This is a genomic window from Photobacterium indicum, from assembly GCF_003026215.1.
GTDB lineage: Bacteria > Pseudomonadota > Gammaproteobacteria > Enterobacterales > Vibrionaceae > Photobacterium > Photobacterium indicum.
The window spans coordinates 1-57,671 of record NZ_PYOC01000005.1 but is presented as its reverse complement, the minus strand read 5'-3'; the positions used below and the strand labels follow the sequence as shown (position 1 = coordinate 57,671).

42 protein-coding genes, 3 tRNA genes and 2 pseudogenes (1 of these 47 running past the window's edge) are annotated in these 57,671 nt (G+C 44.1%); 14 read left to right on the top strand and 33 right to left on the bottom strand.

Annotation, left to right across the window (positions count from 1 at the left end; all coding sequences use genetic code 11):
* Positions 1-819: the 3' portion of a LysR family transcriptional regulator gene (locus C9J47_RS14825; RefSeq protein WP_107254212.1), read on the top strand. It extends 78 nt beyond the left edge of the window; 819 of the gene's 897 nt are visible here — the last part of the coding sequence; its start codon lies off the left edge, out of view; its stop codon occupies positions 817-819.
* 100 nt (positions 820-919) lie between these two features.
* Here C9J47_RS14825 and C9J47_RS14820 read toward each other — a convergent pair whose 3' ends face one another.
* The 3 genes from C9J47_RS14820 to C9J47_RS14810 are packed head-to-tail and all read right to left on the bottom strand — an operon-like array spanning position 920 to position 4,151.
* Positions 920-2,200 (bottom strand): quaternary amine ABC transporter ATP-binding protein, encoded by a 1,281-nt coding sequence (locus tag C9J47_RS14820; RefSeq protein WP_107254211.1) that lies wholly within the window; start codon positions 2,198-2,200, stop codon positions 920-922.
* A gap of 1 nt (position 2,201) precedes the next feature.
* Complete coding sequence (locus tag C9J47_RS14815; RefSeq protein WP_006228970.1) at positions 2,202-3,092, bottom strand: ABC transporter permease; 891 nt, start codon at positions 3,090-3,092, stop codon at positions 2,202-2,204.
* Positions 3,093-3,152: 60 nt separating this feature from the next.
* Complete coding sequence (locus C9J47_RS14810) at positions 3,153-4,151, bottom strand: ABC transporter substrate-binding protein (protein ID WP_107254210.1); 999 nt, start codon at positions 4,149-4,151, stop codon at positions 3,153-3,155.
* 394 nt (positions 4,152-4,545) lie between these two features.
* Between C9J47_RS14810 and yidA the strand changes: the two genes are divergently transcribed.
* The 3 genes from yidA (at position 4,546) to C9J47_RS14795 (ending at position 7,808) form a co-directional block, all read left to right on the top strand.
* On the top strand, positions 4,546-5,355 hold the full coding sequence (gene yidA / locus C9J47_RS14805; protein ID WP_107254209.1) for a sugar-phosphatase: 810 nt from the start codon (positions 4,546-4,548) through the stop codon (positions 5,353-5,355).
* 223 nt (positions 5,356-5,578) lie between these two features.
* Positions 5,579-6,751 carry an HlyD family secretion protein gene (locus tag C9J47_RS14800; protein ID WP_107254208.1) on the top strand — a complete coding sequence of 391 codons (1,173 nt, stop codon included), beginning with the start codon at positions 5,579-5,581 and terminating at the stop codon, positions 6,749-6,751.
* Entirely contained in the window at positions 6,741-7,808 is a 1,068-nt protein-coding gene (locus tag C9J47_RS14795) for a DUF2955 domain-containing protein (RefSeq protein ID WP_107254207.1), read from the top strand. The genes C9J47_RS14800 and C9J47_RS14795 overlap by 11 nt, the downstream gene beginning before the upstream one ends.
* Positions 7,809-7,973: 165 nt before the next feature.
* Here the strand turns inward: C9J47_RS14795 and C9J47_RS14790 are convergent, their stop codons facing one another.
* The 7 genes from C9J47_RS14790 to C9J47_RS14760 all read right to left on the bottom strand — a co-directional run bounded on the left by C9J47_RS14790 (position 7,974) and on the right by C9J47_RS14760 (position 14,115).
* Positions 7,974-8,858: an AraC family transcriptional regulator gene (locus C9J47_RS14790; RefSeq protein ID WP_245903480.1), complete on the bottom strand. Its 885-nt coding sequence runs from the start codon at positions 8,856-8,858 to the stop codon at positions 7,974-7,976.
* Positions 8,859-8,921: 63 nt separating this feature from the next.
* Positions 8,922-9,131, bottom strand: a complete 210-nt coding sequence (locus C9J47_RS14785) for a hypothetical protein (protein ID WP_107254205.1) — start codon at positions 9,129-9,131, stop codon at positions 8,922-8,924.
* The gene (locus C9J47_RS14780) at positions 9,131-10,369 is read right to left on the bottom strand and encodes an FMN-binding protein (protein WP_107254204.1); all 1,239 of its coding nucleotides are present in this window, start codon (positions 10,367-10,369) and stop codon (positions 9,131-9,133) included. The genes C9J47_RS14785 and C9J47_RS14780 overlap by 1 nt, the downstream gene beginning before the upstream one ends.
* 40 nt (positions 10,370-10,409) lie before the next feature.
* A complete protein-coding gene (locus C9J47_RS14775; protein WP_107254203.1) occupies positions 10,410-10,736 on the bottom strand; it encodes a hypothetical protein in 327 nt (108 codons plus the stop codon).
* Positions 10,736-12,256, bottom strand: a complete 1,521-nt coding sequence (locus C9J47_RS14770; protein ID WP_107254202.1) for a 4Fe-4S dicluster domain-containing protein — start codon at positions 12,254-12,256, stop codon at positions 10,736-10,738. Before C9J47_RS14770 ends, C9J47_RS14775 begins: the two co-directional genes overlap by 1 nt.
* 15 nt (positions 12,257-12,271) lie before the next feature.
* Positions 12,272-13,381 (bottom strand): tetratricopeptide repeat protein, encoded by a 1,110-nt coding sequence (locus tag C9J47_RS14765; RefSeq protein WP_170107517.1) that lies wholly within the window; start codon positions 13,379-13,381, stop codon positions 12,272-12,274.
* Between the two features lie 643 nt (positions 13,382-14,024).
* A tRNA-Ser gene (locus C9J47_RS14760) sits at positions 14,025-14,115 on the bottom strand.
* A 482-nt stretch (positions 14,116-14,597) separates the two neighbouring features.
* Between C9J47_RS14760 and C9J47_RS14755 the strand changes: the two genes are divergently transcribed.
* Positions 14,598-15,791, top strand: a complete 1,194-nt coding sequence (locus tag C9J47_RS14755; protein WP_107254200.1) for a NupC/NupG family nucleoside CNT transporter — start codon at positions 14,598-14,600, stop codon at positions 15,789-15,791.
* Positions 15,792-16,161: 370 nt separating this feature from the next.
* On the opposite strand, the gene dcuC is transcribed toward C9J47_RS14755, so the two are convergent.
* Both dcuC and iadA read right to left on the bottom strand, forming a co-directional pair.
* The gene (gene dcuC, locus C9J47_RS14750) at positions 16,162-17,625 is read right to left on the bottom strand and encodes a C4-dicarboxylate transporter DcuC (RefSeq protein ID WP_107254199.1); all 1,464 of its coding nucleotides are present in this window, start codon (positions 17,623-17,625) and stop codon (positions 16,162-16,164) included.
* A gap of 10 nt (positions 17,626-17,635) precedes the next feature.
* Positions 17,636-18,772, bottom strand: coding sequence for a beta-aspartyl-peptidase (gene iadA, locus C9J47_RS14745; protein WP_107254198.1), 1,137 nt, complete (start codon positions 18,770-18,772; stop codon positions 17,636-17,638).
* Between the two features lie 199 nt (positions 18,773-18,971).
* Here iadA and C9J47_RS14740 point away from each other — a divergent pair, with 199 nt between their 5' ends.
* Positions 18,972-19,877 carry a LysR family transcriptional regulator gene (locus C9J47_RS14740; RefSeq protein ID WP_107254197.1) on the top strand — a complete coding sequence of 302 codons (906 nt, stop codon included), beginning with the start codon at positions 18,972-18,974 and terminating at the stop codon, positions 19,875-19,877.
* 236 nt (positions 19,878-20,113) lie between these two features.
* Here C9J47_RS14740 and C9J47_RS14735 read toward each other — a convergent pair.
* Positions 20,114-20,204 (bottom strand) — tRNA-Ser (locus C9J47_RS14735).
* 325 nt (positions 20,205-20,529) lie between these two features.
* Positions 20,530-21,423 carry a LysR family transcriptional regulator gene (locus C9J47_RS14730; RefSeq protein ID WP_107254196.1) on the bottom strand — a complete coding sequence of 298 codons (894 nt, stop codon included), beginning with the start codon at positions 21,421-21,423 and terminating at the stop codon, positions 20,530-20,532.
* Positions 21,424-21,597: 174 nt separating this feature from the next.
* Here C9J47_RS14730 and C9J47_RS14725 point away from each other — a divergent pair, with 174 nt between their 5' ends.
* The 3 genes from C9J47_RS14725 (at position 21,598) to C9J47_RS27130 (ending at position 23,342) form a co-directional block, all read left to right on the top strand.
* Entirely contained in the window at positions 21,598-22,470 is an 873-nt protein-coding gene (locus C9J47_RS14725) for a DMT family transporter (protein ID WP_107254195.1), read from the top strand.
* A gap of 15 nt (positions 22,471-22,485) precedes the next feature.
* Complete coding sequence (locus tag C9J47_RS14720) at positions 22,486-22,998, top strand: YgjV family protein (RefSeq protein WP_107254194.1); 513 nt, start codon at positions 22,486-22,488, stop codon at positions 22,996-22,998.
* 173 nt (positions 22,999-23,171) lie between these two features.
* Positions 23,172-23,342, top strand: coding sequence for a hypothetical protein (locus C9J47_RS27130; RefSeq protein ID WP_170107516.1), 171 nt, complete (start codon positions 23,172-23,174; stop codon positions 23,340-23,342).
* Positions 23,343-23,486: 144 nt separating this feature from the next.
* Here C9J47_RS27130 and C9J47_RS27615 read toward each other — a convergent pair.
* Positions 23,487-23,849 (bottom strand): annotated as a pseudogene (locus C9J47_RS27615) (fasciclin domain-containing protein); the annotation flags it as partial.
* A 93-nt stretch (positions 23,850-23,942) separates the two neighbouring features.
* Positions 23,943-24,443: pseudogene (locus C9J47_RS27610) on the bottom strand (fasciclin domain-containing protein); the annotation flags it as partial.
* 868 nt (positions 24,444-25,311) lie between these two features.
* Here C9J47_RS27610 and C9J47_RS27125 point away from each other — a divergent pair.
* Entirely contained in the window at positions 25,312-25,449 is a 138-nt protein-coding gene (locus tag C9J47_RS27125; protein WP_170107515.1) for a hypothetical protein, read from the top strand.
* Between the two features lie 411 nt (positions 25,450-25,860).
* Positions 25,861-26,877, top strand: coding sequence for a lipoate--protein ligase (gene lplA / locus C9J47_RS14705; protein WP_107254192.1), 1,017 nt, complete (start codon positions 25,861-25,863; stop codon positions 26,875-26,877).
* Between the two features lie 46 nt (positions 26,878-26,923).
* On the opposite strand, the gene C9J47_RS14700 is transcribed toward lplA, so the two are convergent.
* The 3 genes from C9J47_RS14700 to C9J47_RS14690 form a co-directional block, all read right to left on the bottom strand.
* The gene (locus tag C9J47_RS14700; RefSeq protein WP_107254411.1) at positions 26,924-27,310 is read right to left on the bottom strand and encodes a tautomerase family protein; all 387 of its coding nucleotides are present in this window, start codon (positions 27,308-27,310) and stop codon (positions 26,924-26,926) included.
* A gap of 218 nt (positions 27,311-27,528) precedes the next feature.
* Entirely contained in the window at positions 27,529-28,470 is a 942-nt protein-coding gene (locus C9J47_RS14695; RefSeq protein ID WP_107254191.1) for a cation diffusion facilitator family transporter, read from the bottom strand.
* Positions 28,471-28,567: 97 nt separating this feature from the next.
* The gene (locus C9J47_RS14690) at positions 28,568-29,188 is read right to left on the bottom strand and encodes a DNA-3-methyladenine glycosylase I (RefSeq protein WP_107254190.1); all 621 of its coding nucleotides are present in this window, start codon (positions 29,186-29,188) and stop codon (positions 28,568-28,570) included.
* A 481-nt stretch (positions 29,189-29,669) separates the two neighbouring features.
* Here C9J47_RS14690 and C9J47_RS14685 point away from each other — a divergent pair, with 481 nt between their 5' ends.
* Both C9J47_RS14685 and C9J47_RS14680 read left to right on the top strand, forming a co-directional pair.
* Positions 29,670-30,491, top strand: coding sequence for a siderophore-interacting protein (locus C9J47_RS14685; RefSeq protein WP_107254189.1), 822 nt, complete (start codon positions 29,670-29,672; stop codon positions 30,489-30,491).
* Between the two features lie 170 nt (positions 30,492-30,661).
* Positions 30,662-31,744 carry a 3-deoxy-7-phosphoheptulonate synthase gene (locus C9J47_RS14680; RefSeq protein ID WP_107254188.1) on the top strand — a complete coding sequence of 361 codons (1,083 nt, stop codon included), beginning with the start codon at positions 30,662-30,664 and terminating at the stop codon, positions 31,742-31,744.
* Between the two features lie 157 nt (positions 31,745-31,901).
* Here the strand turns inward: C9J47_RS14680 and C9J47_RS14675 are convergent, their stop codons facing one another.
* From C9J47_RS14675 to C9J47_RS14665, 3 genes are read right to left on the bottom strand one after another with little or no spacing between them, the layout of a single operon-like run.
* On the bottom strand, positions 31,902-32,693 hold the full coding sequence (locus C9J47_RS14675; RefSeq protein WP_107254187.1) for an ABC transporter ATP-binding protein: 792 nt from the start codon (positions 32,691-32,693) through the stop codon (positions 31,902-31,904).
* A complete protein-coding gene (locus C9J47_RS14670) occupies positions 32,693-33,808 on the bottom strand; it encodes a FecCD family ABC transporter permease (RefSeq protein WP_107254186.1) in 1,116 nt (371 codons plus the stop codon). The genes C9J47_RS14675 and C9J47_RS14670 overlap by 1 nt, the downstream gene beginning before the upstream one ends.
* Before the next feature lie 10 nt (positions 33,809-33,818).
* Positions 33,819-34,835 carry a FecCD family ABC transporter permease gene (locus C9J47_RS14665; protein WP_281258961.1) on the bottom strand — a complete coding sequence of 339 codons (1,017 nt, stop codon included), beginning with the start codon at positions 34,833-34,835 and terminating at the stop codon, positions 33,819-33,821.
* Between the two features lie 168 nt (positions 34,836-35,003).
* Between C9J47_RS14665 and C9J47_RS14660 the strand changes: the two genes are divergently transcribed.
* Positions 35,004-35,954: an ABC transporter substrate-binding protein gene (locus C9J47_RS14660; RefSeq protein ID WP_107254184.1), complete on the top strand. Its 951-nt coding sequence runs from the start codon at positions 35,004-35,006 to the stop codon at positions 35,952-35,954.
* Positions 35,955-36,101: 147 nt separating this feature from the next.
* Here C9J47_RS14660 and C9J47_RS14655 read toward each other — a convergent pair whose 3' ends face one another.
* The 11 genes from C9J47_RS14655 to C9J47_RS14605 form a co-directional block, all read right to left on the bottom strand.
* Positions 36,102-38,438, bottom strand: a complete 2,337-nt coding sequence (locus C9J47_RS14655; RefSeq protein ID WP_211321757.1) for an amino acid adenylation domain-containing protein — start codon at positions 38,436-38,438, stop codon at positions 36,102-36,104.
* Positions 38,428-44,991: a non-ribosomal peptide synthetase gene (locus C9J47_RS14650; RefSeq protein ID WP_107254183.1), complete on the bottom strand. Its 6,564-nt coding sequence runs from the start codon at positions 44,989-44,991 to the stop codon at positions 38,428-38,430. The genes C9J47_RS14655 and C9J47_RS14650 overlap by 11 nt, the downstream gene beginning before the upstream one ends.
* Positions 44,992-45,003: 12 nt before the next feature.
* The gene (gene dhbA, locus C9J47_RS14645; protein WP_281258960.1) at positions 45,004-45,780 is read right to left on the bottom strand and encodes a 2,3-dihydro-2,3-dihydroxybenzoate dehydrogenase; all 777 of its coding nucleotides are present in this window, start codon (positions 45,778-45,780) and stop codon (positions 45,004-45,006) included.
* Positions 45,780-49,037, bottom strand: a complete 3,258-nt coding sequence (locus C9J47_RS14640) for an amino acid adenylation domain-containing protein (RefSeq protein ID WP_245903478.1) — start codon at positions 49,035-49,037, stop codon at positions 45,780-45,782. Before C9J47_RS14640 ends, dhbA begins: the two co-directional genes overlap by 1 nt.
* Positions 49,038-49,039: 2 nt before the next feature.
* Positions 49,040-49,912 carry an isochorismatase gene (locus tag C9J47_RS14635; protein ID WP_107254182.1) on the bottom strand — a complete coding sequence of 291 codons (873 nt, stop codon included), beginning with the start codon at positions 49,910-49,912 and terminating at the stop codon, positions 49,040-49,042.
* A gap of 2 nt (positions 49,913-49,914) precedes the next feature.
* Complete coding sequence (locus C9J47_RS14630) at positions 49,915-51,570, bottom strand: (2,3-dihydroxybenzoyl)adenylate synthase (RefSeq protein ID WP_107254181.1); 1,656 nt, start codon at positions 51,568-51,570, stop codon at positions 49,915-49,917.
* The gene (locus tag C9J47_RS14625; protein ID WP_107254180.1) at positions 51,567-52,766 is read right to left on the bottom strand and encodes an isochorismate synthase; all 1,200 of its coding nucleotides are present in this window, start codon (positions 52,764-52,766) and stop codon (positions 51,567-51,569) included. The genes C9J47_RS14630 and C9J47_RS14625 overlap by 4 nt, the downstream gene beginning before the upstream one ends.
* 208 nt (positions 52,767-52,974) lie before the next feature.
* Positions 52,975-54,918 (bottom strand): TonB-dependent receptor domain-containing protein, encoded by a 1,944-nt coding sequence (locus C9J47_RS14620; protein WP_107254179.1) that lies wholly within the window; start codon positions 54,916-54,918, stop codon positions 52,975-52,977.
* Positions 54,919-55,118: 200 nt separating this feature from the next.
* The gene (locus tag C9J47_RS14615; RefSeq protein ID WP_170107514.1) at positions 55,119-56,357 is read right to left on the bottom strand and encodes an MFS transporter; all 1,239 of its coding nucleotides are present in this window, start codon (positions 56,355-56,357) and stop codon (positions 55,119-55,121) included.
* An 84-nt stretch (positions 56,358-56,441) separates the two neighbouring features.
* The gene (locus C9J47_RS14610) at positions 56,442-57,134 is read right to left on the bottom strand and encodes a 4'-phosphopantetheinyl transferase family protein (RefSeq protein WP_107254178.1); all 693 of its coding nucleotides are present in this window, start codon (positions 57,132-57,134) and stop codon (positions 56,442-56,444) included.
* Between the two features lie 410 nt (positions 57,135-57,544).
* Positions 57,545-57,621, bottom strand: a tRNA-Trp gene (locus C9J47_RS14605).
* Positions 57,622-57,671: the final 50 nt, after the last annotated feature.

Below are 57,671 nucleotides of genomic sequence, written 5' to 3'. Positions count from 1 at the left end.
CATATGACTCAGCCTAATGTTAGCCTTCATATCAAACAGTTAGAGAAGAGTACGCATGTAAAACTGATTGAACGAAATCCATTTAGATTGACCCAAGCGGGCGAACGTTTACTGCAAAGTGCACAAAATACCTTAATGGAATTGCAGACTTGTCAGGCTGATTTGAATGCCATCAATGATTTAAGCCAAGGCACATTGACCTTAGCCGCTAGTGACATCATTTCCCGTTTATTATTGATCTCGCCTTTTCAATCATTCAAAAAAGAATACCCAGGCATTGACCTATCGTTACTCAACACGACCTCAGCCCAAGCAGCCGACTTAGTGAAAAGTGCAAAAGCAGATCTTGGTTTTGTTATCGCACAAAAAGAAAGCCAGCCACTCCACTTCACTGAATTACATCAGGTGAAATGGTGTGCATTAGGTAATGGGTTAAAACAATGGCAACAAGGCAGTGTACAACAAACAGGGCAACAGCAAGAAGAGCCCACCCTAATTCTATTAGGGCACGATACCAGAACGCGTGACTTGATTGATTTGGCACTGCCAAGCCTGCAATTACCCAGCTATCGCGTCATGGAAGTTGGCAGTGTTGATGCACAAATCGACTGGGCAGAGGCTGGTTTTGGTGTTGCGATCGTTCCTGCTTTTTCTCTGCACCCGAAGCTAAACCTTCAAACAACCATAACCCCGCTACCCGACTTCCCAACCACCAGCCTAGGATACATTGTTCGTCAAAACCAAGTGCTTTCACGTGCTATCAAACAACTGTTGCATTGGGTCGATGAAGAAATACAGCGCTCGCAACATAGCGCGTAAATTTAATGGATTTGGTATCATACACAAAGAAAAACGCCTCTGTCCGAGTAACGAACAGAGGCGTTTTAGTATGTTTATTGAGAAATATATCTAAGTAACTTTATGCTGCTTTAATATCCGATGTTCCGTCTTTATCATTAAAGGGCTTTTTTGTATCACTATCAGTCTCTTCGTCAGATGCTGTGCTTTGTTCACTCAGAACTTCAGCTAAAGTTGAACGCGACAATCGCCCTTCCACTTCACCCTCTGCATTCAATACTGGTAACGGGTGATCGCTCTCTAGTGTTTCAGGAATCACCGCTTCCAACAATGCATCTGTTTGTACTGAAGGTACGTCTTCTAACATAGATTCATCAATCGCATTGCCATAATCTGCTTTCTCAACATTTTCGAGCGTTTCTTGCGTGATAACCCCTTGGTAGCCCTCATCGTTAATGAAGTAACCGTAATCATCTTTAGCTTTACGCATTTCCGCGACGGCTTCACCAATTGTTTCAGCCGAAATTCTCACGACTTGTGGTTTCATCACTGTTTCTACCGTCAAGGCACGTGCACGGTTAACGTCCTTAACAAATGCTTCTACGTAATCATCAGCTGGGTTCAACAATATATCGACTGGCTCACCTTGCTGAACCAATACACCATCACGTAAAATGGCAATTTTATCGCCCAAGCGCAGTGCTTCATCTAAATCATGAGTAATAAATACGATCGTTTTATGCAGCTTTTCTTGTAGCTCAATAAGCTGATCTTGCATCTCACTACGAATCAGTGGGTCGAGCGCTGAAAAAGCTTCATCCATTAACAAAATGTCTGCATCAGTACATAAAGCACGGGCTAACCCCACACGCTGTTGCTGTCCACCCGATAACTGTGATGGATACTGCTTTGCATACCCAGCCAAGCCGACGGTTTCAAGCCATTCATGAGCGCGAGATTCCCAGTCATTTTTACTCAAGCCTTGAATTTGCAAACCATAACCGATGTTTTGCAGTACAGTACGATGCGGCATCAATCCAAAACGCTGGAATACCATCGACATTTTATGACGGCGGAAATCTTGTAGCCCTTTTTCATTTAGGCTCATCACATCAGTACCCGCAATTTCAATCACACCTTCAGTAGGATCAATCAAACGGTTAAAGTGACGAATAAGCGTCGATTTACCCGACCCCGACAAGCCCATGACAACGAAGATCTCACCAGGATTTATATCCAAATTGATATCACACAACCCAACGGTGTGACCCGTTTCAGCCAAAATATTATCTTTCGATTTCCCTGCTTTCACTTGTTTCAACACGGCTTTCGCATTGGGTCCAAATACTTTATACAGATTTTTAACCCGAATAAGCGGTGTTGTTTGTGATTTATCCGTCATGTTAGCGACCTCCTAAATGCTGTTGGGTACGCTTTGCATAGCTCTGAGAAATACGGTCAAAAATGATGGCTAATGCCACAATCGCTAAACCGTTAAGTAAGCCTAAAGTAAAGTATTGGTTAGTAATTGATTTAAGTACAGGTTGCCCTAATCCTTTAACACCTATCATTGAAGCGATAACAACCATGGCGAGTGCCATCATGATAGTTTGGTTGATACCCGCCATGATATTCGGCATAGCCAACGGGATCTGCACGCCAAATAAGCGCTGCATAGGGCTTGCTCCGTAAGCTGTGGCCGCCTCAAGCACTTCTTCATCCACTAAACGAATACCAAGGTTAGTCAGACGAATAACAGGCGGCACTGCATAGATCACCACGGCAATCACACCTGGTATTTTACCAATACCCAACAACATAACGACTGGGATCAAATACACAAATGCGGGCATAGTTTGCATAATATCGAGCATCGGCGTAACAACTGATTGCACCCTATTGGATCGCGCCATTGCAATACCAATGGGGATTCCCACCCCAATGGCGACCATAGTTGAGACTAAAATAATACTCATAGTACGCATGGTGTTATCCCACATCCCAAACACACCAATGAGTGAAAAGGCGACAACAACACCAACGGTTAATTTCCAAGAACGGCTCGCCATAAACGCAAAGCCAGCCAACACGCCAATAACAATCCACCATGGCGTGCCTAATAAGAGTTTTTCAAACCAGATAAGGAACGATAACAGAGGGTCGAAGAAGGCTTCGATATTGTCACCGTATTCACGAGAAAAGGAGCGGTAAGCCCCATCGAGAGTTTTACGAATTTCGAGCAGTTGATAACGATCAAGCTGCGGAATTTCCGTTAACCATGATTTATCTGACATAACAATTTCTTCCCTAGAAATGCAAAAGCCCGACAGTCAATTGTCGGGCTCTATAAAGGTTTACAGATCAGCTAATGCTTTCTTCACTTTGTCCGCTGTTTCAGGACTTACCCATTTCATCCAAATATCTGAGTTTTCATTCAAAAATTGTTCTGCGGCAAGCTCACCATCAGCTTGGTTATCTTCCATCCATGCCAATAATGCATTCATTTTCGCATTGGTAAAGGCTCGTGTAGATAGGTATTCCATCGCAGCTGGAGCACGCTTCGCAAAGGTCTCTGTCACAACAGTATCGACGGGGGATGGTGGGTACATCGTCACTTTTGGATCTAAGCAATCTTCGTTCGTAGTACAGTCTTTGAATTGCTTTTCATCAACGCCAGAACCAAAATCGACTTTCACCATTTTGTATTTACCCAAAACAGCTGTCGGAGCCCAATAATAACCAAACCATGCTTCTTCACGTTCATATGCTTTGGCAATCGAGCCCGATAAACCAGCACCTGAACCCGGATCAATCAAATCAAAACCAGATTTATCCAGTTCTAGAGCATTGAATAAATTGCCCGCAGAGATCTGACAGTTCCACCCAGCAGGGCAAGTCAAAAAAGCAGATTTATCTGGGTCTTCTGGGTGCTTAAACAGTTTAGCGTTGGCTTTGATACCCTCAATAGTGGCTAGAGTCGGATCTTTCTTAACCATATACTCTGGCACCCAAAAACCTTCTTCACCACCTTCAGATAAGCTGGACCCCGCATAACGAATACGTCCTTCTTCAACACCTTTGTCGAGAGCCGCTTTCATCGAGTTACTCCAGAATTCTGGCGCAATATCTGGCTGCCCTTTCTCGATCATAGATGCCCCTGTTGGCATTGTATCGCCCGGCACCAATTCAGCATCACACCCATAGCCGTGATCTAAGATAAAGCGATCCACATTGGCAATTAATGTTGCAGAATTCCAATTCATATCTGCGATGGTCACTTTGCCACACTCTTCCGCAGAAACGGTGAACGACGCAGTGGCTAAAACAAGTGATGCAGCAAGAATTTTACGCATAAAAATATCCTTATTTAAGGGTTTCATTCCTTACAAACCTTTCAATAGCTTACATGAATACAATCAAATTGCATCAAACATATTTTGTCATCTAACCAATTATTGGCGATAAATTTGAAAAAACCAGTGAATTAGCGCACCATTTCACAAGAAAGCAACAAAAAAATGTTTAGTGCTGTAATATTTACAGTTATTAATAATATCCACTTTAGCCCCGCCATAATCAGCCGTATTGACAGAAAGCATATGTAAATTCACGGCTAAAGCTCAGTCATTCAACAAGCGAGTGAGTGACAATCTAAATGTTACAAAAACAAACTCATTATTTGTCGAGTCTGTCACATTTTTTGATTAGAATAGGCTCATTAGTATTTTCTTACTGTGGATGAATAACATGTATAAACTGGTTGCATTAGATATGGATGGCACCCTACTTAATAGTCAGGGGAAGATTTCTGAAAAAACAAAACAAACCATCGCGGCAGCACGTGAAAAAGGCGTAGTGGTGGTATTAGCGTCTGGCCGTCCGCTAGAAGGAATGACCGATGCGCTCAATGAATTAGGCATGACCAGCAACGACGATTACGTTTTATGCTACAACGGTTCATTAGTTCAACGTGTAGAAAGCCAAAGTGTTATTCGCAGCCAGTTATTACTAGGCAGTGATGCAAAAAACATCGCTAGCCTAAGCCATGATTTTGGTGTTCACGTACACGGATTTTCTCGCCGCCAAGGTTTAATCACTCCAGAAAACAACCACTACACCCAACATGAAGCGACCATCAACGGTCTTGATATTACTGAAATTGATTTCGCTGAATTAGATAATAACGAAGAAATCTTAAAAGTGATGATGATTGATGAGCCAGAGCTATTATCAAAAGCTATCGCTCAATTACCTGCAGCACTATACGATCAATACACCATCGTACAAAGTGCACCATTTTTCTTAGAGTTTATGAACAAGAACAGCAATAAAGGTGCAGGCGTAAAAGCGCTGGCAGAGCATTTAGGCATTGATGCGAGTGAAGTCATTAGCATGGGCGATGCGGGAAATGATCATCACATGTTGGAATATGCAGGGCTTGGTATTGCCATGGGTAACGCAACCGACGATACCAAAGCGATTGCGAATTATATTACTGACAGTAACAATGACGATGGTGTTGCTACCGCAATAGACAAATTTATCCTTAACGCTTAAGTATGAATTGATTACATAAAAGTGAAGGTCGTGACTCACAATAGTATTGAACCTTCGCTTTTATTCTTCTTTACCCTCTCAAACTAATCAATTTTAACCATTATTAGAAAATGTCTAACTCTGTATTTTCTATCATGAATCAATCTATTAACCATTCATTGTTTTCTTTATTCCACTATGCTTACTAAAGCATAAGATGACACTTAACGGAATGGAGTGAGAGATGTCTGACGAGAACATGCCTAAAGTGCAGGTCGAGCCAAGGGAAAGGATCGCCTCAAAATCAGAAAAACCCAAACGTATAAAAAAAGTTCGTACCAAAAAAGAGAAATCCCCTCCCAATAAAGTGAAGCGTTTAACAACGTTTGTATTCACTTTATGTATTGGCTTATTCATTTTCTATATTGCCGCCGATCGTATTATTCCCTCTACAGATATGGCACGTGTTCGTGGATTTGTTATTCCCATGACACCTTTAGTCTCAGGTCGGTTGGCCGAAGTCGCGGTAGAACCCAACGAAATTGTTAACCCTGGCGATATTTTGGTGAAAATTGATTCTGCTGATTATGAACTAGCAATTCAAGAAGCAGAGCAAGGGTTAGTCAATGCAGGGAAAAGTGTTGGTGTACAAACAGCATCTATTGCTTCAGCCCAAGCCAAATTAACCGATGCATTAGCTAATCAAGCCCACTTACGTGCACAAGCCACACGTATTTTGACCATGGAAAAAAAAGGTATTGTTTCGAAATCTGATGCTGATAAAACACGCGCTTCACTTGCCAGTGCTAAAGCACAAGTAGAAGCCGCGCAAGCTGGTATAGAACAAGCAAAAAAACAGCTTGGCTCAACCGGTAATGACAATAGCGAAGTAAAATCAGCATTATTAAAATTACAAAAAGCACAACTTGATTTAGACCGTACGGTTATTAGAGCGCCAGCGATTGGTGGCGTAACAAACTTCCGTTTAGATGAAGGTTTTTACGCCCAAGCAGGCCAACCTTTATTCACTTTTGTTTCTGGTGAAGACGTTTGGATTGATGCCTATTTTCGTGAAAATAGTATTGGAAACATAAAAATTGGCGATAGCGTCGATATCGTTTTGGATTATGCTCCCGGTCATGTTTTTGCGGGGAAAATAGCAGGAATTGATTGGGGGATCAGCTGGGGTGAAAATGAACAAGCAGGCAAACTCGCGGCTGTTACATCTCAAACCGGTTGGCTACGACAGACCCAGCGTTTTCCAGTGACGATTCGATTTGACGATGAAACAGCCCGAGGCTTCCGTCGAGTGGGCGGACAAGCCGACATCATCGTATATACCGAACAATCTTCAGTCATGAATACGTTTGGTCGAGTATGGATTCGTATAATGAGCTGGTTATCTTATGTCCGATAACAGCCATGAACTAGTTGCTGACATATACACTCCTCCCACGGAACAAGCCATAGTTCAACGTCGTATTTTTCGTTACGTTATAGGGCTTGTTGCCGCGTGTGCTTTGGCATTCGGCATTGGGTGGGGGCTGTCTTTTGTTGCGCCTGTCTTTCTCGCTAAATTTCTAGTTGATCACCAAAAGCCAACCTCTCATACAATCAGTCAATTACTCTTAGCAATGACGGTAACCGTACTCATTGGCTTATCTGTCAGCGCTGGCATCACTCAGTATCCGTTGCCTTTGTTATTGCTACTGAGCTTACTGATGTTCACAGCCTATTACCTATTCATGGATCCACAGTGGAATTTTTTCGCGACCATTTTAATGATCGCGGTAATGCTACTACCTTTCATGGGCATAATATCACCAGGTTTGGCTGTTTACATAGGTGTGGGATTAGCTACGTCTGGAGTGGTCGCTGTATTGCTGTTTGGCTTACTTCACCTCGTATTACCTGATATAGCCCCTATTAACAAAGAGCAAGTACAACCCGCTCCCTCGCTAACACATGACCAACGTGTATTCGAATCCTTAAAAGCCTTAACCATTTCTTTTCCCATTATCGCCTATTTTTATTATTTCCAAATAACTGGTGCAATACTCACCATGGCATTCATTGGTCTTTTATCATTGCAGACCGCGGGGCAGAAAAGTATAAAAGTGAGCATGTTTCTGCTACTGACTAATATAATCGGTGGCTTAGTGGCGATTGTGTATTACGAGTTACTTGTTATGGTGCCGCATTTCTTATTCCTGCTCAGCCTTATTACGCTTATTGGTTTGGTATTAGGTACAAAAATCTTCAACGAACCCGCCAAAGCCCCTATCTGGGCTGGCGTAATGTCGGCATTACTGGTTTTACTTGGCTCAACTATCGCGTCCGACAGCAAGTTGATGGACGATAACTTTTACATGCGTATCGCACAGATAATGATGGCAAGTATTTATATGATTGTGGTGTCGTTTATTTTAGATAAGTGGCAATACAAGCAGGAAGTGACGAAGGGCTCAGAGTAAAACTGATTTGGAGTAAACTCCTACCTTACAGGCAAACTCCAAACGTAAAAAGTCGCTAACAATATAGCGGCTTTTTTGCATGTATTTAAGCTAAGACAAGTTATTCGATAAACCCTGTACTTATGGTCGATGCTGACCGTTCTTGATTTTCATCTATACCACTGGTTAGCTAACCCTTTTTGCAACATTGGTTCGACAGAGGTCTCTAAAATCTTTCGGCGTCAAACTGGTATGGCGTCTGAAAAATTTGGTCATATTCGTTGCCTCTTTAAATCCGAGCTGCAGCGAGATATCCAGTATCGAATACTGGCTAAAGGCCAACAAGCGTTTTGCCTCAAGCAAGACTCTATCATCAATTAACTCTTTAACACTGCGACCTGAATAATCTTTCGCAATCTTATCAAGCTGTTTGATACTTTTACCCATTATTTTTGCCACCTCCCCGACGGAAGGACGTTGACTAAAGACTTTTTCGATATACTTTTTTAATGCGTGATAATTAATATTCTTTTGACACAGGTTGGTGTTATTACACAACGCTTGATAGTTAGGTACTATTTCTTTTAGCATAAGAGCACGCATTAAATTTCGAATAATTTCATCTTTATAGCTACTACCTTCACGGTGGTACTCTTGGCCAATTTGGTCAAATAAACCACCTAGATTATTTGCTGTTTCAGTAATGCAATTAACTTCTTCAACCGCAGTTGCCATTACTTCTTGGTAAGGATCGTCACCCCCCGAGTGTAAAAAGTCATTACTAAAAGAAATGACGTACCCTTCTACGCTGCAATGTTCAGAAAAATGATGAACTTGATGTTTCCCCAAAGTGAGCAGTGTACCTGGTTTTAGTTGATACCTTTTGTAATCAACAAAATGATAGCCCTCCCCCTGAGTTATATAGATCAAGGCGCTAAACCGTAAACGGTGTGGTTTACCGATATAGAGAAGATCTCGTTGCTGGTAGAACGTCGCGATAGTGTTAAAAGAGAGCTCTAAATTAACACTCACATCGTTGAGCAATACTGCGGGAATATCTTTATTTATCACGTTCACCCTAATAAAAGAGACAAAGCACGCCTCTTCGGTATCCTTCTTAATGTCATCAATATCTTAATAGTTCAGTTCTGATAACTCTGCTGCGACTTTTTGGTAATCAATCTCGATATCAGGTTCGATGGTTGTTTCCACCTCAATACTGAAAAGGTACAGCGGCTTATTTTGCTTGGCAAAGGAATTTTGAGTCACAAAGCTGCCCCACAAGTGGGCAATAATCAATACCGTTGAAACGCAGTAAAAAACAAAAGTCAGGGTTTTTCTCATTACTCACGTCCTCCAGTCTTGCTCTGGCATTGACCATCTTCAGCTTGCTTTCGTTGTTGACGGTGTTGTTTTGCTCGTTTTTTTTGTACCTGTTTAAACCATGATTTATTGAACGTCAAAAAGTCAGTCATCGCATTAATTGGGCATAACGTCTGACACCACGGTCGACGAACCACCAATGATGTTAACAAAATAACAATTGTCAGAACAAAAAGGTACATCGTCCCAATCATGCCAAACATAATACCAAACGGCTCATAAGAAAATGCGGCCGGATTACGAAAATATGCGCCAAGGCACAATGTGGTCAATAATAATACGCGAGGGAACCACAACAGAAATTCGTTTTTGATTGTGGAGGATTTTGCATTACCGACCTTCGCTAGGCATTGCTGCACCGCACCGAAAGGACAGATATTCTGACAATAGACATTTCGGTTGTAATACAATATGTATACGATGCTTAATAGGATCAAGATTAAAGGCGTGTAATTCGCGAGACCATATAGCCAAGCACCAGAAATCACCATACCCATTGTGGATGCGGTATACAGCGTTGCTGAATAAAAACCGAATACCCCCATTGAGATAATAAGCACGACCCAGTTGATCATCACTTTCTTTTTATTTCGGGTTCTGCTAGCCCACACCGCGACACCAAAAAAGACGAATGCGACTAAGTCTAACCACTGCAGCGAAGAAAAAATACTTTTCGACTCAGACAAGGTATAGCCGTAGATTTGCTCACGAACAGGCTTCGCAGCATGCTCAACCGCATCCATTAAGGCAGTTGAAGTTAGGGTTGCGCCCGTCACGCTATCAAACGTGACGGTGGTATCAATAGGTTGACCTAAAATTCGGTCAACAACCCCACTTTGCATGACTTTGTCTAAATAGGTTGAAGTCTCTTTTGAATCAATAATTGCCAGTGCTTGTAATGTGCCCGAGGGTGAAATATTAATGCCAGCGACCATTTCACCGCCATAGCCAATACCACTTCCAACACTTATCCATTCAACTACGTTACTTTCATTATCACTTCGCACCACACCTTGGAAGGTATTAGATCCTGCGGGTTCAAGCAGCTCCGATTGAAGGGTTAAATAGGATAATTGAGCCTGTTGATTATGTTGACTCCGATCCCCCCCTAAATACCAAAAGACAGCAAACAGTAATATTGAAAGTACACTAATAAACTTATCAAATACTTTTGATTTCGAAGACGTTTTTTTCATCATATTTTATTATCCCCGTATTATGACAATACGGGGATATACCTTATTCACTAATGTTAATGCTTATACCCTTCGGTTTCATTGCAATCAAAAGCCGCAATAACAATGCACCCACAATGATTAGCAACGTTCCAGCAAAGCCGAGTAAATACCAGCCAGCTAAACCTTCATTCTCACCCAATAAGGTAAATGCACCAGCAATGGTCAGCATCATCGAGAACCACCAGCCACCAACTAAGCACCATTTCCACAGCTTCATTCCCAGCTGATATTCTTTAGCCCATTGATTTGCCCCAGCAAACACTAATATTTGCAGCGCGCCTAATCCCATCCAAAATAGCGGGTCTAATACCGTTGATTGTGGAAACATTAAAATCCCTCCCAGTTTCCGTCATATTCCCAAGTTTTGGTGACTTTTAAATAATTTTCACTACGTAACCATTCTGGTGGCTGGTGATAGCCAGCAAATCGCCCGCCATTCCAATCACCGTGATACGCTTCTGCATCGGGGTAATAAAAGAAATTATGCTGCATCGCTAGCAGCGCTTTACGTGTAGCACCAGTAGGGTCTCGCGGATCCGCTTCTTTCACCAACGCGTGTATCCAGTTGTTTTTACGTGTATAAGGACAAACTGCGATACACACACGGCAACCCATCCCTGTTTCAGTTGGCCCTTGGCGCCATAACTTCCAACAGCCATCTTGGTTGAAGGCAAACTTACGATAACCACGAACCACTGCATCTGGTTTATCGGCATGGCTAATCGATCCACTTGGGCACGAATCAGCACAAATCTTACACTCTTCACAAAAGTGCTGAACTTTAGTATTGATAGGTTTATCGGCTTCAAGATCAAGATCGGTGATCACCGCCGCTAATCGAATATTTGGCCCCAGCTCTGGCGTTAGTAAAATACCGTTGCGCGCTGCTTCCCCCATACCCGCTTGAATAGCAAGTGGTGGCACAATGATCTCGTAATCAGAACCGGGCCATTGTGGTCGCGCAGCATAGCCAAGCTCACCTAAATAAGCGGCCATCAAACCAGCTGCATTTTTTGCTCTAAAATAACCATCATACGAAGTAGAATAACCAATCGCCGCATACATTGGATCCCAGTTCATCGGCGTACCAAAAACAATGACATTTTTCCAGTGCTTGGGAATCGACTCATCCCACTCAGGCATGCCACGCATGGTATTTTTAAACACAAAATTGGGATCCATTTTAGTGATCCCGACAATGCTCATACCAAATTTAAACGCCATTTTCTTGATCAAATCAGAGGCATGTTGGGACGATTTAAATTCCTGTTGTTCCCTTTTTACCCATTGAAAATCCACTTCATCTGGATGGCCGTTTGGCTTGGGTGGGAAATCACTGTATACCCCACGCATAAACGCAGCTGAATGGGCCCAACCTAAGACAAATTGATCACGGTGCTTCTCGACATTTTGATCATGCTTCACTTTTTCACTAAAGGATTGGTACATATCATCCCAACGTTCTGGATAGCGTGAGTAATACTCTCTTATTCGTGCATCCGGAATTGTTTTCCAATCGGTCGTGGGTATCCAGCCATCTTTCATTAATGTTGAAAGCACGCCAGTACGGTGAAATAAGAAATCACTCCACTCAGGACGTACCAATTTACCTGCCACTTCTAACGTTGGCGCGCTATCAACCCGGAAAGGTTCACGATTAAAGAACATGTCTTTACCCGCTTCCGTTCGGCCATACCCCACATTGGCATCGGGATCGCGGCCAAGAGCAAAACCAGCGCCTGCCGATGCACCGACAGTGACTGCTGCAGCGGCTACGCCTCCCATCTTTAGAAAATTACGACGCGAAGGGTTATCTGCACCTTCTATTGTGCTATTTTTAGATTTCACTGTTGCTCCCCAATACTAGCTAATTACACTTACAGCAATACTATTTTGCTGTCTAATCTCATTAATTTGGTCGCGATAAGTGCTGCTATAGTGCGTTGATAGCTTGTTAAGCTCTGCCATCACACACTCAGCATCTAACCACTGCTTGGTGTGGTAATAGGTAAGAAAAAGCTGCTCAAGCAGCTCGCAGTCATGTGGGTCAAACGCCAATAGGCATTTCAAATCGGGCTCTAATACGGTCCACTGATGAGCACCAATTTGAGCTTTTATTCTTAAATGCAGCACATCGTAAGAATCAGGGGTATTACTGAGGTAATGGTTGAAGGCAGCAATGGCTTCTTCATAACGTTGACATTGAAATGCTGAAATGCCACTTAATCGAACCAGTTCCATGGATGTGATTTCATTATCAATCGATAATTGGATCCAGCGCTCCGCTTGTTCTGTATTTTTAAGCGCTAAATACGCACTGATCGCAGTGATGTAAGTCGCGACAATCGTTTTATCCAAGGTGAGCACTTTTTCACAATAATTAGCCGCTTGTTTAAATTCACTATCTTGGTAATAACAGCCCGCTAAATTTTGATAACCGCCAGATAATTCAGGTGCAAGCGCAATAACCTGTTCAAACATTTCGATTGCCGCCGCATTTTCACCGGTATAGATGTGATTAAAACCAAGGTGGTTAAAACACATGTAACTATTAGGGTTAGACTTTATCCCATCTTCAAACATTGCTCGGGCATGCTCATGATCCCCTAACTGCTGATAGATAAGTCCAGCCTTTAAACTAAAATCATCATTAGATAACTGAGTTCGAAAATGATTAATAACCGCTAGCGCAAGCTGACATAACTTAGCCGACATTAAGATGTTATAAGCGGTATCGAGCTGGTTTAGCGACAAACTTCCACGACGAATGATATCGCTAAAAAAAGCAGTGAATGCTTCATGTTCTAACCAGTCATTCTTATTTTTATCCTCACCGCTATATACAGTACTAAACTGACTTTTAATAAAGTTATATTTATAATTCAGGTTATCTTCGATATTACCCTCATATAAAAAGCCGCCAGTTTTTTCCTGAAGGTATTGATAGAGTTCTAGCCACTTTGTATCCATCATGTCGTTACGCCAAATCATTTTGAATAATGTTATGGTACGTACAAATAAAGTGGTCAAAAGGTCAAAAAATACCGTCAACCGATAGATAACCTCCCTTTCTTTTAATTATTGATAATGATCAAATTTTATTGAGCACTCTTATACCAATATATAAATCTGCTTAATTGTTTTGTTTTTACATCTCATTGATTTGATCAATTATTAGTTTATAACGACATTGCACAGACCTTCGGTACGGGCAATATGCTTTCGCTTCGCTCAGGTGAACCCAGTCTAGGATTCTGCATCCCTATCTTATTTAGCAAACCCCAGATATAAAAAAACCGCTAACAGAGTAGCGGTTTCTTTGAATATGGTGGAGTGTTCTCGGTGAGGTGGATTTGGAACAAATTCCTCTTACCACATGCGCAGATGCAAAAAGGGCGCTGATAAATCAGCGCCCTTCTCTAAATGTGGCGGAGAGATAGGGATTTATTACTCGCAAGCTCGTACCCTTCGGGCTGTTGCCTTTTCGCACCTTCGGTACGGGCAATGTGCTTTCGCTTCGCTCAGGTGAACCCAGTCTAGGCTTCTGCATCCCTATCTTATTGGGTAAACTACAGACGTAAAAAAGCCGCTAACAATGTAGCGGCTTCTTTGAATGTGGCGGAGAGATAGGGATTTGAACCCTAGAAGGGCTATAAACCCTTGCCGGTTTTCAAGACCGGTGCTTTCGACCACTCAGCCATCTCTCCAACGCGGTGAATAGTACAGACGTAGAAGCGGGCTGTAAACCCTTTCACGAACCAAGTGCACACGGCTTAAACAAAGGAAACAAAGTACAAACAAAACGCTCAAAATCACAACGGACAATAATAATCGGAGAACCCATTCTGCCTATTTTTGCCCATTTTTCGCAATATCCAAAGTATAAAGACCGGATACATACATGCACCGAAATCAGCATTATTTACGCGGCATAGTAACGCGCTAAACGCATACCACTACAACAAAAAGCTACCGCTTTATAAATGTTAGATTTCACAATTAACACTTGTACTTCTTAACTCTCCAAGCACTTAAAAAATATACCTTTTCTTTCAACACATTTGGTTATCGGCCCTTTTGCTGAGTACAAATTGAATAGAAAACGAGATTTACATCACTCTATTTAAGCAACAGCATATGTAGCATTCATAAATAGTTTGATAACAATCACCATTGGTACACATCTATTATGCCTTACCTACACTTTATTTTTGGTCTTGCTGTCGTTGCAGCCCTTGCCTTATTAGTAAGCAAAGATCGCAAAAGCATTAAACTTCGCTATATTATTCAACTTCTCGTGATTGAAATGGGTGTTGCTTATTTCTTACTGAACTCTTCAACAGGAACAGGGGTTATCGCCGAATTTGCTGGCGGTTTTAATGGCCTAATGGCGTTCGCAGCTGAAGGTACAAATTTTGTCTTTGGCGGGTTAGTCAATGAAGGTGGCTTCGATTTCTTCCTGCAAGTATTAATGCCCATTGTCTTTATTTCGGCCCTTATTGGTATTTTACAGCACATTAAAGTGCTGCCCGTGGTAATTAGTGCAATTGGCTACTTACTCTCTAAAATTAACGGCATGGGTAAGCTTGAGTCATTTAACGCCATCAGCGCATTAATGGTTGGTCAATCAGAGAACTTCATCACTTATAAAGACATTTTAGGCCGTATGTCAGAGCGCCGTATGTACACATTAGCAGCCACAGCTATGTCTACAGTATCTATGTCGATCGTCGGTTCATACATGCAGCTCATCGCTCCTAAATTTGTAGTGGCCGCATTATTTTTGAACATGTTCAGCACCTTTATCATTCTGTCGATCATTAACCCTTATGATCATGAGGCGGAAGTAAACTTTGACGATATGATGGCCGATGAATCAATTGAAAAACTTACGTTTTTCGAAATGCTCGGCGAATATATTCTAACGGGATTTAAAGTCGCGGTAATTGTCGCTGCAATGCTGATTGGTTTTATCTCACTCATAGCCATGATCAACGCAGGTTTCACCTACGCCTTCGGTATTAGCTTCCAAGATCTGATCGGTTATGCGTTCTACCCGGTTGCATGGCTAATGGGAATTCCTGCCAACGAAGCCTTGCAAGCTGGTAGCATCATGGCGACTAAGTTAGTCTCAAACGAGTTTGTGGCTATGATGGCATTACAAGACCAGTTGGGCAGCCTTTCTGCACATACAGTCGGTACAATTTCCATCTTCTTAGTATCTTTCGCTAACTTCAGCTCCATTGGCATCATTGCGGGTGCTGTTAAAGGGGTCAACGAAGAGAAAGGTAATATGGTTGCCCGCTTCGGCTTACGCTTACTGTATGGCTCGACTTTGGTTAGTATTCTATCGGCCATGATTGCCAACATCATGCTGGCTTAATTACCACTCAAAAAATCAAAAGGCCAGCATTTCTGCTGGCCTTTTCGTATCTGGCGGTAGTTACTTACAAAGAGAATATGTTCTTGAGTTATCTCATTAATTGCCAACCGAAGAAAAAACAGTCAAACAATTCATTAATCAGTCATCTAAAGAGCATAGCCAAACTGCCGATTGCCCCTTTCAAAATGCCTCGTATTTTTTTGTTACGTTGATAAAACTGTTAAGAGTAAGGAAGGATACAAACCAGAAAATCACCTGACAGGTAAGGTACCTCGAGGGTTGTCTTGCCTGTCAGTTTTTTACTCTTGGCCGATTATGGCCTCTTTATCTAAGTATTTTCCTTGCTATTGTTCTCTTATTTGATTTAGCGTTACATTTCGCTTGCAACTTGCGGATTGACTCTTCTCTTTATGATAAAAGTAATAACCGCGAGCAGAGCGATAATGCCGACTAAGAATGGTAGTATCTGCATGATCTGTCCGCTTCGGCTAAAAGTGATTGCTAGCATGATCAACCAGCCACTCAGCATCGGGATAACGGTTCGGCGAACGATATCAAAAGGTGATAGTCCCGACAGACCTGCGATCGCAATGATGACTCCTGCAATTGGCGAAATAGTCCGCCCCATACCTGCTGACAACTGAATAGGCAGGATCATATCGGCGACATTGGTACCTATTTTTTCAGCTATTTGCGGCAACATTGGCGCGAAGGAGAAGAAAGCAGCATTACCTGAACCCATAAGAGCTGAGATTGAGAAGGTCAGTACAGCCATAAACAGCACAATCACACTGGCCGTGAAGCCGGCACTGCTGGCTAGGTTTAACAGCGCCTCGATAGCTCCGATTGATTTCAGACCCATCGCAAAAGTCTGGCCCGCAATGATCAGGGTAACCACAGTGGCGAACACCTTACCCATATCATTGAAGATCACCTGCAGCTTTACAAATACTGGTTTGGCATGTTTATGACGAATGTATTCACACACCAGACCTATAAAGATGCTCAGTAAAATTGCGGTATCCATACCCACTCTAATCGTACCAACCCCCATTTTGCTGAAAGTCAGCATAAAAAACAGCGGCAACATCGGTAACAGCAAGTAATAAAGAGGAGCGTCAGTGCCTGTCACGTCACTATCACTTTGCAATTGTGCAGGCTGTTCTTCCGGATCCATTTTGCTATCAAAATAGCGCTGCACGAGAGCGTGATTGCCGGCAATGATAACAATTAGAATGCTGATCACTGGAAGCTGCTCGTTAACAAAAAAATCAGTGATATCCATTCCGGCGGTTTGTGCAGCGAGGATGGAATTGCCCGACCCTGGGCCGAACTCAATTGCACAAGTACTGGCAAGTACCGCCGCGACGGCAGCTTTACTGCAACCTAAGCGAATCAATACTGGGTAAAGTGTTGCCATCAACAATAGACCCAACCCAGTTGCACTGGAAATAAACAGCGACAATGCTTGACCTAAGATCAAGGCTAATGCCAGCATCAGATAGGGAGAGTTCAGCTTCATCAGTGGCTTTGCTGCTACCTTAACCATCACCTGGCTGGCACCGATGGCTGACATAAACATCGCAAAGCCACCGATTAGCATGATCTTAAGGCCAAGCCCCCCAGCACGGTTACTAAACGTATTCCGAATATACTCGAAAATATCAAAACCAAGCCATCCTGTTGATTTATCGACAAAAGTGGCATCATTAGTAAACACCGCGATGACCATCATGGCAATACCGGTTAAAAACAGTACTGCCTGTGGGTTGTAGTTCTTTAAAATGAGTCGGCCCGCAAAAATGAGTCCGAACAATGCTATAAGTAAGCTCATGATTATTCCTTTATTCGAAGTTACCAGTGATCAAAAGGTTATTATCAGCCAGCATGGTTTGACCCTTAGCGATCACACTGTGCAGAGTAAAGTCATCGTTAAATATACAAATATCAGCATCGTGACCAGTCTGAATACGTCCTTTGTTAATGCCAAGCGAGTCAGCTACATTAGATGTCAGCATGGCAAAGGTCTGCTCTGGTGAAATACCTTGATCGATAAGTTTTGGTAACAGCAAAAGGTTATTATCTACATCGGCAGCGGTCAGTCCGATTAGTTCACCCTGAGGGTTAAACTTAGGTAAGCTGCCGTTACCATCGGAACTAATGGTGATCTGTCTGGCCGCAATACCCGACTCTAACGCCAGTTTCACAGCATTCTCGGGCGGGGTGAAGCGGCTGCCGCCGGAGGTAATATCAATACAACCGCCACGTAAAGCGAACTCAATAGCTTCATCAAACAACCCTTCAGTTCGGGCAACATGGGTCGGTGAGAAATGGTGGATCGGTAGTCCCATATCAAGCAATTCATTAATCTGAGCAAATGGCTGCGGCAGGCTACCCATATGGGTATGTAATACTCCCCGTTTTCCCGATAACAGGCTGGCGATACGGAGGTCGGATACAATCCGTACTAGCTCCTGTGTGGTAGGAAACGAGCAGCGATGATCGGCTAGCGCGATTTTCACCCCGAGAATACGGGGAATGAAGGTAAGATCATCACGGATATTACCGGTGATGGTTTTGGTCGGCACTTCATAAGATCCAGTGTGCATAAAGGCAGTAATGCCTTCTTCTGTTAGTGCTGCTGCTTTGGCATAAAGATCTTTGGGTGAACGAGATATACCATCGGTGCCTAAAACACCAACAACTGTAGTTGTTCCTGCCTTGATCAATTTTGACAGTGTGACCTGTGGAGTTCTACTGGCAAACCCAGCTTCACCTCCTCCTCCGGTAAGATGGATATGTTGATCTATCAGTCCCGGAGCGACCATCCTCCCCCCGCAATCGATGACAGTTACATCACTCAGTCCTTTAGCATTGAGTGATTGTTCAATTGCCACAATCTTATCATTGGCAAGCAGAACATCGGTTCTGCCAATATGAACCGGGCAATAGAGGTCAGTATTTTTCAGTAGGGTAAACATAATTTCCTTTTAATCTCATTTTGGATAAATATCTCAAACCACTTGATAAAACGTGGCGGAAAATTACCGTTTTAAACGGCTTATATTCATTGCCAGACAGCATACCCATACTTTAATTGTGAGTATTTTGTTTTCTATTGCTGATTTCGAATGATAGTATGCATTCAGATCATAAAGACCAAGACACAAGGAGGATCACTTGGAATTCAAGTGGTTAGATGATTTTATGAGTCTGCGGGAACTAGGTAACTTCTCGGCAGCAGCACAAGCCAGATATGTTACTCAGTCGGCTTTCAGCCGCCGTATTCAGGCTTTGGAGGTATGGGTTGGCGTAACATTATTTGATCGGACCTCCTACCCGATAGTACTAACCGAGCACGGGAAGAAGTTTGTCCCTTATGTGGAAAGCTTGCTAGAAATGGTTAAAGTGACAAAAGATGATTTTTCTCAGGCGTCACTGAAAACAGATAAGTCCGTGCGTATTGTCTGCCTGCACTCCTTTGCGGTTAATTTACTACCTCGCCTGTTTAACCAAGCAGGACCATTATTCGAAGGACTTAATTTCGCGGTCAACCCTTCAGTGCAAGGAATAGATAATCACTTTCAGGCGCTGCTCGACAACTCAAACGATATACTTTTTACTTACAATACCAAGGGAATGCGCCCTTCATTTTTAATCGAAAATAAACTCGATCGCTGTTTAGTCTGCAAAGAAAGCATTATTCCGGTTATTTCTCCACAGTTGCTTAAACTGCACCCGAACGATCAGAACTATCCCTATCTCGCTTATTCTGAACATACTTTTTTGTTTAATGCTGTCGTACCATTAATCAAAAGGATCAAGCTTCCACTAGAACAGATCTTTGAAACAACACTTAGTGAATCACTCATTAAAATGGCTGTAAATGGATCTGGTATTGCCTGGGTGCCAATGCATACAATTGAGTATGAGTTAGAACAAGGTTTACTGGTTCAAGCATTTCCAGAGCAGCCCGAAACAGTAATTTCTCTTGACGTTGTCTGTTATCGTTCGAAGAATCCAACGCGTTCTGCTATTAATCAATTTTGGCAAGGGCTCGCTCAGATCGTCGCCCAACCTGACTGAGTACAGTTGCTGCATCTGTGTTGTGGAACTTTCGCTTCGCTCAGGTGAACCATGTCTAGGATTCTGCATCCCTATCTTATTGGGTAAACTACAGACGTAAAAAAGCCGCTAACAATGTAGCGGCTTCTTTGAATGTGGCGGAGTGTTCTGGGTGAGGCGGATTTGGAACAAATCCCTCTTGCCACATGCGCTAGACGCAAAAAGGGCGCTGATAAATCAGCGCCCTTTTCTAAATGTGGCGGAGAGATAGGGATTTGAACCCTAGAAGGGCTATAAACCCTTGCCGGTTTTCAAGACCGGTGCTTTCGACCACTCAGCCATCTCTCCAACACGGCGAATAATACGTATAACAACTGAGGCTGTAAATAGCGCACCAGCTCAACCGCTCAGGAATCCAGCAATCACATCGAACTTTTACTTTACCCTAACAAGGCACTCGATCTTTTTAAGCCAATAGCGTTAAAATTTCACATTTAACAACCATTTATTAAGACACATGCTGACCCTTTACCCTCTCTTTAGGGCAGCGTATCTATAGCTATACATCTTGATTGCAGTTTTGGCCCCACTATTTCCGACCAAAGTACAAAAATCGATGTTGAACGTATTCAATTAGCCATTCAGTAATTAGCCTAATTCCCTTGCCATTGAATTACTCATAGCATTGCTGTTTTAGCCACTGGCTTAGTATTTTTATCTCTGGTTGTTTTGCTCGGGATTTTTTATACACAAAATACAGACTATCGCCGGTTGGTAAATCATGCATCGGAATTCTAATTAAATCCTGTAGCCTATCTTGATCTGTCATAAAGTAATCATTAAGAAAGGCGATTCCTTGATGGTACTTCGCCGCTTCAGCAGCCAAAATCATATGGCTAAAATGAATCACTTTTACATCTTCTGGTAACTCAAACCCACCAAGCTCACACCATAGTCGCCAATCTTTCTTTTCAGTGCCATCTTTAAAGATTGAACGTACTGATAATAAAGGCTGCTCCCACAATGCTTCGGGTAACGACTTTCCTTGCATTTCATACCATAGTTTAGGGCTGCAAAATGGGTATAGCTGCTCTTTATATAGAAACTCACTAACAAAGTTCCGTGAAGGAGGGTAAGCAGTAACAAAGCAATCAGCCACTTGATCACTACATTCTGGCTCGTCGGCCACCATATTCAATGTAAGATCAATTTCAGGGTGCAATTGTCGTAAATTATCTAATCGAGGCACCAACCACTTTACTGCTAATGTACTATAAATCGCTAAACGGACTTTACCATCCTCACCTTCCCGTAATTTCTGACTCGCGTGCGAAATACTGATGAGGGCAGAATTGATTTCCTCTTGATAACGCTCACCGATAACAGTTAACGATAACCTTCGCCCTTGACGAATAAAGAGGTCTTCACCTAAATATTCTTCAAGTAATTTAACCTGATGGCTAACCGCACTTTGGGTAACATTTAATGCTTCAGCCGCTTTAGAAAAGCTATTAAAACGCGCAACAGATTCAAAGCATTGAACAGCACGTAACGGGGGTAATTTCATTATTAGCTCAACTAATACTAAGTTAATTTATATCATTATACTTCATCATTAAGATTCTCTATCCTCCAAAAATCACTTTCTGTGATCTATCGGTTAATCGTAAATTTTAAAGTCATTTATTCATTATTTCCGTTTCTCCATTAATCCGCCATGCCCCAAAAAAGGAGTCATGTTATGCCTAAAATATCTGTTGGTCTTGCAATGACATTGCTTATTGCCGGGAATTTGGTTGCCGTTTTTTCTGACGCATTAATTAAAACACTGGATGCCGATACTGCTATTTTTCAGTTTGTCTTTTTTAGGCAGCTGACTGCAGTTTTGATTCTTACGCCATTTTGTTTATCTACGTCGAAAAAGAGCTTTATTGATGGGCTGAAATGGCACGCATTACGGGCTCACATTTGGCTTTTTGGTGCCATTTTTATGGTTATAGCCATTAATTCATTGCCGCTAGCGACAGCAAACGCCATTTTCTATGCCGCACCGTTAATCATGTTACCGATGGCGATGATGCTTTTTAGTGAAAAGCTCACTAAACATTCTATTGCTGCAGGTATGCTCGGCTTTGCTGGCGTCTTAGTGGTTATAAGGCCAACTGAACTTAATTGGGCTGCAATGGCCGCACTCGTTGTTGCCGTTACGTTAGCTGCGAATAATTTATTAATTCGAAAACTGCCAACCCATCAAACCGTTGCTCAAACATTATTGTTAACAAACCTTGCGGGTATGCCTGCTGCATTAGGTTTAGCCTTGTGGGAAGGGCAACCTTGGGATTGGGCACCGTTATTAACCGCTGCTGGCTCAAGTGCATTTATTTTGGTTTATGCGGCAACCTGCGTGATCGCCTACCGATCGGCAGAGAGTAACAAAATTGCCAGTGCGGAATATAGCGGCTTATTAGGTGCTGTTGGTGTGGGCTTATTGTGGTTTGATGAAGTACCTGATTTAGCAATGCTAATTGGAACAGCAATGATCATATTGCCTCTGGTATGGCTTGCTCGTATTGAGAAAAAGAAGCAAAAACAACTTTTACAAACTGAATTATAAATAGGACTTATCTTAATGACTGCTTTTCTACTTTCTCAGATAATTATTGGGTTCGCAGCCTTTTTTGATCTTTTATCTTTTCAGTTCAAAGAAAGAAAAAAAATCATTGTATGCTTCGTTTTTGCAGTCATTTTAATTGCTATTCATTTTGCATTATTAGAACAATGGACAGCAGCAGGGTTAATGGCTCTTGCGGCGGTTCGATATATCACAAGCCTTTTTACGACATCTAGACAAATGGTAGTGCTATTCTCTATAAGCTCGCTTGTTGTTACATATTTTACTTATGCCGGATTTATTAGCCTAATCAGCTGCACTGCGTCTCTTTTTCAAAATGCCGCTGCCTTTTCTAAAGAAGATAAACAGTTGCGTCAGTTTATGATTCTCGCGACCAGTTGTTGGATTGTGCATAACATTATTATTGGCTCCCCCACTGCTGTTCTACTGGAGTTACTTTTTATTACCAGTAATTTAGTAGGCTATTACCGTTACTACGTTAAAACCCCAAAAGAAATAGCGGAAGCATAAAATTCAGCGTGTAACAGAAAATAACTCGTGCTTATTTATCTTTCAACATTACAGAGGAACTCTGCTATGGTTGTTCTCGTCAGGGCGAATTAAACATAAAATCAATCTCTTGATATAAAAATAATGATGGCCCCTCAACGAAACTCGATAAATTGCTCTTTAGGAATGGAATAATGAAGAAAGTATGCTCAATGCTTGCGGGAATGCTAGTCAGTGTTCTACTTGCAGGCTGTACAACGAATGAAAATTACAGACCACCGGATGATCTCGAAAGCAAAGTAAGAGCTGAGCAACGTAAAGAAGAAGCTAACTGCATGCTGAATGGTTCTGCTAACTGTTTTTAATACAAAAAACAAAGATCCAAACATAAAAAAGCCCTGATGAAGAATATTCATCAGGGCTTTTTTATGGCTATGTCTGAATAAGCTGTTACGGCATGCGCGGCTTTGTTGAGTCATAGCGAAACTTTTTTGTTTCTGGTTGATGATTTACTCGGGGATTAAGACTGTGTCAATAACATGGATAACCCCGTTGCTGGCATTGAGATCACCGGCAATGACTTTAGCACCGTTGATTGCCACGCCATCCTCGCCGTTTCCGATTTGTACTGTTCCTCCCTGAACGGTTTCAGGCAGTTTCAGCTTGCTGATTTCTTCTGAGGTGAAAGCCCCGATCAGGATATGGTATTTGAGCATGGCCTGCAGTTGATCTTTGTTTTCTGGCTTGAGCAGGTCAGCCAGAGTGCCGGCCGGAAGCTTTGCAAAAGCGTCATCGGTTGGTGCTAGGAGAGTAAAGGGTCCCTTACCTTCGAGAGTGCCAGTCAGGCCAGATGCCCGGAGCGCCATAACCAGAGTCTGGAAGTCATCGTTGGTGGCCGCGACCTCGACCAGGTTTATCTTCTCGCCTTTCTTATAAGATGCTACCTCCAAACTGGACAAGGTAACGGGGATTAAGACTGTGTCAATAACATGGATAACCCCGTTGCTGGCATTGAGATCACTGGCAATGACTTTAGCACCGTTGATTGTCACGCCATCCTCGCCGTTTTCGATTTGTACTGTTTCTCCCTGAACGGTTTCAGGCAGTTTCAGCTTGCTGACTTCTTCTGAGGTGATAGCCCCGATCAGGATATGGTATTTGAGCACGGCCTGCAGTTGTTCTTTGTTTTCTGGCTTGAGCAGGCCAGCCAGAGTGCCGGCCGGGAGCTTTGCAAAAGCGTCATCAGTTGGTGCCAGGAGAGTAAAGGGTCCCTTACCTTCGAGAGTGCCAGTCAGGCCGGATGCCCGGAGCGCCATGACCAGGGTCTGGAAGTCATCGTTGGTGGCCGCGACCTCGACCAGGTTTATCTTCTCGCCTTTCTTATAGGCTGCTACCGCCAAACTGGACAAGGTAAAAAGGAATAAGGCACTTAGTAAATAAGCAAAAAAGCGTTGGGGTATTTTCATTAGTGAATCCTCTGGGTCTGTTTTGGTGCCATACAGAAGTTCTAATACGTATGAGAAAACAGTGTAGTTAGCAGAGGGAAAAGAGTTGTCTTATAAAAGAAACTTTGGTTGTTGATAAAAAATGGACAGCTCAGCCCCCCTAACCCTGAAGACTTATCTGTTTAGGAGCAGTTTTACGCGCTTCTAGCCTGACTATGTCTGAAAATCAGTGCATTTATCCTTCAGCATTACTTTGCGACAAAAACAAATTTCGTAACTTGATTAACGGCTACTATATGGTTCCTACACTTCCGGCTTTGTTGAATCACTCAGATAACGCTAAATTATTCCATTAGCACTGAGTTCAGTTATCATAACCAGCCTTTCATTCCGGTTAGCTGTTTAACACATGCCTTACAAACACAATGACGCCAAACGCCATCATTTTAAGATGCATACCTACGCCTTAACTAACTATCGGGAGTATAACTAGGCTCTCAGGTAACGTGGTCGGTTCGATATTTGGATATCTGAAGATATCATCAAACATTGGCAGCATGACGTTCGGATTTATGACGGTACTGGCTCTTCTGTGAAGTATCCTGACATTTCTTCGGTAGAGGTTTCGCTGCTTTCAAGGGAATGATGAAGTCGTGGCTAGGCGATAGCATATTAAGCTTTTGTAATAATGGAATATATTCTTGTTCATTCATGAGAGTAAACCATTGCAGTTCTTCACACATAAATTAAGTATGAACGACCAACAACAGTTTGCTCAGACATAACCTTTTTTATTCATTCAACCTAACTTTGCATTATTGCCGTTTTTCACACCAATCATAGCCTGATATTGTATAAGCATTAGTTATCCATTCGATTAGGCCACACCATGAAACCTTGGTTCAAGTTCATCCCACTGATTATGCTTGCTAGTTACTTCTTTTATTATGATGTTATTGATCCAATGGATAAAAATGCACCTAGTACACAAACAACGATTTCAGCATCACAAAATACAGAACAATGATATTTACCTTCAATTACGAAGATACACGCAATAAGAACTCAATAAATAGCAACAAATAGAAACTCTTAACTACATGCAGAGTTACAAACGCTTAATGATTCTGCATCACATGGACAATCTTACGTTTCAATTTTGTCCATACCTGTAGCACATTGATAGTGGTACGCTATACTCAATAAATGATTCGAAAATCAAAATTCTAATACTCGCTGTATTGAAAACTTCTTCCAAATCACATACCTCCAGTGTATATAGTATGTGATTTGGTTTTTTCACTTCCTTCTTTCTACTTCTTAGATTACTTTCTAGTCCCTTGATTCAACTTCTCAGCCTTACATCCAAATGAGAACTATGTGCATTTACAAATGATATGAGTATAATCATCATACAAATTTGGTTAGGGTTATTATTATGTCAACCATTCGAGTATTGCTTTCTACTTCAACAAACCCTTGGTTTAACTTAGCCGTTGAAGACAGTATCTTCCGGTCTATGTCCAACAAGCAACGTGTTCTCTTTCTATGGCGAAATGCTGATAGTGTTGTTATAGGGCGCGCTCAGAATCCATGGAAAGAATGTAATACAAGAAAGATGGAGCAAAATGGCATTACACTTGCTCGCCGTCAAAGCGGTGGCGGTGCCGTTTTTCATGACTTAGGTAATACCAACTTTACGTTCATGGCTGGTAAACCAGAATATGATAAAACAGTGTCTACAAATATTGTATTAAACGCGTTGAAGACATTGCATGTAAAGGGTAAATCAACCGGACGAAATGATCTGGTTATTGAAGATAGCGAAGGGGAACGGAAATTCTCTGGTTCTGCATACCGTGAAACGATGGATAGAGGTTTTCACCATGGAACACTATTACTGAATGCCTATTTAGGACGCTTAGCCAATTATTTAAACCCTGATCCTAAAAAGCTTAAAGCTAAAGGCATCAAATCAGTTCGCTCTCGAGTGACTAATTTAAACGAGATAAATCCTGAGATTAACCATGACAATGTATGCGGCGCGATAATAGATGCCTTCTTCCACCATTACGGTAAAAGAGTAGAACCAGAATATATATCTCCAGAATCATTACCTGAACTGCCCAATTTTACAGAAAAATTTGAACATCAAAGTAGCTGGCAATGGAATTTTGGTAACACGCCAGAATTCATGCATACATTAAGCGAACGCTTTTCATGGGGGGGAATTGAATTACATCTCGATATAAAAAAGGCACATATAGTCAAAGCAAAAATCTTCACAGATAGCCTTACCCCTGCCCCGCTAGAAACCTTAACCGAGGCGCTTATCGACCAACCGTATAAGATTAATACCTTCAACAAAATAATTAACAAGACCGCAGAGGCTTTCCCTGAAAATGCCAAAGAATTAGCTGAACTACAAGTATGGCTTACAACTGCTATTTCGTAGGTTTCAAGACAATCAATACAATTATACCCAAGCTAGCTGGGTATAATTACATGTCCCATTCAACGATATGACCTTCATCATAAACACCATCACTGTATGCGGGCGTATAGTTGATAAAGATATTGTTTTTCGCAATGGGAACATGCTCAGAAATCGTATTAGCTATAAGTTCCAACATTGCCATAATTTGTTGTTCAGTATTGAAATTAGGGGCAATTAAATCAACGAGTAATGGATGCGTATTGATTCCTTGAACCTCTGCCACTTTTCCTGCATGAGAGTAATGTCCTTTCAATAAGTATTCCCACGACACCATAATATGATGGCTCTCAATGCCTGTTGCATCAGTTACTGCTTGCGATAAATTACAAACTACTAATGAAATATCAACGTCACCCTCAAATGGTAACGACTTTATTCTAATCAATGGCATAAAATTCATCCCTCTCGCATACCGTTTGAATATACGCTTAATAACAATATTAATTATAGAGAAGTGTAATAAAAGCTTGTCGCTTTTTGCCGTATCAAAAACGAGAAAATCATAAATAAGTACAATAATAAAAACATAAATAGCAAAAAAGCCCATCTAGGTTATCTCTAAATGGGCTTTTTTACACAATACACTATAAAAGTTAAATCATTAACATTCTAATTTTTAGGCTTTTCATCACGGCATTCATCTTCACCGCAACATGGGTTAACCACCCTTTCAGCACAGTTATACGGTTCAATGTGAATAATCACATCAACCACTTCATCAAGCTGTTCAAGAATATGGCTTTTAAAATCTTCCGTGATTTCGTGAGCCTTATCTACGCTCATTTCCGGATCTACCAATAAATGAAAATCAAGCAAAATGCTGCTACCAGTACGGCGACTTCTAATTGCATGAACTTCACGAATATCACTGTTCTCTGCTGCATATTGCTGAATTTTATTTTCAATATCACTATCTGCTTCAGCTTCTGTGATTTCCATAATCGCTGGCCATAAGATTTCAAAAGCAGCTTTTAAAATCATTGCTGTTACTAATAAAGCGGCTACTTGATCAAGATAATGTAAATCAGGCACAAAGTAGTTTGCAATAACCGCAATAGCAACAGGAAGTGAGCTCAATGCATCCGAACGGTGATGCCAAGCGTTGGCATGCAGGGCTCGGCTGTTAATTTTCTTGGCTTGAATAACTGTCCAACGGTACAGTATTTCTTTAACCAGAATAGAAGCAATCGCAGCACCAAAGGCAAGCAGGCCTGGATTGGTTTTTGCTTCGTTTCCGATAGAGTTAATTGAATCCCAACCTATGCCGATACCAACTATCGCTAGGATCACACCAATAAAAATATTAGTTAGAGTCTCAAAACGTCCATGCCCATAGGGGTGTTCTTTGTCTGCCGGAGCAGTCCAATACCTTGAACCGATTAAGATTGCGGTGTCTGTTACTAAGTCAGAAAAACTATGAACGCCATCGGCAATCAAAGCTTGGCTACCTGTAATCTTACCTATAGTAATTTTTAACAAGGCTAACGCAACGTTAGCTATCGATCCGACCCATGTGGCTTTACGGATCAATTTTAGTGGCACATCAGACATACTTTTAACTCAAAACTGCTTATACACAAAAGATCTAGAGATATTTATCATATCCGATTTACAATTTTATTTCTCATTGAGGATATACCAAGTTACCTTAAAGTGACTTGGGCATATGCTTTGATGGTTCGTAACAATCGCATGAAACTAAATGATCGTTAACCATGCCAGTCGCTTGCATCAGCGCATAACATATAGTCTCACCAATAAACTTAAAACCTTTTTTCTTCAAGAACTTGCTCATTGCTTTTGATTGCTCTGTTATCGCTGGCACTTGCTCTTGTTTTGTCCATGTATTAATTACGGGGATACCATTAACAAACTGCCACAATGCCGCAGATAAACTGCCGTATTCTTGTTGTAATGCAAATGCTGCCTCTGCATTGCTAAATACTGAGCGAATCTTATTACGGTGTTTAATGACGTCATAGTTACTAATAATGTCATCAATATGGGACTCATCGTCATGGATTTCTGCTAATTGTTTAACTTCAATTAATGTTTTTAAATCATAATGCTTAAATGCTTCTCGGTATGCCTCACGTCGCTTCAATATGGTGTACCAACTTAGTCCAGCTTGCGCCCCTTCTAAAGTGATAAATTCAAACAAGTACTGATCATCAAAATTAGGCTTACCCCACTCTTTATCATGATATTCACGCTCGATAGGGTGATTTAATGCCCAAGCACACGTTCGCTTATCCGAAATCGTATCCATTTATGTTTCCATCTATTTATTTAAATTTTAGGGCGTGTTGAAAATTACATAACAACGCGACTCGCTATTAAGCATATACCCAAGCTACCTCAAGATGCAGGATTCAGAGTGTTCTCAGCGTATCTAATTCAAGGAAAATGTGTGTAGGAATGGCATTCCCTTTCAAACACATTTGACACAGAAGTAGATACGCTGAATCACTCCCGAAGGGCGAGTTTTGTTGGGCTCTATGCGGTGTTACTTATTTTCAACGTAGAACGACTAGGTCTATAAATAAGTGCCTTGCCTAGAGTCCAACAAATTCTCGCTGAAACGAGCACCTTGAGGTAACTTGGGTATAAACCCACGATACAAACATCCACCATTCAAATGGAATCAAGTTAACAATAACTACTCGTGATTCTTCTTTGACCTTTGTTGTTCTTATGTATAATGCAGATGATAATAATTTTCATTACGATCAACAGGAGCAAGGATACTCATGCCGCAATCAGGTGCACCTTCACCCCGTCAACCCGTTCGCCCTTTCTTGGTATCGGTCAAACACGTTACTGATATTACGCCCGCACTGCGTCGTATTTGCTTTACCAACCCCTTATTAGCAAATTATCCCGATGTTAGCGGTGGCGCACATATCAAAATCATGATGGCGCACGGTGATCAAACAGTGCCTGTGCTCCCAACGTTGACCGATAAAGGACCACGCTGGTTAATACCAGAAGAAAAGCCGCTAATCCGTACTTTCAGTGTACGAGCTTTTCGTCGAGACACCTGCGAAATCGACATTGATTTTGCTCTACATGCTGATAGCGGTCCAGCAACCCGTTTTGCGCAACGGGCACAAGAAGGCGATGTGCTCGCGATTTCAGGTCCAGGGGGGCCACACCCAATGCTACAGCCGGCAAAGCATTATTACATGGCTGGCGATCTGACGGCCTTGCCTGCCATCAGTGCGATGATTGAAGACATGCCAGCAGACAGTACTGGTTACATTGCACTTTTAGTGCCCCACTCTCATGCCATTCAAGATCTACCCGTGCCAGACAAAGTCACGGTCACCTGGGTGATTGGTAGCCCAGTCGACAGTAACAAACTTACAGTGCCTTTCCTACAACAAGACATGAAAGACACAAACAGCTATTTTTGGTTTGGAGGCGAAGAAAATATCGTAGTGCCATTGCGTAACCACGTTCGCCGTAACATGGATGTCGCCCGAACCGATATTTATGCCGTGCCTTATTGGCGCAATGGCAAAGATGAAGATGCATACCACCAGAACCGCCATACCGTTATGGATAGCTAACGGGCAAGAGGCTAATTCAAAGCTGAAATGAAAAGTCTAAGGCAAGCCGTTTCACCGTAAAAAGTACCCAAGAAAAAACATAATAAAAAGAAAAACAACAAGAAGAACACCATCACGCAAAAAGGCGTGAGAGCGATGTCATTATATTAATGACAAAGAAGGAATTTAACATGGTTATTCACCCGTCAGTGATGAGAACGACGACATGGCGTCGACTACCTTCACCAGCTGAACTACTCAGTGACTACCCGTGCACGGTCGACACTGAACACCACATCATGGCGTCACGTCATCTTGTGAAGGATATTTTACACGGCAAGGATGATCGGCTTTTGGTCGTGATCGGTCCATGCTCTATCCATGACCCGGATGCAGCATTGGCGTATGCAAAGCAGCTTAAACCACTGACCGAACAGTTTAGTGACCACTTACATATTGTAATGCGAACCTATTTCGAAAAGCCCCGTACAACAACTGGCTGGAAAGGCTTAATATTCGACCCACACCTAGACAACAGTAATGATCTTATCTCTGGGCTAACAACTGCACGTCAGTTAGTGCTCGCTATCAATGAACTTGGGGTGCCAACTTCGACCGAATTTTTAGATAACACCAGCTTTTTATATTTGGCCGACCTGATGAGCTGGGGAGCCATTGGCGCTCGTACCACTGAATCACAAGTTCACCGACAATTAACCTCGGGGTTACCCTGTCCCATCGGTTTCAAAAACGGCACCGACGGCAATATTCGTATTGCGACAGATGCGATTATGTCGAGCAAAGCCCCTCATTTATATACTGTCACGGGACATGACGGGCATTTATATGCAGTAGAAAGTACAGGCAATGCCGATTGCCATATCATCTTGCGTGGCGGGCAAGAACCCAATTATAGTCCAAGTCATATTCGGGCTGCCAGCGAGGCGCTATGCCAAGCCAAGTTACCGGTCAGTATCATGGTGGATTGCAGTCATGGGAACAGTCAGAAACGCCATAAAAACCAACTTGTTGTCGCACAATCGTTATCCGATCAGCTGTCTCTGGGCGAACAAGCAATCACGGCAGTTATGGTGGAAAGTTTCTTTGAGGAAGGTAATCAAGCGATCAGTGCCAATATGACCTACGGGCAATCGGTAACGGATGCCTGCATCAACTGGAGCGATACAGAACTATTACTTAACCAATTTGCCGATGCGGTTGCGGCCCGTCGTGCACTGTACCAATCGGTTTCGCCAGTTGCCATGAATGGCTAACCGCTAGAGTGTAGACTCATCATAGAAAAAGACCTTGTGCACACAACATTCCAGAGTAGGGTCTGCTGTGCAAGCAAGGTCTTTTGGGTCATACCATTCTGGATAGATAAATGAGCAGAGATTAAGACCGCAAGTAGCTATAACCACCATAATATGGCTATTTTTTCGCATGCACCTGACGACGCGGCACAATCACTGGCGCCTGATCAAATGGTGCATACAATATGTCTACATTCGTGTCGTATAAGTCATCAATCAAGTTTTTGGTCACCACCTCATTAACACTACCCGACGCCACCACCGTATTATTACCAATGGCAATCAGTTCATCGCAATAACGAGCGGCTGCCGCCAAATCATGGATCACCAACACCACAGTTTTACCAGACGCTACCATATGGCTGATGCTTTCCATCACTTCAATTTGGTGCCCGATATCTAACGCACTGGTCGGCTCATCCAATAAAATCAAATCAGTATCTTGTGCCAGTATCATCGCCAACCAAGCACGTTGCCGTTGCCCGCCAGACAAGCTAGTCACTGGCTGCTGTAGAATATCTGCCAGCTGCATCAACTCAATAGCTTGGTTAACTTGCTCGGCATCTTTCTCATTCCATTGATTGAACCAACTTTGATGTGGATGACGTCCATATTGCACCAACTGCTCCACTGTAATACCTGCAGGGCTAAGCGGATGTTGCGGTAAATAAGCTATCTGCTTGGCCAGCGCCTTCATCGAATAGCGCGACAATGGCGTGCCTTTGAGAGTAATAGCGCCACTATTGGGTTCCATTTGCTTGGCGATCAACTTCAGCAAGGTCGACTTGCCACCGCCATTGGGCCCAACAATTCCCACCAACTTTCCGCGAGATAGCTGTATTGATACATTGTGAAACACAGACTGTTCATTGTAAGAAAAATCGATGTTGTTCATCGTTAATAAGGTCATTAGTCCGCACTTCCTTTGTCGCGTAATAAGAAAACTAACAGCATGATACCGCCTAAGATACGAGTCATGATCCCCGTTGCGACTTCATGCGGATCCGCCAATACCCTTACCAAGGTATCGCTAAATAACAGCAGTAACGCCCCGAGCAGCGCGGCACTCCACAGCGGAACAATACGATTTTTGACGCAATATGACGCCAAGATAGGGGCTGCCATAGCAATGAAGACAATCGGTCCGCCAATGGCCGTACCCAGTGCAGCCACCATGATGGCAAGCATCAAAATACTGAGCTGTACCCGATTCACATTAACGCCCAAGCTTTGCGCCGTACTAACACCTAACCGCAACACATTGAGTTGACGAGAAAAATAGACAATAAGCGGGCATAACAACAGCAACAGGCCCGCCACAGGCAAGCTTGTCGTATAGCCTTGCCCAACAAAGTTACCCATACTCCACATGTACACACTGCTGACATGCACGATGGATTCGGTCGACATCATAAATTCGCCTACAGCCCGCATAAGTTCAGATACCCCGATACCAATGACGACAAACAAATACCCTTGTTCGCCTGGGTTCTTACACAGCAAAAACAAAATCACTGCGGCAAGCATTGCACCAATGGGTGCCGCCCACCAAGGCCATGAACCTACGGTGATATACAGAGTGAAAAAAGTAATGGCGAGTGTAGCCCCTTCGTTGACCCCTATCATATCGGGGGTTGCCAAGCGGTTACGAACCAGCGTTTGAACTAAGCAACCAGATAGCCCAAGTGCCGCACCAGCGACCACAACAGCAACAACACGTGGCAAACGAATCTTGAACACCATGATATTAACCATGCGCGATGCATCACCAAGGAAAGCTTGCAACGCCGAAAGTGGCGTTAGTTTTGCCGACCCGACACTGACTGCAATCAATATGCCCACCAGCAGCATACTCAGTAAGATGGCACTGACGATGACCGCCCGCTTTTCTACCAGAAAGTTAGATTGCCCACACTGTAACCGCCACTTACCCGTCGGCGTTATTAAAGAAGAGGTTGAGGCTAACGGAGAAACAGACGATGCAGCTGTTGTCTGTTCAGTGGAAAGTGAATGTTCGTATGACATGAAAGCGCTCCTACTTCACGGCTAACAAAGTGCGGAAACCACCACGGTGCACAACTGCAATTAAGACGGGCGCCCCAATCAAGGCTAAGATCACCCCATTTGGCATTTCAAACGGTTGGATTAACCAACGTGCAAGAATATCAGCGATAAAGAGGAAAATAACACCAAAAAGTGCCGAAAAAACCACTTGTAATGACAAGGCAACAGGTTCAACCATACGTGCACAATAAGCAGAAAGAAATCCGACAAAACTGATAGGGCCCGCTACCGAGATGGCACAAGCTGTAAATAAGGTCGAAGCAATCAGCACCCCAATACGTACCACATTGGTATTAATGCCCAATGATTTGGCTTGCTGTTCACCTAATTGCATTAAGGTTAATTGACGAGTTAAAGCAAAAGTTAATATCACTGCCACCACTAAGAATGGCAAGATCATCAACATCGCATCAATATCTGCAGCAGCTAATGAACCAAGATTCCAAAAGCGAAATTGATCGAGTACAACCTGATTCGACAACAGCACATAATTCGATAAGCCGCCAAATGTAGCGCTAAGGGCAACCCCTACTAGAATCAATTTCAGTGGATGTGATTTACCCACAAGGTGACCGATGATCAATACCACGGTATTACCTGTCAGTGCCCCCAACCCTGACCAGACTAAATAGCCTTGGGTCGATTCAACATCAAAATAAGTAAGACCGATGACTAAACCCAGTACAGCCCCCGCGTTAACACCAAGCAAACCGGGTTCAGCCAACGGATTACGCGTCGCGCTTTGCAGTAATGAAGCCGCCAGTGCCAAGCTGACCCCAACAATAACAGCACACAAGGTGCGCGGAATACGCAATGTCTCCATCACCATGGTCAACTGTGCGTCTAATGCCAGTAACGGAGAGCCCGTCAGATAGCCGAATGCATCACTAAACCCATAGATACCGGCACCGACCGACAACGAAAGCAACACTAAAAAAAAGACAGCGGCCATGCAGCTTCCGAGCCCAATGAGGTGCGATTTTGTCACGACTTAACTCCCTTTAATCTATTTTTCCCACGTACAAATTACATGTGTAAACCTCGCAAGCAGGCATAATAACAACGAGCCTAACCTATGGGTAGATCTAAATAAAAATAGTTATCAATCTCCTTCTCATATATTATTCGCATCTATCGATTAAAATAAGGGATGATGATGTTTCTTCGTAAGGTCGCACTTTCCGCGTTATGTATTGCCGCCACTTTTACCGCCCACAGTAAAGCCGTTGACAATGAAGCCATGCGTAGCATCCATGATGTCTACGGTAAAACGATTGAAATACCCGCTCAGCCCAAACGAGTTATCACCTTGAGTGAAATCGACCTCGATAGCACCTTGGCTCTGGGGCTCACACCTGTAGGCACAGTAAATGGACGTGGGCAACAGACTTTGCCACGCTACCTTCAAGCCGCGATTAAACAAGATATTAAGATTGTCGGCGACCTCAGCCGCCCCAATATGGAAACGATTCTAGAACTCGAACCAGACCTCATTCTAACAACCCCTAACCGCCCAGAGGTGCTCGCATTATTGAATGAGATTGCCCCGACGGTTGTCACATTCAAGCGAGGCGAACCGTGGAAAGATACCTTTAACCGCACAGCCGGTATTCTCAACCGTCAAAAAGAAGCCACCGCATTCATGGCACGTTACCAACGAGCCGTGCAGCAATCGAAAGCTAACATTGGCGATAAAGTCGGACAAACTATCAGTGTCGTGCGCTGGAACCCAAAAGGACCGGCTTATATGTTTAAAGATTCCTTTGCCAGCCAAGTGATTGCAGATCTCGGTATGACACGTCCAGCCAATCAGCAAGATCCTGGCCACACGCATTCACTGTCATTGAGTTTAGAAGCATTGAATGTCTTAGATGGTGATTGGATGGTCATCGGTACACTCAGTACGTCAGGCGATGCTGTCGATGCCATGAAACAAGCTGAATCGAACCCGGCTTTTAAACAGCTTAGCGCTATCCAAACCAAACGTTTTGAAGCCGTTGATGGGTCATTATGGACATCTGTAGGTGGGCCACTAGCTGCATTAAGCGTTATGCAAGACATCGTCAAGCTGGTCAACAAACCAGATGCCGAATCACTTGCTCCATAATGAGCATTCGTAAAATACGATTCTAGATAAGCAGAGACTATTCAGCGCAGCAATATACAGCGCGATAAAAAGCCGATTGTCATCAAACAATCGGCTTTTTATTTACACCCCATATCCATCACAGTGGATCTATCACGTTAGATCACACTAGATATAAAGCTGTTTACGATCGACTTTGCCACTTCCTGTTTTCGGTAGTTGCTCTACCACCACAAAACGGCTTGGCACCATATAGCTAGGCAAGGTTTTTAAAAGCACTTTTCGAATAGCCAATTTGGACAACACTGTACCTTTAGCCATTTCTATAAACGCCACTAACTGTGCTTCATCCCCTTTTCCCATCAACTTTACCGCGGCATCTTTGACCACAGCAAGGCACTTGAGCTGAGCTTCAATTTCACCTAGCTCAATCCGGAAACCACGCAGCTTCACTTGATCATCAAATCGCCCCAAATATTGGTAGCAATCAGCCCCTAGCACCCGCACTTTATCCCCCGTACGATAGCTTCGAATCAGATGTGGCGACAAAGAAACAAACTGCTGGTCTGTTAAGTCATCACGCTGCCAATAGCCATGGCTTAAGGCTTCACCTTGAATGCATAATTCTCCAACCATATTCATCGAAACAGGTTGCAAATCGGCATCCACCACCTGATGGGTATAACCAATAAGGCTATGCTGCAAAACAACACTCGACGGCATCAATGCTTCTGAAGACACCTCTGCCATCAAAGACCATACCGTGGCTTCTGTCGGACCATAACAGTTCCACAAACGTTGTGTTCGCGACATCAACTGCTCTGCCAACGGTTTATCCAACGCTTCTCCACCACACAGAGCCACCAGCTGCTGATTGCCCTGCCATCCGGTATTCAATAACATGCGCCAAAATGCAGGCGTTGCTTGCAGCACTGTAATGGCATTTTCTTCCGTTAAGTAATCACAAATCACATGGGGATCGCGATACTCATCACTCGACGTCAATACGGCACAGCCACCAACCCATAACGGCGCAAAGATTTCCAACATCGCAATATCAAACGCCATGGTGGTGATCAACAACCAACGGGTAGAGGCATCTAACCTCAAGCGGTCGATGCTACCCTGCAAAAATGTTAACAAGGCACGATGAGAAATCACGACCCCTTTCGGTTTCCCTGTCGAGCCCGAAGTAAACATAATGTATGCAGGAGTATCAGGCGATAGCCGCTCAGACACTCTCGGGATCAATCCCGACATAGGCTGTACATCTACACCACTATTGGCAGAGTCCACCATTGCCGTGCCATCGTCAGCCACAATCAACTGCACGATAGTACCCTTGAATGGCACCGAGGGCATGGCTATCGATAACGCCGTATCTTGGAGGATCGCTTTCAGCCCTGCTTCTTGCTCAATCGTAACCAGACGATCGGCAGGAAATGTCGGCTCTAACGGCACAAACGTCACCCCCGAAAACAGACAGGCTACCATCGCACAAATCATGTCGGACTGCCGATATACGTGTAACCCAACCCTATCGCCACACTCCACACTATACTGGTGCAATAGATGCTGGATCTCTGCTACACGCTGCAACAATGCCGTGTAACTGAGCGTCATGCCTTGCCATTCAATTGCAGTCTGTCCATGTTGTGCAGCATATTGCAACGCAATTAATAGTGTCGACGTTAGCTCATCAGAAAATGTACCAAAAGAGGTTGGTAAATCTGATATTGGTACGACAGCAGCATTATTCGCTGGCTGCCATTGCCCCACACACAATTCACTAACCGTCTGCCACCGCTGCTGACAGATCCCCGTCAGTAATGCTATCCAGTCTTTCAGCAAATACGAAGCTTGCTCTGCAGTAAAATGCACCGCCGAGCAAGCAAGCTGTACCCGCCATGCACTGAATGAACCTTGACAATCAATATAAGCCGAGGCGACAGTCCCGTGCATCAAAGAACCACCAGCAATACAGTCATCATTATGATGATGTAAATCTGACGTTTGCACTAAATGCCTAACCGAAATAACGCTGGTCAGCCAGTTCAGTGGCTGTAAATCTGCCGCCTGATTCAACTGCGTATGTGATTGCATCTGTTTTGATAACAACAATTGGGCTTGCGCAGCACGCAACCATGCCACCACAGTCAAAGAGCGATCTGAAAATGATTGCACCGTTGGGATCACCGTCTTGCAGGGCAAATCACATACCCCACTCGTCACTAAGGGTTCTCCGCTATATTGGTACAACATCCAATTCCAGCTCGCACTGAACAAGGTTGAACAATCCACTCTATTCTCTGCACAAAAAGCAGTAAACAGCGCCACCCATTCTGGCGATAAGTTGTGCGTAAGTTGGTGCGCGAAGGTGGATGTCTCTGTCACACACTGCTCTAGGGGTACAGCTCCAGCCTGATAGGCACTGAAACGTGTCGGCTCGGTTACACCATCAAATAACGTCTGCCAATAAGTAACATTAAGACAATCAGCCTGCATTACTTGCCTCCGAAGTCCCTGTTTGAGTTATTTCTGATGATACCGAAACACCCTCCTCCAACTGGTGTGGTCGTTTTTTCCAATAAAGTGCCTTCCAATGAGACTGCACAAAAGCAGCAGGGCTTGGCGATTGATATACCATGGCAGGTGTTACTGGTTGTCCCAAAGCATCAGATAAGGTGGCAGCTAAAGTGATCACATCCAACGAGTTAATCGCCAAATCAGACAAGGTTGCTTGCCAGATACCCTCCCCCCGACCAGAGGCAGGTGAAGCCACAGACAACCAAGCCGTACAAACGATGGCTGACAAGCTTTCCCACTCTACCGAAGTCGATAATGCTGGGTCAGCCAGCATAGTCTCATCTGTTTTGGATAAATCCATTTCAACCGTCGGTTTACAGGTTCGCAATTGAATATGAGCATCACTGTCGATAGGCAATCGAATAATTTCCAATAACTCTGCTAACCACTGTGCCAAGACACCATCTGCAGTATCTGTAGCTACCTGTGCAGCATCAAATTCAAAACGAATCGACGTTCGGTTGGCCACTTCAGTCACCACCACATCAAGCGGAAACTCAACTTTCTCATACGCTTGCCCAAAGATAGGAGCCAGTGAGGCTGTCGATTCGGCTTGCAGGGTACGCGTTGTCGATCTAGGGTAATTCTCAAACACAAACAAGCTATCAAAACAACGGGGCTGACCGTTTTGCAGTGCAATCAAAGACTGAGTCGCATGCTCATTAAGCCCCATCAACTCACGTTGCAGCGCAATGATGTGTTCTCCCAAGGTTAGCCCTGTATTCCACAGCATCATCAATGGCAACGAATTAATATATAAGCCAACGCTAGAAGCAATATCATCAACAGGCGCATCTCGTCCCGACGTTACATTCCCCACCACCGTCACCGCATCACCCGTTATTTTCGCCACCAGTCGATGCCAGGCATATTGCACGACGACGCTATTGGTCACGCCTACTGTCTGGGAAAAGCTTACCAGCTTCTGCTGCTCATGCTCAGTCAAGCGTAAACGCACCACCGCTGGTACCTGTTGCATCTCAGCCAGTGAAAGATCCGCTCCAAACAAGGAAGACAGATCATTTCGTTGTTGCATCTCAGGCCATTTTTCTTGCCAGTAAGCAGCGACAGCCTCACGCTGTTTCACCGCATACCTAGCATGTTCGAGGTAAGCGTTATCATGCTGGCGAACGATGATAGGCGCTGATGCTATATCTTGCTCTGCGGTAACCGATGCAACTGCTTCATCTTGCAGACGTTGATAGCACTCATGCACAGCGCCAAACAACCGAGGTCCACTCCAGCCATCAATGATGGCGTGATGACAGCTAAACAGCACGTGGTAATCCGTATCGGACACTTTCACACACAGCAATCTAAACAGCGGTACAGTAGTCTCATTCAGTTTAAACGAACGCTGGCGATCAGCTTCTTGGTAACGGGTCAATGCAGCTTGCGGATCAGCATGATCCGGCGACGCAGGATCAGAGAGATCGACAACGTCAAACGCCAGTTCTATCTTGCCTTGAATAACTTGCACCACTTCTCCGCAATGACGTAAAGCGACCCGAAGCGCAGGGAAGCATTCTGCGGCATGCTGCCAAGCTTGTTTATAGGCTGTGATATTAAGCGCGTGCGGGTAATAGATCGGGGTTTGCAAATGGTATGCATCATCTTGCGGACAGCGCTGTTGATGCGCAAACATACTCGCTTGCAACGAAGACGCTGGCACAATGCTCTCAACATCCAAGGTGCGATGTAAATTATCCACCGCAGCCTGAGATAATTCAACTAGCGGATAATCACTGGGCGTCGGCTGGCATCCTGTTGTGGCATAGGTCTGTTCGCAGAAATCAATCAGCCTTTCGATATTTTCCGCAAAAGCGACCATGAACAAATCACTTAAGGTTTGAGTCAAACAACCTACTTGCCTGAAGGTAAGGATCCCCTCAATTATGCCACCGTGTAGGCTGATCAGTTCAGCAGGCTTATTCAAAGGTGACATCACTTGACCCGGCTCAATGCCAGTTGGTCGCCACTCACCTGCAGCGTGCGTCTGCAATCCTAAGTAATTAAACACTATTGGTGAAAGCGGCAAACGAGTACCTTCAGAATGGTGTTGCCTAAACGCCGCAAAACCAATGCCTTTATCAGGAATCGCGCGACGACGCTCTTTGGTATGTTGAATTAGCGTTGCGAGTCCACTCCCCATACTCTGCGTGCTAGCTGCACGCAGTAATAAGGGATAGGTACTGGTAAACCACCCAACCGTCTGACTAACATCATGGTTTGGCGAAATCGCTTCACGACCATGACCTTCCAACATAATAGTATGCTCATCACCCCACCCCATATCAGCCAGTGTTGTCACCAAGGCTGCCAACAGAATGTCGTTCACTTCCGTATTGAAGGCATTATGGGCTTGCGACACTAGGCGTTGAGTCAATGCAACAGGTAACTGCATCAATGCCGAACTGGCCAACCCTTCTGGATGCTGATCTTCACGCAACAAGCTACTATCGCTCTCTTGCGATTGCTGTAACCAGTAATCAAACTGCTTCGGGTATTGCTGGGTATAATCTGCCAGTACTTTCCCCCATTGGCGGTAACTAGTCGTTTTACTGCCTAATGCTTTACTGCTCAATATTTTACTATTCAATGCTTCATCACGGCATAACTTGGCAAAATCATCAGTCAAAATACGCCATGACACCGCGTCGATCACCCAGTGATTAAATGCAAGGAACAGCGCTGTTTCTGCCTGTGAATGATTACGGACTAATGCCCATGCCATTGTTTGCCCAATGCCCAAGTCAAAGTTGGTCTGTAACTCGGTAAACGCATGATACAGCTCTTGCTCACTCAACGAGTTAGCATCCAACTCAATCAATGGAGGAAGGACAATCTCTGCGTTGTACTGTTGAGCAGATACCAGATCAAACTCTACGCCGCCTTGCAGTTCAGGCAGCGACAATCGCAATGCATCATGGTGTGTAAACAGCAGTGTCATTGCGTGGACCAACTGTTTTTCACTCAATGCAGGGATCTGTAATATTGCAGCTTGATTCCAATGCTGCGGCTTACTAAATCGTTGTTCAGTGAACCAGGATTGAATAGGCAGCAACGGGAAGGACCCCGTTAACAGTCCCTGCTCGGCTTCAATTGTCGGCGCAACCGTAGCACTTGCGTCCAAGATATTTGAAGCTAAGGTGCGACACAATCGACGCACTGTTTTCGCTTCAAAAACATCTTTCACCGTACACGCATACCCTGCATCACGTAACTTGGTAGTAAGCTGAATACTCAGAATAGAATCTCCGCCTAAGCGGAAGAAATCCTCCTCAACACCACAAGGAGTGTTTAATGTCGACTGCCAAATAGTCAACACAGCAGATTCCAAATCATTATTAGGTGCCGTCGATGCAACGGTATTCAAATCAACCTTAGGCAATTGTCGTATATCGAGCTTGCCGTTCACAGTCAACGGCATATCATCAATAAAGAAGAGCTGAGTTGGCACCATATATTCCGGTAAGGTGCGCGCGACATGATTCAATATTGTCGATGCAGCAACAGCAGATGCACCGTCACGCAAGGTGGCATAGGCTACCAGTATTTTTTGTGACCCCTGCTCTGCCACAATAACTTTTACTTGGTGAATATTCTCATGCGCTAAAGCCAACTGTGCTTCAATTTCCCCCAGCTCAATGCGGTAACCGCGTAGTTTCACCTGTTCATCAATCCGCCCCATGTATTCTACGCAACCATCACGATTCACACGCGCCTTATCACCCGTTCGATAAATACGCACTGTGTGATCCAAACACCGCCACTGAATAAAGGCCTTTGCGGTTAATTCAGGCTGGTTTAAATACCCGCGAGCCAAACCAAGTCCCGCTAGGCATAATTCACCCGGAACCCCGTTTGGACATAGATTTCCGCACTGATCGAGGATCAATACCTGTGTGTTGGTCACACTGGTACCAATAGTCACAGGTTGATCCGTTTCAAGCTGCTGCACCAAAGCTGTTACGGTGAATTCGGTCGGGCCGTACATGTTAAACAGCGCAACTTTATCCGCCCAACGCTCAACAAGTTGAGCTGGGCAAGCCTCACCACCAATCGCTACTGCCTGTAAATACTGCACAGCTTGTGGTGGAAGTGCTGCAAACAAAGCAGTTGAACAAATCATATGGGTAGCACGATATTGTTCAGCTTGCGCAATCACTTGATCATTCGGTTCACCAAAAGCCAAGGTAATGCCCGATGCCAACGGCAACATCGCTGTCATGTTACCGGCATCAAATGCCAGAGACATACAATTAAACATCACACTGCCAGCACCAAACTCCAAGCGCTGACAATGATCCTGAATCAAATTGACGAACGCACCGTGCTCAACCATCACGCCTTTAGGCAAACCAGTCGACCCCGATGTATAAATGACATAAGCCAATTGCTTCGGTGAACAATGTGCTAATACAGGGCGAATATCAGTAAACTGAGCCAATCGTGCGACGAGTGAAGGCGCTGCGATATTCACCACTTCAACCCCAGTTACACAATGCATACCGTCATCAGCTTGCTGAATCTGTTCCGCAAATGTGCTTGAAGGCGCAATAATCAGTGACAGTTCAGCATCATCAATCACATGCTGCAGGCGCTTCAATGGATAGCTAGGATCCAACGGCACATACGCCCCACCCGCTTTCCACACCGCCAATGCTGATACCACAAATTCAATACCCCGATCGGCAACTATGCCGACCAGACCTTCTGAACGCAGCCCTCGTTCAATCAGCCAGTTTGCTATGCGGTTGGCGCGAGATTCCAGCTCTGCATAGGTCAATGACTGCTCACCATGGATCACTGCCTGTTTATCAGGATGCGATGCCATTGCCGCTTCGAACAGTTGGTGGGTCAACATAGTTTCAGGGGGCATGGTTTCAGAGGACATGGTTGGCAATTGTGCTAATTTCGCCACCACCTCTACTTCTTCATCCTGCGCAATCATCGGCAATTGCTGCACATCGGTTTCTGGGTGCTCAACTGCCGCCGTCAATAGCCTTAAGAAATGCTCTGCATAACGTTCAATGGTTGTTTTTTCGAAAATCCCTTTACTGAACAACCAGTCAAGCCGAACACCATCGACCAATTCAGTGACCTTCAAAGAGATATCCGTTTTAGCCGGTAATATCGGAGATGGCTCTTCCACTGCCCCACAGCCTGGGATCAAATCATTGAAGTCCACTTTGGCTTGATACACCAACATGATCTGGAAGATCGGGTTAATAGCTGTGGTGCGATCGGTGCCAATGGCTTCGCTCAAGGATTCAAAGCGGTAGATTTGGTGGTCAAACGCAGACAAGTCTTGTTCGCGGCAGTATTGCAGATAATCAACAAATCGCTGTTGTTCACCCAGCTGGGTACGCAGCACGATGGTGTTGACGAAAAAGCCGACGACATCTTCAATATCATGCCGCTCTCGGTACGCCAGCGGGGTACCAATGACGATGTCTTTTTCATCACTGAGGCGTGCCATCAACAAAGAAAACACCGCATGCAAACCAATAAAATTAGATGTACTGTGTTGCTGGCACAAGCGCTTAAATTTATCCCATAATGCATTATCTATGCTCGAGAATACCAGTTCCCCATCATTGTCATGGGCAGCAGGCCGCGGTTTATCTAACGGCAAACTGTGCACTTCAGGAATGCCTGCTAAGCGCTCAACCCAGAACGGTTTAAACTCGGCGTGGTAATCTTGAAATGCGGGCGAATTAAACCAATTGGCATAATCGATATAGGTCCTTGCTGTCGGTACCACAGGCATCAATTGCTGGTTTTGATACGACAAAAACGCCTGCTTAAAATCAGCAAACATATTCTTTACCGACCAGCCATCCGAAATGATGTGGTGTTGAGTCAGCATAAAGATATGCAGTTCATCATCCAGCTTCACTACATCGACACGTGTAAGCTGTCCTTGGTTCAGATCAAACGGACGATTCACATCATCAATGACCCACTGCAGCAAGACAGCTTCACGTTCACCTTCCGGTAAATGTGACAAGTCTTTGTGCTCCACCGTAAACGGTGTATGCCCATCAATGTGTTGCTCCCCTTTACCTTCCGCATTGATCGCAAAACGGGTTCGCATACTGGCATGTTTTTGTGCAAGTACATCAAAGGCATAGGCTAGTGCTTCATAATCCAACGGTCCCGTGACACGAAAATGCACTGGCATATTGTATAAATGGGAATTTTCTTCATATTGCTCGATGAACCACAGGCCGCTTTGTGAATACGACAATGGCCCCACTGTTTCCCTCGTTACAGGGATGGGTTGTTCAAATGCCTGCTGGGCTTTCAAGCAGCGTACAATAGCATCTTTATGCGCTTTAATTTGGGCAACCACCTCTGGTGTCATCGCCTGTTTATTCGATTGAGACACCAGCTGAAACTGACTGTTTAGCGCCAGTCGTACCCCTTTACGCTCTAGCGCCATGAGTAAGGTAATAATATCTGTCATGATGGATCCTGCTTATGCGTTAAGGGTGGCGCCGCCGTCTACCACAATGTCTTGCATCGTGACGTGTCCCGCTAAATCAGACGCGAGGAAAGTCACCACATGGGCAATGTCATTAGGTTGGGCAATTTTTCCAAGCGGGATCCCGAGTTTGAATTGTTCAGGGAAACCAGCAATCGTGCGCTGTTCCGCATCCGGCGAATGCCACAATACCCGCTGCATTTGGGTATCAGTAGAACCCGGTGATACTACGTTACAGCGAACGCCATACGGCGCGAGTTCTAAGCCAATGCAATGTGACAAGCTGGTTAGTGCCGCTTTAGATGCGCAATACGCAGTCATCTGCTGACGAGGCACATGTGCCGCATTCGAACTGACTGTTACCACCGCCCCAGAGGCTTGACGTTTGAATACCGGGATCAACTGTTGCAGGAGGTAAAACGGCCCTGACGCATTAACATTCAAACAAGCATGCCAATCATCAACAGACAACTCCTCGGTCGCTCCTAATCGCAAAATACCGGCCACATTCACCAATACATCAACGGTGGGGTAACGTTGCAAAATGGCTTGTGCTGTCGCCTTTACTGCCGCCGAATCACTGATATCAACCGTCGTGGTTTCAAATGGATAATGCTCGTTTTCATTGAACGCCACATCGAGCCCCACCACGGTGGCGCCAAGGTCAACAAACTGCAATGCCACTTGATAGCCAATACCTTGTGCGGCTCCCGTGACCCATACGTACTTGTTGTAAAACTGCATCATGCTTGCTACTGGATTCTGTTTCATTACCACACCATCTCCACTTCATCTTCACTTTGCACTTGCATCTCATCCAGGTACTGGCAGAACTCGCTCAGTACAGGGTGATCAAATACATCAGACACTTTGACCGTAACGCCAAACTCAGCCGCCAAACGGTTCACTATTTGAATGGTTTGCAATGATTGTCCGCCAAGCTCAAAAAAATTGGCTTGAGAATGCAACCCACTCACGCCCAAAATCTGTTGCCAAATAGTGCTGACACGTTGCTCAGTTTCTGTAGCTAATGCGACTTCCGTGCTTACATTGTCATAGCTGGCTAACAGTCCCTTGCGGTCAACTTTATTACTGGCAGTTTTGGGTAGGGTCTCAAAGAAGCGGTAATCTGTTGGGATCATCGCGGGAGGTAAGTGTTCACTTAGTTGTTGCTTAATCTGTTTTACATCTAACTCAACATTTTCTGGTACCGCAATGAACGCAATCAAACGTCGTACGCCATTCGGGTAAACCACCCCCTGTACACTAGCTTCGCTCACAGCATTAAGTGCCAACAAGTGTGCTTCCACTTCCCCCGGCTGAACACGATAACCACTGATTTTAAATTCGTTATCGATACGACCCAGATAAACGATCTGTCCATCAAGGAAGGTCACCCGATCGCCTGTTCGGTAAGCACGGCACGGCTTTTCCCCAATCAACATTGTGGCGAACGCCGGATGCATCAGCCCGATATATCCTTGTGCCAGTGTCGGTCCCAACAACACCAATTCGCCAATATTGGCTGGTTGATTGGCATGATCTAGGATCAAAGCGTTCACTCCGGGTAAGGGCAACCCTATCGGTAACGCCTTGGTATAACTCGATTGTGCTTGAAGGTCGCACGATGTCGCAACTACGGTACTTTCGGTAGGTCCGTAAGTATTGAACAGTGAAATAGTACGTGCAGGTGTTGCTTGGGCAACAGCTGTTTGCCATTGTGCGAGCTGCTCGGGGTACACAGCTTCCCCACCGATAATGACGTGCTGAAGTGTTGTGGGGATAGATGCTACGCCAGCATGCAAGCTCACGACCCATTCGTTCCAGAAAGCCGTCGGTAAATCCAAGACCGTAATGCCAGCCAGTTCAATCGCATCGACAAAAGCCGGCATAGATTCAAGCATGACATCCGTCCGTAATACCAAGGTCGCCCCTTGCGTCAAGGTAACAAACACTTCTTCGATACTTGCATCAAAGTTAAAAGGCGCGAATTGCAACACACGATCTTCTGCGGTTATGCCATAGGTCGTAGCACCAGCAGCAGCAAAATGATTCAAAGCCCCATGGCTAATTTCTACTCCTTTCGGCTCTCCCGTCGATCCTGACGTAAACATTACATACGCCACCTCACTGGCAAGCACGGATCCATAATGCATAGATTCATAATGCATAGGCTCATACTGTAAACCGTCACCACGCAAGTGACCCGCTAGCAACATAGTCGGGATCGCCAAAGGGACCATTGCATGTTGGTATTCGGCTTCAGTAATTAACATCTGGATATTAACTTGTTTCACAATACTCTGTTGGCGATCCATCGGCTGTTCAGGATCCAACGGTACATATACCGCTCCACTGTACATTACAGCCAATTGTGCAATAACCTGCTGCACTGAACGCGACATAGCTACTGCTACGCGGTCACCGCGTTGAACCCCTTTTTGCTTCAGCACACATGCCGCTTGTTTCGATAACATTATCAATTGCTGATATGTCACTTGTTGTAAACCTGCCGAGCTTTGCTGCTCAATGGCAACGTTGTTCGGGTATCGCAACGCTTGCTCGTTAATACGTTCGATCACCTGACCACTCGTTGAAGGCAACGGTGCCATATCAGCACCCGTGATCAACGTTGCTAAGCGGGCATCTGCATACTGGCGATCCAAGAGATTATCGACTGTAAGAGTCGGTTCCGTCACCCATTGAGCGATTAAAGTCAACAAACCGCTTTGTAGGCTAGACAATTGTTCAACGGAATAGGCACTGGGGTTAGCATCAAAATCAATGCTTGGTAGCCCTTCGGTCTTACTGTGCAGCTCGATGGTGATATCTTCTACAGGTCCAGCACTTAAATTCAATGTTTGTGCTGACAAATTCCCGTAGCGTAGCGGATGGTCAAAAGGCATGATGTTGACAAGAGCACCAAATAAACGCTGCTCACCGCCGATACGCTGTAAATTACGGCGGAGATCTTCATAACGATAATGCTGAAAACGGCGCATTGCCTTTTTGTGCTGCGCAATTTTCTTCGCACTACTGAGCAAATCATCTTGCGGTTCGAAGGTCATCACAAGCGGGACGATATTCATCTGCATACTTGGAACAGTTAGGGATTTTGATCCCAAACGGTTCATCACCATCATGCCTAGCATGATCGCATTATTACCAGTTTGTTGTTTCAAGTGGGCGCATAATACAGCCAAAAACACATCAGCCCATGTCAGTTTATTCGCCTCGCATATCGCTGTCAGCGATTCCCATACCGTGGCATTGATGCCTGATGATGTTCGATGAAAATCGGCAGTAATAGGTGCGACTTTGTCACTGTATGACGACGGCTGCGGGTATGCTTCAAGGGTCTCTAGCCAGAACTGTTTCGCTTTAACGTAAGCGCCCGAACTCACTCTCTTCGCATCTTCCTCTAGCACTGCATCAAAAGCGCCAAAAGGATTTGGTGACACATCCTTTCTGGCGGTACGGGCGGTGTAAATCTCAGCAATTCGTTGGAACATCAAGGTAGTACCAAAACCATCTAAAGCAATGTGGTGTACACAATTGTATAAATAGTCATTCGTTGCACCGTGCAGAATCGTAAATCGACAAGGCAGCCCATGGGATAAATCCAAGGGTTGTGCAATATCGTGCTGCGCCCACTCTTTTACCGCTTCTCGCTCTGCATCTAGATCAACCATTTTTGTGGTTAATACATGCGTTGCGATAGGGACAACACACTGCGCGGCCTGCATGTAAGGGGTTTGATCCTCACCCTCTGCAAAGTGGCAGTATAAGCATTCACTTTCTTTCACAGCTTGTTCGATGGCCAACACCAATTGGTCGCTATCGACCCGACCTTCAAACGCAATACATTCTGCCGTATTAAAAAGCGCCTTGTTATCGTTGAGCGTATGACCGAGCCATAGCCCTTGCTGCGCAGTATTCAACGGTATCAATCTATTTGATCTCGCTTTACTCAGTGTGGCTTTATTCTGTAGAGCTTCATTCGGCATCATCGTTGATTGTGCTGTCATGTTCACGCCCCCATCTTCGCTTCAATCAGCGTCCACCAGCGGTTTAAACTCGGTTCATCCGCTAAATCAATAAAGGTAAGTTCTATACCGTACTTACGCCATTCCGTGATCAGTGACATGATGTGCACAGAATCCAATCCGTAATCAATCAGGTTTTCATCCGGATCAAACGCGTCTTCTTCCTCATCAATGAAGGTCAGCAACTGGCTCAGAAGACCAGCCTTCGTCAAGGTTAGCTGCGTGGTTGCAATTCCGATAATTTCAGCAGTACTGACCACTTTTCCACTGCGGGTCGCCACATATTTCAATGCCATTTCATGCTCTTCTAGCGAGAAATCAGCAATTGCATCCCCAACCATAAATGGCTTGATGTCACGCATAAAGGCATCGACAGCCGTCATCAAGCACCCGATATGACCGTAAATACCACAAATAACCAGCTGTTCTTTGCCTAGCTCTTTGAGCATGTGTTCCAGTGGCGAACGTTGAAATGCAGAGTAACGCCACTTATCCAACACCGTGTCATTTCCTTTGGGTGTTAGCTCAGCCACGACTTTCTGTAATTCTGGCGAACGGTTCAATCCCGGCCCCCACATATCATTGAGCAACGCACGATCTGCCATGTTTTGCTCTTTCGGCTGAGCGGTGTAAATCACAGGAATACCTTGCGCTTCGCAGAACTGTTTTAGCGCGACAATCTTGCTGAGTAATGTTTGAATTAACGCGCTCTCTTTATCATAAAAGCTGACAAAGTATTCCTGCATATCATGAATCAAAAGTGCTGCTTTCTCTGGTTCAAACGCCCAAGTCACTTTATTGGTTGGGAATTGTTCAGCTGAAGGCATGGGATATGAAGGCAAAGATGGAATAGCCATGATTAAACGTCCTTTTCTTTTTTAATTATTAATGTCTGTTGAATGGTCTGACGTAACTGTTGTTTATCTACTTTCCCGACAGGGGTCATTGGTAAGTGAGCAACAAACTCAATACGGTCGGGTAACTTATATTCCGCAACGCCTTGGGCTCGCAGGTGTTTTCGAAGGGTGATGGCTTTTAATGCCGGATCAGTCGTAGTCACGAACGCGCAGCTTTTTTCTCCCATCACGGTGTCGGGCATCGCAACCAAGGCAGCGTTAGTGACTGCCTCGTGGACTAATAGTTGGTTCTCGATTTCCTCCGCCGCAATTTTTTCTCCGCCGCGGTTGATCTGATCTTTGTCGCGCCCCACCACGATCAAGTAGCCCGTGGTCGTACGTTTCACGATATCGCCAGAACGGTAAAAACCGTCGGTATCAAAGGCACTCACATTATGGGCAGGGCTGTTAAAGTAGCCGCGGAAGGTGTACGGGCCACGAGTAAGCAATGCTCCCGCAATCCCGTCAGGCACTTCATTACCCTGTTCATCAACAATTTTGATTTCATCATCTTTACAAATTGGACGACCTTGGGTATTGAACACATGCCAGCTGTCATCATCAAACCGGGTGTAATTCACCAAGCCCTCAGCCATGCCAAATACTTGCTGCAGCTGGCAGCCTAAAACTGGGGTAATCTGCTTCGCTAACGATTCGCTCAAGCGCGCTCCGCCCACTTGCAACACATTCAAGCTGGTAAGGTAATTTTGAAAATCACTTGCCGCTTGCAGCCACAATGTGACAGCCGGAGGAACCAAGGCAGTCATAGTAACGCGATGCTTATGGATCAGTGGAAAACAGCTCATAGCACTAGGATCAGTAGCCAGCACCACAGTCCCCCCCGCATAAAACACACCAAATGCCCCAGGCGAACTAAGCGAAAAGTTATGAGGGGCAGGCAATGCGCATAAGTACACAGTGTCGGTATCTAGCTGGCAAATTTCGGCACTGGCACGAACACTGTAGTAGTAGTCATTGTGCGTACGCGGGATCAGTTTTGGAGTGCCTGTACTGCCTCCGGATAGTTGAAAGAACGCCACTTCAGTAGCAGGTGTGGAGGTGAAATCAGCCATCTCAGCACCTCGTGCCTTTTGCTGAGCCATCAAGATTTCGGTTAAGGACGTACCAAACCTTGCATCTCCTTCAACCAACCAGTTGCGGATCGTCGGTGTCTCAGCGTTTAATTCAGAAACAAAGCTCTCATTTTTAAACAGTTGATGGCGTTCAGAAACCACCATCAACGATGGCTGCACCTGTTTTACATAGGCACGCAGTTCAAGCTGTTTATGATTAAATAATGCGTTGACCGGAACAATACCCACTTTCAACAGTGCCAGAAAAACAATATAGAATTCCGCTACATTCGGTAACTGCACCACCGCAGTGTCACCCGCTTGAAAGCCCTGAGCATGTAAATGATGGGCTAACGCATCCGACAAGCGATTAAGCTCGGCGTAGCTAAACTGACGCTGCTGACAAATCAATGCAGTGCGCGATGCTGACACAGGATCAGCACAGTGACGCGCCACGATATCGGTCAGAGGCTCGTCAATCCAATACCCATTTTCAATATACCGCTCAATCAATTCAGCAGGCCAAGGGGTAAACGGGATAGTCATGCTGACTCCTTACTTTTCAGACCAAAGGCGTTAAGCATGGTGCCTAACTTGGCCTCTGTTTCCGCCCATTCCGACTGCGGGCACGATGCATCGACAATCCCTGCGCCTGCAAATAAGCTCACCGTGTTGTTTAGCACTTTGCCGCAACGGATTGTCACAACCCATTCCCCATTACCTTCAGCATCACACCAACCCACCATGCCGCTGAACATACCGCGTTCAAACGACTCCAGCTCATTAATAGCACTACGTGATAAATCAAACGGGAAACCACATACAGCAGGCGTCGGATGTAATAAACAGGCAAGCTGTAATGCACTGATAGAAGACGATTTCAACGTGCCTGAAATCTTGGTAGATAAGTGCCACATAGCAGGGGTGTTGATCAACGATGGATCTTCTGGCACATGCAGTTCAAGGCAATAAGGAGCCAAAAGACGTTGGATTTCATCGATAACTAAACGGTGTTCGTAGCGATCTTTCGTGGATGCCAACAAGGCCTGGCTTACGCGTAATTCATCAGCTTCGGTTTGTTGCCGTTTAGCCGACCCCGCTAAAGGATTAGACGAAAACTGTTCCCCTTGCTTGCGGATAAGTAATTCCGGGCTAGCTCCCAATAAAATCGAACCATCAGCTTGCGGGATAGAGAAGTGATAACCCGTGGGGTTTTGCGCCATCAAACTTCTCAGCACATACTCAGGGGCAATATTGCCATCTACCTCTATATTTAATACACGTGATAAAACGGCTTTTTCAAGTCGAGTTGACTGAAACTTCTCCACTGCTTGAGAGACCGCCGATTTAAACGTATGTTCATTGGGAACACTCATGGAAGAAAGAACTTCAACCTCAGGAGGTGTAAGTGAAATATTAGGTGTCGCATGCTGAAAAGCATGTCTATCAATAAATTCAAAAGCCGTCGGCACATACAAACATGACGGTTGACTAACATCAAAAGGAATAGAACCTATAATTATAGGGTTATTAACTCCTTTTTGTTTTTCTAATGAAAATGCGCGCTGAATTGCCCGCTGAAATAAACTGTTATTATCGTCACCATCAATGGCAGGTTGTATAACCGTCTGGTTAATACCGGATGCAATTAAACTACGGTGTTCGGAGGTAAATATAAATTCTGTTTTTGGTGAGAATGATGCAAAACTAAACGTTAACTTCTCACTTTGCGTTCGTTGCATGACACAACTCCCTATTTACGCAAATGGTATGAAATAATTCGCCATGAAAATATTTCACATAGTTAATATCTTTCTTATTCCAGCCGTCACAGCTGGTTATGCATCACATAGCCACTAGTGTTTTTTTATTATTGGTATATACCATAAATAATAAGGGCTAGACGTCAGCCCTTATTTTTATATATTTTCAAACATGGTTAGAAGATAATTAGAAGGCGTAAGATGCACCCGCATAGATCGAGCGGCTCTTCATGATATAGTCATAACTTACTGCCGTTTCATCACGCTTTTCGTTGGTAAGGTTAGTTACCCCTAATTTCAGATTTAGGTTTTTAATTGCTTCATACTGTGCACCTAAATCAACAGTGCCATAACCATCCGACTTTTCATCAGTACGTACATACTGTTCACCGGTATATTGGTAAGACACGTAGGTATACAAGCTTTCTAGCATTTGCCAATCAACTTGAACGTTAGCTGTATTTTTCGGGGTCAATGTCAGTTCTTTGTCTGTCGTCTTGTCTTTGGCATCGGTATACATATAGTTCGCCGATAGGCTCACAGTATCCGTAACATCAAACCAACCTGACAGCTCGGCACCACGCACCTGTGCTTCTTTTACATTAAAGTACGTCAGTTCTTTTTTAACACGGTCCCAAGTCTCTGCTTGGATCATGTCATCAATGTCGTTATTAAACGCAGTGACTGTAGCGCCCCAGCTATCTGTTTTATAGCCAGTTGAAAGCTCATAGCTGACAGCAGTTTCGGCTTTCAGGTTAGGGTTACCCACTACGTAACAAGCGCCACGACAGGCAAGCACAGCATATGAATCACTGTATTGATTCAGACTTGGGGCTTTAAAAGCTTTACCCACGCCGCCTTTCACTACCCAGTTATCTGTAATGCTGTAGACCGCATAAGCTCGTGGGCTGAACTCACCACCATATACTTCGTGGTCATCAAATCGACCACCTAAAGTAACGGCCAGATCACCAATATTAAACTCATCTTGCAGGTAAACCGCTGATTGACTGTAATCTTCCGAGCCTTTTGATAATGTCAGATTGTTCTTCAGATCGGTAATACGGTACTCCGCTCCACCCGTTAACAAGTGCGAACCTACATAGCCAGACAATTGGCCATCAAGCGCATTATTAGTCTGTGTAATATCACCCACACCAGTATTCAGGCCTGAATCATCTTTCAAATCAGAGTTTTCATAGTTATAACGTACACGAGAATCAAACTTCGACCAATAACCGTTATGCGTCAATGTCGCGTTTATACGTTCCAACTTTTGCACATTATTAACAGCATTGCCGTAGTTGTTCCAATCGGCATCACGATCATCTTTGCTATAAATCAAATCAAGATCAATATCTTGCTGGTCAGTTGCCAGCCATTTCAAGCTAGAGAAGATATTCAGTTCATCACGCTCTTCCAGAACGTCAGAATCGGGATTTAACGATTGGTTAGTACGCCACGCGTCGCGAGAACTTTGCTCAATAATAATATTACCCAGTAGCGTATCTGGTATCAGAGAACCGCCGGCATACACGTTCCATTTATGTACATCACCACCGCTACCTTCAGTCGGACCTTCGTATTGATAACCCACCGCACCTTCTGCTTTCTCAGTCGGCTGTCGAAGAATCACGTTCACTACGCCACCTAGGGCATCTGCACCATAAAGTGATGACATAGGACCACGAATCACTTCTATGCGTTCAACCGCAGACATTGGGATACTTGATAGATCAAAGTCATTACCATACGCCGATGTCAGTGCATCACGAGAATTAGTACGCTTACCGTTGATCAATAGAAGAGTGTAATCAGAATCCAACCCGCGGATTTTAATCTCATTACGGCCATAAGGTGTGCCAGGGTTAATATTGATACCCGGCAACTTCTTCACAGCTTCTGCCACATCATTAACCACTAATTTGTCCAATTCCTCACGCGTAATGTAAGAAACAGATGCTGGAGCAGTTAGCTCTGGATGCTTGGTTTGTGATGCTGTAATAACCATGACATCATCAGTAGTTGCAGTGTCTGCCATTACCATTGAAGAAGATAATAGACCAATAGCCATAAACGCTTTATTTAACTGAGTTAGCGCAAAACGGCTATCTCCCTGATGCTGAAACATGTTCACACTCCATTACGAATAATGGCGTGAATGATAATTATTATCATTCGCATCGTCAATAGTGCATTTGAAATATTATGATTAAAAATAAGACATTGATCCCAGTTATAAATCAAAAGCTTATTATTTATTTTTTCATAAATTATGAATCAACTATAAACCCTCCTGTTATATTAAAAAACAATAACTTATAACCGTAATTATAATTGAAGGGCTGTCTGTTGGCGTCGTGCAAGCAAGTTCATTAGAATGTTTACCATGAATGGCACTATCAGCGCACAGCCAATAGTGACCATGGCTAAAGTTTCAATCCCAATTAAGCGCCCAGCAGGATCTGATAATAAATAAAGAGATGAAACTGCACTCGCAAGGCCTGCCGCCACATTTGATAGTGTCCCTTGGTAAGACATAAAGGCTGCTCGTTGATGAGGCAGTGGAACGCGCGACGTTATTGCCGAAACCGACGCACTTCTAGCTGAGCTCGAGGCCATAAATAAGGTGAATACTACATATAATGGCCAATTTCCTTGCCATAAGAACCCAATGAACGTCACAACTGCCACCAAAATGCTAGTTACCAATACGGTCTGTGTGATCCAGCCTTTATCCAACATCTGCCCACAAAGCCGCATCGATAAAATACTCGCAACACCACCGAGTAAATACAGCACACTGATTTGTTCACGTGGAAAATGCAGGTTGAATTGGAAGAACGTCGATAAGTTGGGCACCAATAAGAAATGCCCAAACATACTGATGCCCACAATACTCAATGCGGAAATAAAAACAGGGCTTGTGATCATAGCTGTCATTCCGACTGAAGAAGGTTGCTGCTTATCCCCTACGACCTTATCTCCCATTACCTTATGTCCCACCATTGATGGAAAATAGAAGTAACTAAGAAGAGAAAAGCCTACTCCTATACTGCCGAAAAGGAAAAAGGTGACTTGCCATGAGAAATGAGCGGATAATTCTAGCGAAACAGGAACAATAATGATGGCTGCTAATGAAAACCCACTAGCAACAAATGCAATGGCCTTCCCCCTTTCTTTAACTTCCGTAATATCAATAACTGATGCCATAGTTAAACCACTTATTGGTCCAGCAAAGCATCCCGCTAAAACAAACCAAAATAATAATTCATTCTGGGTTGTTGAGAAGCCACAAATAATAATAACAACCGAGCGAATTAGTAAAAATAATATTAATGCAGACTTACGATCATATCGATCTAAATAAGGGGCAAGGAAAAAGCCTATTAATGCAGAAGCAAATGTTGCACCTCCGCTAATATAACCAATATGTTCAGGTTTCATATTCAGGTATTGCACAAAATCCGCACCTAACGGCATAACCATCATTAGCGTACCGATTGATAGCATATTAATAAGCAATGCAAGGTGCAAAACACGTGATTTTGTTTTTATGTGATCTTCCATAATAACGGATTCTAAAAAGAGGTGGTGCAGAGTGTACCCATTCATCGCAGGCAAAACAATGAATAAGAATCATTATCAGTTAATTTAACTCTTAACGAATGTTCTCACCATCTTACCTTGTCTATGGACTTGTACAGTGAATGTACAACCTACAGGTAGTGTTGGTGTAAGTGCTTTCTTGAGCATAAACGTTAAGTTCTCCCGGTCCATCGAAATAACTTCTGCATCCAGAAAATCAAAGTACGCACGGACCTGAGGAAATAGAGCTTTAAATAAACTCTCTTTGGCCGAAAAGACTACCGTTAGTCCTGTCGAAAAATCTATATCGTGCTTTGTGATCAGGGCTTGTTCTGCCTCATTAATAATTGTGTTTTTGATAGACGTAGCAGTACTGTCTGTTAAGCACTGTTCAATATCGATGCCAATTCCTTGCTCAGGTAAATCACACTGGCTTAAAACACAAATCGCCTTATTACTACTATGACTAATCGATCCGATCATTCCTTTTGGCCATAACGGTGCACGATGCTGACTGATCCCAACATCAGATTCAGTAGATCCTAAGGCTGAGAGGCAGCGCTTCGCCAAATAACGTCCTGCCACGTACTCTGACTGACGTTTTATCACCGCGCCGTGCAATGTTTCTGGCAAAATTATTCCAAGCTGTCGTGGGGCTTCTATTGTGTAGAATTCAGGATCAAATTCGCATTGAAAACACACACCTGAAAAATCAGGTAAAACAACAGGTATCACTTGCGAAATATAAGGGGGATTCATATTTATTGAGGTTTCCGTTTCTCAGGGGTAGCCATCATACCAAGGGATGGACATTACTTTCCACCTGCAGTTTAATACCAAATCCATTAATTATCTGCTCAGTTCAACGAGAGTTAAAATGCTTTTAGGCAAGGAGATAAATTGAGGATCTAGTGGCTCTAGATTGAAATTTATTAACGCAGTATAAAAGTACTTTAAATTAGCCCAAAGGGAACACCACTGGAAGCCAACTTCTGTGTCTAGCGATTTCAAAAGAGAACCACTCTTCTATCAAACACTATCGTATGGCAGGGGTGGAGAGATTCGAACTCCCAACACGCGCGTTCTTATGGTGGGGGAATCCGCGACTCTATTCTCTAGCTGCAAATAGCAAAAAGGCTCATATCTTTCGATATGAGCCTTCTTTAATGTGGCAGGGGTGGAGAGATTCGAACTCCCAACACGCGGATTTGGAATCCGCTGCTCTGCCAGTTGGAGCTACACCCCTGTAGTTATTTTAAAGACTTAACTTTGTCTTAATTAATGGCGGAGTGGACG

Bases quoted from the DNA above. Each gene is read 5' to 3' on its own strand.
- C9J47_RS14670 (WP_107254186.1), bottom strand. From the start codon at position 33,808: ATGTCATACGAACATTCACTTTCCACTGAACAGACAACAGCTGCATCG.
- lplA (WP_107254192.1), top strand. From the start codon at position 25,861: ATGTCAACCATTCGAGTATTGCTTTCTACTTCAACAAACCCTTGGTTT.
- C9J47_RS14655 (WP_211321757.1), bottom strand. From the start codon at position 38,438: ATGCAGGCTGATTGTCTTAATGTTACTTATTGGCAGACGTTATTTGAT.
- C9J47_RS14625 (WP_107254180.1), bottom strand. From the start codon at position 52,766: ATGCAACGAACGCAAAGTGAGAAGTTAACGTTTAGTTTTGCATCATTC.
- C9J47_RS14800 (WP_107254208.1), top strand. From the start codon at position 5,579: ATGTCTGACGAGAACATGCCTAAAGTGCAGGTCGAGCCAAGGGAAAGG.
- C9J47_RS14630 (WP_107254181.1), bottom strand. From the start codon at position 51,570: ATGACTATCCCGTTTACCCCTTGGCCTGCTGAATTGATTGAGCGGTAT.
- iadA (WP_107254198.1), bottom strand. From the start codon at position 18,772: ATGTTTACCCTACTGAAAAATACTGACCTCTATTGCCCGGTTCATATT.
- C9J47_RS14780 (WP_107254204.1), bottom strand. From the start codon at position 10,369: ATGATGAAAAAAACGTCTTCGAAATCAAAAGTATTTGATAAGTTTATT.
- C9J47_RS14775 (WP_107254203.1), bottom strand. From the start codon at position 10,736: ATGTTTCCACAATCAACGGTATTAGACCCGCTATTTTGGATGGGATTA.
- C9J47_RS14690 (WP_107254190.1), bottom strand. From the start codon at position 29,188: ATGGATACGATTTCGGATAAGCGAACGTGTGCTTGGGCATTAAATCAC.
- C9J47_RS14795 (WP_107254207.1), top strand. From the start codon at position 6,741: ATGTCCGATAACAGCCATGAACTAGTTGCTGACATATACACTCCTCCC.
- C9J47_RS14755 (WP_107254200.1), top strand. From the start codon at position 14,598: ATGCCTTACCTACACTTTATTTTTGGTCTTGCTGTCGTTGCAGCCCTT.
- C9J47_RS14815 (WP_006228970.1), bottom strand. From the start codon at position 3,092: ATGTCAGATAAATCATGGTTAACGGAAATTCCGCAGCTTGATCGTTAT.
- C9J47_RS14820 (WP_107254211.1), bottom strand. From the start codon at position 2,200: ATGACGGATAAATCACAAACAACACCGCTTATTCGGGTTAAAAATCTG.
- C9J47_RS14650 (WP_107254183.1), bottom strand. From the start codon at position 44,991: ATGACAGATATTATTACCTTACTCATGGCGCTAGAGCGTAAAGGGGTA.
- C9J47_RS14785 (WP_107254205.1), bottom strand. From the start codon at position 9,131: ATGAGAAAAACCCTGACTTTTGTTTTTTACTGCGTTTCAACGGTATTG.
- C9J47_RS14615 (WP_170107514.1), bottom strand. From the start codon at position 56,357: ATGGAAGATCACATAAAAACAAAATCACGTGTTTTGCACCTTGCATTG.
- C9J47_RS14730 (WP_107254196.1), bottom strand. From the start codon at position 21,423: ATGAAATTACCCCCGTTACGTGCTGTTCAATGCTTTGAATCTGTTGCG.
- C9J47_RS14700 (WP_107254411.1), bottom strand. From the start codon at position 27,310: ATGCCATTGATTAGAATAAAGTCGTTACCATTTGAGGGTGACGTTGAT.
- C9J47_RS14660 (WP_107254184.1), top strand. From the start codon at position 35,004: ATGTTTCTTCGTAAGGTCGCACTTTCCGCGTTATGTATTGCCGCCACT.
- dhbA (WP_281258960.1), bottom strand. From the start codon at position 45,780: ATGAAACAGAATCCAGTAGCAAGCATGATGCAGTTTTACAACAAGTAC.
- C9J47_RS14640 (WP_245903478.1), bottom strand. From the start codon at position 49,037: ATGACAGCACAATCAACGATGATGCCGAATGAAGCTCTACAGAATAAA.
- C9J47_RS14695 (WP_107254191.1), bottom strand. From the start codon at position 28,470: ATGTCTGATGTGCCACTAAAATTGATCCGTAAAGCCACATGGGTCGGA.
- C9J47_RS14810 (WP_107254210.1), bottom strand. From the start codon at position 4,151: ATGCGTAAAATTCTTGCTGCATCACTTGTTTTAGCCACTGCGTCGTTC.
- C9J47_RS27125 (WP_170107515.1), top strand. From the start codon at position 25,312: ATGAAACCTTGGTTCAAGTTCATCCCACTGATTATGCTTGCTAGTTAC.
- C9J47_RS14610 (WP_107254178.1), bottom strand. From the start codon at position 57,134: ATGAATCCCCCTTATATTTCGCAAGTGATACCTGTTGTTTTACCTGAT.
- C9J47_RS14680 (WP_107254188.1), top strand. From the start codon at position 30,662: ATGGTTATTCACCCGTCAGTGATGAGAACGACGACATGGCGTCGACTA.
- C9J47_RS27130 (WP_170107516.1), top strand. From the start codon at position 23,172: ATGAAGAAAGTATGCTCAATGCTTGCGGGAATGCTAGTCAGTGTTCTA.
- C9J47_RS14720 (WP_107254194.1), top strand. From the start codon at position 22,486: ATGACTGCTTTTCTACTTTCTCAGATAATTATTGGGTTCGCAGCCTTT.
- C9J47_RS14675 (WP_107254187.1), bottom strand. From the start codon at position 32,693: ATGACCTTATTAACGATGAACAACATCGATTTTTCTTACAATGAACAG.
- C9J47_RS14765 (WP_170107517.1), bottom strand. From the start codon at position 13,381: ATGATGGATACAAAGTGGCTAGAACTCTATCAATACCTTCAGGAAAAA.
- yidA (WP_107254209.1), top strand. From the start codon at position 4,546: ATGTATAAACTGGTTGCATTAGATATGGATGGCACCCTACTTAATAGT.
- dcuC (WP_107254199.1), bottom strand. From the start codon at position 17,625: ATGAGCTTACTTATAGCATTGTTCGGACTCATTTTTGCGGGCCGACTC.
- C9J47_RS14620 (WP_107254179.1), bottom strand. From the start codon at position 54,918: ATGTTTCAGCATCAGGGAGATAGCCGTTTTGCGCTAACTCAGTTAAAT.
- C9J47_RS14635 (WP_107254182.1), bottom strand. From the start codon at position 49,912: ATGGCTATTCCATCTTTGCCTTCATATCCCATGCCTTCAGCTGAACAA.
- C9J47_RS14725 (WP_107254195.1), top strand. From the start codon at position 21,598: ATGCCTAAAATATCTGTTGGTCTTGCAATGACATTGCTTATTGCCGGG.
- C9J47_RS14685 (WP_107254189.1), top strand. From the start codon at position 29,670: ATGCCGCAATCAGGTGCACCTTCACCCCGTCAACCCGTTCGCCCTTTC.